Origin of the sequence: Streptomyces sp. NPDC096079 (assembly GCF_040303145.1) — a bacterium.
GTDB lineage: Bacteria > Actinomycetota > Actinomycetes > Streptomycetales > Streptomycetaceae > Streptomyces.
In genome coordinates this window covers 54,679-110,213 of sequence record NZ_JBEOST010000021.1, presented here as the reverse complement: position 1 = coordinate 110,213, position 55,535 = coordinate 54,679, and the positions used below count along the sequence as shown (strand labels likewise).

At 74.7% G+C, this 55,535-nt stretch carries 51 protein-coding genes and 1 pseudogene (2 of these 52 only partly in view); 21 read left to right on the top strand and 31 right to left on the bottom strand.

What is annotated here, in order from left to right; all coding sequences use genetic code 11:
• Positions 1-1,116, bottom strand: partial view of an apolipoprotein N-acyltransferase gene (gene lnt / locus ABTY59_RS31020; protein WP_352022397.1) — the 5' portion only. 495 nt of this gene lie to the left of the window's left edge; 1,116 of the gene's 1,611 nt are visible here — the first part of the coding sequence; the start codon lies at positions 1,114-1,116; its stop codon lies off the left edge, out of view.
• A gap of 95 nt (positions 1,117-1,211) precedes the next feature.
• Positions 1,212-1,658, bottom strand: coding sequence for a nuclear transport factor 2 family protein (locus ABTY59_RS31015; RefSeq protein ID WP_352022396.1), 447 nt, complete (start codon positions 1,656-1,658; stop codon positions 1,212-1,214).
• An 82-nt stretch (positions 1,659-1,740) separates the two neighbouring features.
• On the opposite strand from ABTY59_RS31015, the gene ABTY59_RS31010 reads away from it, so the two are divergent.
• Positions 1,741-2,334: a flavin reductase family protein gene (locus tag ABTY59_RS31010; protein WP_352022395.1), complete on the top strand. Its 594-nt coding sequence runs from the start codon at positions 1,741-1,743 to the stop codon at positions 2,332-2,334.
• Between the two features lie 7 nt (positions 2,335-2,341).
• On the opposite strand, the gene ABTY59_RS31005 is transcribed toward ABTY59_RS31010, so the two are convergent.
• Both ABTY59_RS31005 and ABTY59_RS31000 read right to left on the bottom strand, forming a co-directional pair.
• Positions 2,342-3,217 (bottom strand): undecaprenyl-diphosphate phosphatase, encoded by an 876-nt coding sequence (locus tag ABTY59_RS31005; RefSeq protein WP_352022394.1) that lies wholly within the window; start codon positions 3,215-3,217, stop codon positions 2,342-2,344.
• A gap of 116 nt (positions 3,218-3,333) precedes the next feature.
• Entirely contained in the window at positions 3,334-4,089 is a 756-nt protein-coding gene (locus tag ABTY59_RS31000; protein WP_352022393.1) for a TVP38/TMEM64 family protein, read from the bottom strand.
• Positions 4,090-4,249: 160 nt separating this feature from the next.
• Here ABTY59_RS31000 and ABTY59_RS30995 point away from each other — a divergent pair, with 160 nt between their 5' ends.
• Both ABTY59_RS30995 and ABTY59_RS30990 read left to right on the top strand, forming a co-directional pair.
• A complete protein-coding gene (locus ABTY59_RS30995) occupies positions 4,250-4,963 on the top strand; it encodes a DNA alkylation repair protein (protein ID WP_352022392.1) in 714 nt (237 codons plus the stop codon).
• Positions 4,964-4,967: 4 nt separating this feature from the next.
• Entirely contained in the window at positions 4,968-5,813 is an 846-nt protein-coding gene (locus ABTY59_RS30990) for a spermidine synthase (RefSeq protein ID WP_352022391.1), read from the top strand.
• Here the strand turns inward: ABTY59_RS30990 and ABTY59_RS30985 are convergent.
• Together ABTY59_RS30985 and ABTY59_RS30980 are read right to left on the bottom strand one after the other, a co-directional pair.
• A complete protein-coding gene (locus tag ABTY59_RS30985; RefSeq protein ID WP_352022390.1) occupies positions 5,775-7,133 on the bottom strand; it encodes an MFS transporter in 1,359 nt (452 codons plus the stop codon). The two genes, ABTY59_RS30990 and ABTY59_RS30985, sit on opposite strands and share 39 nt — an antisense overlap.
• Positions 7,134-7,309: 176 nt before the next feature.
• Complete coding sequence (locus ABTY59_RS30980; protein WP_352022389.1) at positions 7,310-8,464, bottom strand: DUF8017 domain-containing protein; 1,155 nt, start codon at positions 8,462-8,464, stop codon at positions 7,310-7,312.
• A gap of 121 nt (positions 8,465-8,585) precedes the next feature.
• On the opposite strand from ABTY59_RS30980, the gene ABTY59_RS30975 reads away from it, so the two are divergent.
• Positions 8,586-9,023: a DUF4442 domain-containing protein gene (locus ABTY59_RS30975; RefSeq protein WP_352022423.1), complete on the top strand. Its 438-nt coding sequence runs from the start codon at positions 8,586-8,588 to the stop codon at positions 9,021-9,023.
• A 178-nt stretch (positions 9,024-9,201) separates the two neighbouring features.
• Entirely contained in the window at positions 9,202-9,849 is a 648-nt protein-coding gene (locus ABTY59_RS30970; protein WP_352022388.1) for a DedA family protein, read from the top strand.
• A 69-nt stretch (positions 9,850-9,918) separates the two neighbouring features.
• Here ABTY59_RS30970 and ABTY59_RS30965 read toward each other — a convergent pair whose 3' ends face one another.
• Complete coding sequence (locus tag ABTY59_RS30965; RefSeq protein WP_352022387.1) at positions 9,919-10,446, bottom strand: gamma carbonic anhydrase family protein; 528 nt, start codon at positions 10,444-10,446, stop codon at positions 9,919-9,921.
• A 132-nt stretch (positions 10,447-10,578) separates the two neighbouring features.
• Between ABTY59_RS30965 and ABTY59_RS30960 the strand changes: the two genes are divergently transcribed.
• Positions 10,579-11,346 (top strand): acyltransferase, encoded by a 768-nt coding sequence (locus ABTY59_RS30960; protein WP_352022386.1) that lies wholly within the window; start codon positions 10,579-10,581, stop codon positions 11,344-11,346.
• A 50-nt stretch (positions 11,347-11,396) separates the two neighbouring features.
• On the opposite strand, the gene ABTY59_RS30955 is transcribed toward ABTY59_RS30960, so the two are convergent.
• Positions 11,397-12,260 carry an EamA family transporter gene (locus tag ABTY59_RS30955; RefSeq protein WP_352022385.1) on the bottom strand — a complete coding sequence of 288 codons (864 nt, stop codon included), beginning with the start codon at positions 12,258-12,260 and terminating at the stop codon, positions 11,397-11,399.
• Positions 12,261-12,365: 105 nt separating this feature from the next.
• On the opposite strand from ABTY59_RS30955, the gene ABTY59_RS30950 reads away from it, so the two are divergent.
• Positions 12,366-12,938, top strand: coding sequence for a helix-turn-helix domain-containing protein (locus ABTY59_RS30950; protein ID WP_352022384.1), 573 nt, complete (start codon positions 12,366-12,368; stop codon positions 12,936-12,938).
• A gap of 126 nt (positions 12,939-13,064) precedes the next feature.
• A complete protein-coding gene (locus ABTY59_RS30945) occupies positions 13,065-13,628 on the top strand; it encodes a YbaK/EbsC family protein (protein ID WP_352022383.1) in 564 nt (187 codons plus the stop codon).
• A gap of 33 nt (positions 13,629-13,661) precedes the next feature.
• Here ABTY59_RS30945 and ABTY59_RS30940 read toward each other — a convergent pair whose 3' ends face one another.
• From ABTY59_RS30940 to ABTY59_RS30930, 3 genes are all read right to left on the bottom strand, one after another.
• On the bottom strand, positions 13,662-14,102 hold the full coding sequence (locus ABTY59_RS30940; protein ID WP_352022382.1) for a CoA-binding protein: 441 nt from the start codon (positions 14,100-14,102) through the stop codon (positions 13,662-13,664).
• 101 nt (positions 14,103-14,203) lie between these two features.
• Positions 14,204-15,721: a carboxylesterase/lipase family protein gene (locus tag ABTY59_RS30935; RefSeq protein ID WP_352022381.1), complete on the bottom strand. Its 1,518-nt coding sequence runs from the start codon at positions 15,719-15,721 to the stop codon at positions 14,204-14,206.
• A gap of 67 nt (positions 15,722-15,788) precedes the next feature.
• Positions 15,789-17,276: a long-chain-fatty-acid--CoA ligase gene (locus ABTY59_RS30930; protein ID WP_352022380.1), complete on the bottom strand. Its 1,488-nt coding sequence runs from the start codon at positions 17,274-17,276 to the stop codon at positions 15,789-15,791.
• Positions 17,277-17,474: 198 nt separating this feature from the next.
• On the opposite strand from ABTY59_RS30930, the gene ABTY59_RS30925 reads away from it, so the two are divergent.
• From ABTY59_RS30925 to ABTY59_RS30910, 4 genes are all read left to right on the top strand, one after another.
• Entirely contained in the window at positions 17,475-18,905 is a 1,431-nt protein-coding gene (locus ABTY59_RS30925) for a PucR family transcriptional regulator (RefSeq protein WP_352022379.1), read from the top strand.
• Between the two features lie 9 nt (positions 18,906-18,914).
• Positions 18,915-19,541, top strand: a complete 627-nt coding sequence (locus tag ABTY59_RS30920) for a YigZ family protein (protein WP_352022378.1) — start codon at positions 18,915-18,917, stop codon at positions 19,539-19,541.
• Between the two features lie 284 nt (positions 19,542-19,825).
• On the top strand, positions 19,826-20,995 hold the full coding sequence (locus tag ABTY59_RS30915; RefSeq protein WP_352022377.1) for an exonuclease SbcCD subunit D: 1,170 nt from the start codon (positions 19,826-19,828) through the stop codon (positions 20,993-20,995).
• Positions 20,992-24,024, top strand: a complete 3,033-nt coding sequence (locus ABTY59_RS30910) for an AAA family ATPase (RefSeq protein WP_352022376.1) — start codon at positions 20,992-20,994, stop codon at positions 24,022-24,024. The genes ABTY59_RS30915 and ABTY59_RS30910 overlap by 4 nt, the downstream gene beginning before the upstream one ends.
• Here ABTY59_RS30910 and ABTY59_RS30905 read toward each other — a convergent pair.
• From ABTY59_RS30905 to ABTY59_RS30895, 3 genes are all read right to left on the bottom strand, one after another.
• On the bottom strand, positions 24,014-24,463 hold the full coding sequence (locus ABTY59_RS30905; RefSeq protein WP_352022375.1) for an Lrp/AsnC family transcriptional regulator: 450 nt from the start codon (positions 24,461-24,463) through the stop codon (positions 24,014-24,016). The genes ABTY59_RS30910 and ABTY59_RS30905 overlap by 11 nt on opposite strands.
• Positions 24,464-24,532: 69 nt before the next feature.
• A complete protein-coding gene (locus ABTY59_RS30900; protein ID WP_352022374.1) occupies positions 24,533-26,236 on the bottom strand; it encodes a DUF885 domain-containing protein in 1,704 nt (567 codons plus the stop codon).
• A 49-nt stretch (positions 26,237-26,285) separates the two neighbouring features.
• On the bottom strand, positions 26,286-26,783 hold the full coding sequence (locus ABTY59_RS30895) for an Lrp/AsnC family transcriptional regulator (protein WP_030686247.1): 498 nt from the start codon (positions 26,781-26,783) through the stop codon (positions 26,286-26,288).
• Positions 26,784-26,842: 59 nt separating this feature from the next.
• Here ABTY59_RS30895 and ABTY59_RS30890 point away from each other — a divergent pair, with 59 nt between their 5' ends.
• Positions 26,843-28,066 carry a trans-sulfuration enzyme family protein gene (locus ABTY59_RS30890; RefSeq protein WP_352022373.1) on the top strand — a complete coding sequence of 408 codons (1,224 nt, stop codon included), beginning with the start codon at positions 26,843-26,845 and terminating at the stop codon, positions 28,064-28,066.
• Here ABTY59_RS30890 and ABTY59_RS30885 read toward each other — a convergent pair.
• The 5 genes from ABTY59_RS30885 to ABTY59_RS30865 form a co-directional block, all read right to left on the bottom strand.
• Complete coding sequence (locus ABTY59_RS30885; RefSeq protein ID WP_352022372.1) at positions 27,981-29,390, bottom strand: GNAT family N-acetyltransferase; 1,410 nt, start codon at positions 29,388-29,390, stop codon at positions 27,981-27,983. The genes ABTY59_RS30890 and ABTY59_RS30885 overlap by 86 nt on opposite strands.
• 76 nt (positions 29,391-29,466) lie before the next feature.
• The gene (locus ABTY59_RS30880) at positions 29,467-32,172 is read right to left on the bottom strand and encodes a DUF7824 domain-containing protein (protein WP_352022371.1); all 2,706 of its coding nucleotides are present in this window, start codon (positions 32,170-32,172) and stop codon (positions 29,467-29,469) included.
• Positions 32,173-32,301: 129 nt separating this feature from the next.
• Positions 32,302-33,891 carry an alkaline phosphatase D family protein gene (locus ABTY59_RS30875; RefSeq protein WP_352022370.1) on the bottom strand — a complete coding sequence of 530 codons (1,590 nt, stop codon included), beginning with the start codon at positions 33,889-33,891 and terminating at the stop codon, positions 32,302-32,304.
• A 144-nt stretch (positions 33,892-34,035) separates the two neighbouring features.
• On the bottom strand, positions 34,036-35,445 hold the full coding sequence (pdxR, locus tag ABTY59_RS30870) for a MocR-like pyridoxine biosynthesis transcription factor PdxR (RefSeq protein ID WP_352022369.1): 1,410 nt from the start codon (positions 35,443-35,445) through the stop codon (positions 34,036-34,038).
• Between the two features lie 61 nt (positions 35,446-35,506).
• Positions 35,507-36,580 carry a saccharopine dehydrogenase family protein gene (locus tag ABTY59_RS30865; protein ID WP_352022368.1) on the bottom strand — a complete coding sequence of 358 codons (1,074 nt, stop codon included), beginning with the start codon at positions 36,578-36,580 and terminating at the stop codon, positions 35,507-35,509.
• Positions 36,581-36,705: 125 nt separating this feature from the next.
• Between ABTY59_RS30865 and ABTY59_RS30860 the strand changes: the two genes are divergently transcribed.
• The 4 genes and pseudogenes from ABTY59_RS30860 to ABTY59_RS30845 all read left to right on the top strand — a co-directional run.
• Positions 36,706-37,665, top strand: a complete 960-nt coding sequence (locus tag ABTY59_RS30860) for a helix-turn-helix domain-containing protein (protein WP_352022367.1) — start codon at positions 36,706-36,708, stop codon at positions 37,663-37,665.
• 295 nt (positions 37,666-37,960) lie between these two features.
• Positions 37,961-38,557, top strand: coding sequence for a DUF485 domain-containing protein (locus ABTY59_RS30855; protein WP_352022366.1), 597 nt, complete (start codon positions 37,961-37,963; stop codon positions 38,555-38,557).
• Positions 38,554-40,173 (top strand): sodium/solute symporter, encoded by a 1,620-nt coding sequence (locus ABTY59_RS30850; RefSeq protein ID WP_352022365.1) that lies wholly within the window; start codon positions 38,554-38,556, stop codon positions 40,171-40,173. The genes ABTY59_RS30855 and ABTY59_RS30850 overlap by 4 nt, the downstream gene beginning before the upstream one ends.
• 211 nt (positions 40,174-40,384) lie before the next feature.
• Positions 40,385-40,789: pseudogene (locus tag ABTY59_RS30845) on the top strand (EamA family transporter); the annotation flags it as partial.
• Between the two features lie 507 nt (positions 40,790-41,296).
• Here ABTY59_RS30845 and ABTY59_RS30840 read toward each other — a convergent pair.
• Positions 41,297-42,127, bottom strand: a complete 831-nt coding sequence (locus tag ABTY59_RS30840) for an alpha/beta fold hydrolase (RefSeq protein WP_352022364.1) — start codon at positions 42,125-42,127, stop codon at positions 41,297-41,299.
• A gap of 156 nt (positions 42,128-42,283) precedes the next feature.
• Between ABTY59_RS30840 and sigJ the strand changes: the two genes are divergently transcribed.
• On the top strand, positions 42,284-43,192 hold the full coding sequence (gene sigJ, locus ABTY59_RS30835; RefSeq protein WP_352022363.1) for an RNA polymerase sigma factor SigJ: 909 nt from the start codon (positions 42,284-42,286) through the stop codon (positions 43,190-43,192).
• A 252-nt stretch (positions 43,193-43,444) separates the two neighbouring features.
• On the top strand, positions 43,445-44,185 hold the full coding sequence (locus ABTY59_RS30830) for a GntR family transcriptional regulator (RefSeq protein WP_352022362.1): 741 nt from the start codon (positions 43,445-43,447) through the stop codon (positions 44,183-44,185).
• Positions 44,186-44,337: 152 nt separating this feature from the next.
• Here ABTY59_RS30830 and ABTY59_RS30825 read toward each other — a convergent pair whose 3' ends face one another.
• Positions 44,338-45,495 (bottom strand): ROK family transcriptional regulator, encoded by a 1,158-nt coding sequence (locus tag ABTY59_RS30825; protein ID WP_352022361.1) that lies wholly within the window; start codon positions 45,493-45,495, stop codon positions 44,338-44,340.
• Positions 45,496-45,648: 153 nt separating this feature from the next.
• Between ABTY59_RS30825 and ABTY59_RS30820 the strand changes: the two genes are divergently transcribed.
• Positions 45,649-46,119, top strand: coding sequence for a hypothetical protein (locus ABTY59_RS30820; protein ID WP_352022360.1), 471 nt, complete (start codon positions 45,649-45,651; stop codon positions 46,117-46,119).
• 18 nt (positions 46,120-46,137) lie between these two features.
• Here the strand turns inward: ABTY59_RS30820 and mug are convergent, their stop codons facing one another.
• From mug to ABTY59_RS30805, 3 genes are all read right to left on the bottom strand, one after another.
• Positions 46,138-46,626 (bottom strand): G/U mismatch-specific DNA glycosylase, encoded by a 489-nt coding sequence (gene mug, locus ABTY59_RS30815; RefSeq protein WP_352022359.1) that lies wholly within the window; start codon positions 46,624-46,626, stop codon positions 46,138-46,140.
• Positions 46,627-46,688: 62 nt separating this feature from the next.
• Positions 46,689-48,131 carry an adenylosuccinate lyase gene (gene purB / locus ABTY59_RS30810; protein WP_352022358.1) on the bottom strand — a complete coding sequence of 481 codons (1,443 nt, stop codon included), beginning with the start codon at positions 48,129-48,131 and terminating at the stop codon, positions 46,689-46,691.
• Between the two features lie 111 nt (positions 48,132-48,242).
• Positions 48,243-49,025 (bottom strand): SGNH/GDSL hydrolase family protein, encoded by a 783-nt coding sequence (locus ABTY59_RS30805; RefSeq protein WP_352022357.1) that lies wholly within the window; start codon positions 49,023-49,025, stop codon positions 48,243-48,245.
• Between the two features lie 63 nt (positions 49,026-49,088).
• Here ABTY59_RS30805 and ABTY59_RS30800 point away from each other — a divergent pair, with 63 nt between their 5' ends.
• The gene (locus ABTY59_RS30800) at positions 49,089-50,177 is read left to right on the top strand and encodes a maleylpyruvate isomerase N-terminal domain-containing protein (protein WP_352022356.1); all 1,089 of its coding nucleotides are present in this window, start codon (positions 49,089-49,091) and stop codon (positions 50,175-50,177) included.
• A gap of 53 nt (positions 50,178-50,230) precedes the next feature.
• On the opposite strand, the gene ABTY59_RS30795 is transcribed toward ABTY59_RS30800, so the two are convergent.
• From ABTY59_RS30795 to ABTY59_RS30765, 7 genes are all read right to left on the bottom strand, one after another.
• Positions 50,231-51,250, bottom strand: coding sequence for a hemolysin family protein (locus ABTY59_RS30795; protein WP_352022355.1), 1,020 nt, complete (start codon positions 51,248-51,250; stop codon positions 50,231-50,233).
• Entirely contained in the window at positions 51,247-52,596 is a 1,350-nt protein-coding gene (locus ABTY59_RS30790; protein ID WP_352022354.1) for a hemolysin family protein, read from the bottom strand. Before ABTY59_RS30790 ends, ABTY59_RS30795 begins: the two co-directional genes overlap by 4 nt.
• Before the next feature lie 172 nt (positions 52,597-52,768).
• The gene (locus tag ABTY59_RS30785; RefSeq protein ID WP_352022353.1) at positions 52,769-53,197 is read right to left on the bottom strand and encodes a GNAT family N-acetyltransferase; all 429 of its coding nucleotides are present in this window, start codon (positions 53,195-53,197) and stop codon (positions 52,769-52,771) included.
• Between the two features lie 40 nt (positions 53,198-53,237).
• Positions 53,238-53,891 (bottom strand): class I SAM-dependent methyltransferase, encoded by a 654-nt coding sequence (locus ABTY59_RS30780; protein WP_352022352.1) that lies wholly within the window; start codon positions 53,889-53,891, stop codon positions 53,238-53,240.
• A gap of 11 nt (positions 53,892-53,902) precedes the next feature.
• Positions 53,903-54,247 (bottom strand): VOC family protein, encoded by a 345-nt coding sequence (locus tag ABTY59_RS30775; RefSeq protein ID WP_352022351.1) that lies wholly within the window; start codon positions 54,245-54,247, stop codon positions 53,903-53,905.
• A gap of 86 nt (positions 54,248-54,333) precedes the next feature.
• A complete protein-coding gene (bioD, locus tag ABTY59_RS30770; protein ID WP_352022350.1) occupies positions 54,334-55,065 on the bottom strand; it encodes a dethiobiotin synthase in 732 nt (243 codons plus the stop codon).
• 54 nt (positions 55,066-55,119) lie between these two features.
• Positions 55,120-55,535, bottom strand: the end of a protein-coding gene (locus ABTY59_RS30765; protein WP_352022349.1) for an adenosylmethionine--8-amino-7-oxononanoate transaminase. The gene runs 865 nt beyond the window's last position; only the last 416 of its 1,281 coding nucleotides appear in the window; the start codon falls outside the window, past its right edge; it ends in the stop codon at positions 55,120-55,122.

Here is a 55,535-nt window from a genome sequence, read left to right as displayed (position 1 = left end):
CTCGGTCCCCCTCCGCCGGTCCTCCTCGGCCGCGCGCCCCGCGGACGTCACCCAGCCCAGGACCCCCCGCGCGGGGACGTACTCGCCGAAGGGGACGAGCCGCATCTTGTCGTACCGATCCCCCGTGAGGCCGGCCGGGCCGACCAGGACGGCGCTCTTGTAGATGCCGGGCCGGTCGGCGCCCCGCGCGTCCACGTTCACCAGGAGCGGTGCGCCGACCGCCCGGGACAGCGCGGTGAGCCGGGCCGCCAGCGCCGGGTCACCCGTCGGATCGGCACCCACCCCGCTCTCGCCCCACACGACCAGGTCGGTTCGCCGGTCGGCCAGCGAGCGGGTCAGCTCCTCGGCCCGGGCGAGGCGCCGCCCGGGCCCGTCGGGCCCCTCGAAGACCCCCGGCTGGACGAGACCGACCCGGACCGTCCCGCTCTGCCGCGGGACCGGGACGCCCCAGGCCGCCGTCCCGAGGACCAGGGCGCAGGCGGCGATCCCGGCGACCCCCACGAGACGCGGCCCGGGCGCCGCCACGAGCAGGACCACGGCCGTGTTCACCGCCACCACCAGCAGGCTCACCAGCCAGACCCCGCCGACCGAGGCGAGCCGCAGCGCCGCCGCGACCTGCCACTGGCTCGCCCCGAGGAGCCCCCACGGCCCGCCGAGCCCCTCCCAGGAGCGGGCCAGCTCCACCAGGAGCCACCCGGAGGGCACCGCGAGCAGCGCCACGGACGCGCGGAGCGGCGACGGGGTGCCGCCGAGCAGCGCCCGCACGAGCCACCCCCAGGGCAGCCACAGCAGGCCGAGCAGCGCGGCGAGCGGGAGCAGGAACACGTGCAGGCTCGGCAGCAGCCAGTGGTGCATCGCCAGCATGAACCCCATGCCGCCGAACCAGCCGTCGAGACCGGCGCGCCGGGCCCCCGGGGCGGTGCGGATCAGCAGCATCCACGGCACGAGCGCCAGGTACGCCCACCACCAGAGCCCGGGCGCCGGGAAGGCGAACACGGGCAGGGCGCCGCAGCCGGCGGCGAGCGCGGAGCGCCCGACCCCGCGCCCGGCGCGCCGAGGGGCGCGGGAGGGTTCGGCACCGCGTTCGCGGCGGCGGATCACGAACGGACCGCGCATGACGTGCCTCCCGTCGGTGCCTCCAGTGTCCGCGACGCTCCGGTGCCGGGGTGAGCGGCGACGGCGTCGGTGTCCGCGACGCTCCGGTGCCGGGGTCAGCCGTGACGGCGCCAGCGTTCGTCGACGACGACCGAGGTGAGCCGCCAGCCGTCCGCGGTGCGGCGCGCCGCGAAGGCGTAGCGCCCGCCGCAGACGAAGTCCTCACCCGAGGCGAAGCGCATCGGGTTGACGTAGTCGGCGCCGATGTCGGCCCCGTCCCCGTCCTCCGGGTAGCCGCCCGGCTCCCGGAACCGCACGCGCCGGTTCACGATGAGGTGCTGGCGTACGGGAAACAGGGGCAGGGTCGAGGCGAGCCACTCGGCGACCTCCGCCGCCGGGCCCTCGATCCCGCCCGAGCCGCGGTAGTCGGCCCTGCCGTCCGGGGCGAACAGGCCCCGGTAGGCGCTCCAGTCGCCCTCGTCCACGGCCGCCGCGTAGCCGGTGATCAGGTCGTCGAGGGCGAATCGGTCCATCACGGTCGCGAGGTCCACGCGCTGCGTCATCGGCTCAGTGTCGGGCAGCACGCGCCAGGGGCCAAGGCCCGTGCGCGCCGGATGTGCGCGGGCGCCGGTCATACTGGCCCCCATGCGCGTGAACATCGATCCCGAACTGACCGACCGCACGTCCTTCTACCGGCTGCTGACCGCCACCGTCGTGCCCCGGCCCATCGCCTGGGTGTCCACGTCCTCGGCCGACGGGACGGACAACCTCGCCCCGCACTCCTTCTTCACCATCTCCTCCGTGGCCCCGCCGGTCGTCCAGTTCACCTCGGTCGGGCGCAAGGACTCCCTGCGCAACGTGGAGGAGACGGGGGAGTTCGTGGTGAACCTCGCCCCCGAGGGGCTCTTCGAGCGGATCAACGCCACGGCGACGGACTTCCCGCGCGGGGTGAGCGAGTTCGACGCGTGCGGCATCGAGCGGGAGCCGAGCCTGCGGGTGAAGCCGCCTCGGGTCGCCCAGTCGCCGGTGGCCCTGGAGTGCGAGCTGCACAGCACGCTGCGGATCGGCGACTCCACCGTCGTGTTCGGCCGGGTCGTGCACGCGGCGGTCGACGCGTCGGTGATGGCCGACGGCCACCCCGAGATCACGCTGATGCGCCCGCTGACCCGGCTCGGCAAGAACGAGTGGGGCACCCTGGGCGGCATCGAGGAGATCGCCAGGGTGCCCTACCGGGACTGAACCCGCGTCAGCCCGCCGACTCGCCGGCGTGCGGGCTCAGCACGCCGGCCGAGACCAGCACGATGAGCAGGATGCCGAGCAGGATCCGGTAGATCACGAACGGCATGAAGGACTTCGTGGTGATGAACTTCATGAACCACGCGATCACCGCGTAACCGACGGCGAACGCGACGATCGTGGCGAAGAGCGTCGGGCCCCAGGAGATGTGGCCGCTCTCGCTCGCGTCCTTGAGCTCGAACACGCCCGAGGCCAGCACGGCCGGGATCGCGAGCAGGAAGGAGTACCGGGCCGCCGCCTCACGGGTGTAGCCCATGAACAGACCGCCGGAGATCGTCGCCCCGGACCGGGAGACGCCCGGGATCAGGGCCATCGCCTGGCAGACGCCGTAGATCAGGCCGTCCTTCACGCTGAGGTCCTTGAGCGTCTTGCGCTCCCGCGCCGCGCGGTGCCGGCCGCCCGCCTCGTCGCGGGCGGCGAGCCGGTCGGCGATGCCCAGGACGACGCCCATCACGATCAGGGTGGTCGCCGTGATCCGCAGATCGCGGAAGGGGCCCTCGATCTGGTCCTTGAGCGTGACGCCGAGGACACCGATCGGGATCGAGCCGACGATCACCAGCCAGCCCATCTGGGCGTCGTGGTCGGAGCGCATCGACTTGTCGACGAGCGAGCGGAACCAGGCCGAGACGATCCGCGCGATGTCCTTGCGGAAGTAGATCAGGACCGCGGTCTCCGTACCGATCTGCGTGATCGCGGTGAAGGCCGCACCCGGGTCCTCCCAGCCCGCGAAGGCCGCCGTGAGGCGGAGGTGCGCGCTGGAGGAGATGGGAAGGAACTCCGTCAGCCCCTGGACGAGACCCAGGATGAACGATTCGAACCAACTCATGGGGCTAGGGCCGTCCCGTTATGTACGTGTGCGGTCAGAAGGTCGTGCGCAGCGTACATGCCCAAGATGACGGGCCCATGCCGAGGCGGTGGTACCGGCGGCCGCGAGGACACCCCCTAGGAGGCGACCGGCTCCCGCGCCGGCCCGGGCTCCGGGGCCGGGGCCGCCGCGACGGCCCGCAGGCCGTGCCGCTTGCGCCAGGCCACCACGCCCGCGCCGAGGCCCGAAAGGACGATGAACCCCGCCGAGAAGAGGAACGCCGGCGAGCCCGGCTCACCGGCCCGCGCGCCCGCCACCACGTACGCCGCCGTGTTCGGCAGGGAACCGAGGGCCGTCGCGAGCAGGAACGGCACGTACCCCATCCGGGAGACCGCTGCGCAGTAGTTGGCCGCCGCGAACGGCACCCCGGGGAACAGCCGGATCGCCAGCATCGAACGGAACCCGTGCCGGCTCAGCTGCCCGTCCGCCGCCGTCAGCCAGCGCCCGCGGACCAGCGGCCGCAGCGCGTCCTGCCCCAGGAACCGGCCGAGGGTGAACGCGATGCCCGCGCCGAGGACCGTCCCCGCGACCGCCCCCGTCAGGCCAGCACCCGCGCCGAAGAGCGCCCCCGCGGCCAGGTTGAGCACCGGACGCGGGACGAAGGCCGCGGCGCACACCCCGTACGCGAGTCCGAAGAGCAGCACCGCGTCGGCGCCGCTCGTGTGAGGCGGCCAGCCCGAGGCGAGCATCCGCTGCGGCTCGTACAGCACCACGAGGGTGGCGGCCGTGAGCAGCAGCACGGCGAGCAGCGAGAGCCGCGAGCGCGGGGAGAGCAGGGCCCGGGAGCAGCGGACCGCGAAGGAGCCCGGCGGCCGGGGCACGGGAGCGAGCATTCGGGGAGAGTAACGGACACGTCGGTAGGAGCGCCGTAATGTGCGTCATGTCCGTCCGGGCGCGCACCCCGAGCGCGCCGCGACCGAGAGGGCCCCATGACCGACACCCCGCCGGCCGCGAGCGCCGCATGACGGGCTTCCCGCCGGCCGCGAGCGCCGCATGACCGGCTCCCCGCCGCCCGCGAGCGCCCTCGCCGACACCGTCCTGGAGCGGCTCACCACCGTCTACCCCCCGGCGGGCAACCCCTTCCGGGCTCAGGAGATGGTCGCGTACATGAAGGGCGCGGCCCCCTTCCTCGGCATCCGCACGCCCGAGCGCCGCGCCCTGTCCCGCACCGTCCTCGACGGCACCGCGCGACCGGACGAGACCGACTGCACGGCGATCGCCCTGCGCTGCTTCGCCCTGCCCGAGCGTGAGTACCACTACTTCGCCGTCGACTACCTGCGGCGGCACGTGAAGCGCTGCTCCTCCGGCTTCCTGCCGGTCGCCCGACGGCTCGTCACCACCGTGTCCTGGTGGGACACCGTCGACCACCTCGCCGCCCATGTGGTCGGCGGGCTCGTCGCGGCCGACCCCGCGCTCGCCGCCGAGATGGACGTCTGGATCGACGACGAGGACCTGTGGGTCGCCCGCACCGCCCTCCTCCACCAGCTCCGCTTCAAGGAAGCCACCGACGCCGACCGGCTCTTCTCCTACTGCCTGCGTCGCTCGGCCCACCCCGACTTCTTCATCCGCAAGGCCATCGGCTGGAGCCTGCGCGAGTACGGCAAGACGGCCCCCGCCGAAGTCCGGGCCTTCGTCGCGGGCCACGGCTCCCGGCTCTCCCCGCTCTCCGTCCGCGAGGCCCTCAAGAACCTCGGGACGGCACAATGAGGGCGTGAACGAGCACATCCCCGTCATCCGCGAGGTCGACCAGGGCACCGCCCGCCTCCTGCCCGACGTGGACCGGGAGCGGGCCTGGCTGCTCACGGTCGACGGCGCGCCCCAGTCGTACGTCGACCTGGACGATCCCGCGTACCTGGAGTTCGAGTACGCGCGGCGCCTCGCCCACGTCGTCGACGGCGCCGCCGAGCCGGGCGCGCCCCTCGACGTGCTGCACCTGGGCGGCGGGGCGCTCTCGCTGCCCCGGTACGTCGCGGTCACCCGGCCCGGCTCCCGTCAGGACGTCGTCGAGGCGGACCGGGGGCTGCTCGCCCTGGTCGAGGAGCACCTGCCGCTCCCCGACGGCTCGGGGACCACCGTGCACGGCGCGGACGCCCGCACCTGGCTGGAGGAGGCACCGGACGCCTCGGCCGATCTGATCGTGGGCGACGTCTTCGGCGGCTCGCGCGTGCCCGCGCACCTGACCTCCGTCGAGTACGCGCGCGAGGTCCGGCGCGTGCTGCGTCCCGGCGGGCTCTACGCCGCCAATCTGGCCGACGGGGCGCCCTTCCCGTTCCTCCGCTCCCAGCTCGCCACCTTCGCTGCCGTCTTCCCGGAGCTGGCGCTCGTCGCCGAGCCCGCCGTGCTGCGCGGCCGCCGCTTCGGGAACGCGGTCCTGGTCGCCTCCGGCCGGGACATCGACATCGCCCACCTGGCGCGCCGCGTGGCGGCCGACGTCTTCCCCGCGCGCGTGGAGCACGGGCAGACGCTCGACCGCTTCACCGCGGGCGCGGCACCGGTGCTCGACACCGGGGCCGTCCCGTCACCCGTTCCGCCGGAGGGCGCCTTCGGCATCGGCTGAGGAGGCCGGGACGTCCCCGGGGCCGGCGGGATCCACGGCCTCCGTGGCCGGGCCGCCCGCGACCTCCCTGGTGTGCGGGCGCCGCGTCAGGTTCCGTACGTCCGGCACGAGGAGGACGAGCGCGGTGACCAGGACCATCAGCGCCGCCGCGCCCCACAGTGCCTCGCTCCGGCCGAACGCGCTCTCCGCCGGGCCCGCGAGGGCCGTGGACAGCGGCAGCAGCGCCGTCGAGCCGAACCAGTCGTACGCGGAGACCCGGGACAGCTTCTCCTCCGGGATCTCCTGGTGCATGGTCGTCATCCACGAGACGCCGAAGACCTCGATCGCCACCCCGCTGACGAACATCGCCGCGGTCAGTCCCGCCGCGTCGAGCGGCACCGCGAGCGCCGCCGAGGGCAGCGCGATCGGGAAGACGCACAGGGTTCCGACGAACAGCATCCGGCGCGGTTTCCACCGGGTCATCAGGACGGCGCCGGCGACCGTGCCCGCTCCGTACGCGGCGAGCGCGATGCCCCACGGGCGGGCTCCGCCGAGCTCGTCCCGGGCGACCAGCGGCCCGAACACCGACTCGACGGCGCCGATCAGCCCGACCACCACGGAGAACTGGGCGACGATCGACCACAGCCAGGGCCGGCCGACGAACTCCTGCCAGCCCTCGCGCAGATCCGCGAAGAGCCCGCCGCCGGGAGCGCGGTCCGGGGCGCCGCTCACGTCGAGGAAGGCCCGCAGACCGCCGGCGACGGCGAAGGCGACCGCGTCGATCGCGAGCACCCAGCCGGGGCCGACGAACGCCACGAGCGCGCCGCCGAGTGCGGCTCCGCCGATGGCGGCGCCGTGCATCGCCATCCGGAAGACGGCGAAGGCGCGGCTCGCCTGCTCCCCGCTGACGCTGGCCATGAGCATGCCCTCGGCCGCCGGGTTGAAGAAGGCCTGACCGGTGCCGCACAGCGCGGTGAGCACCATCATCTGCCAGATGCGGGCCTCGCCGGAGATCACGAGGACGGCGAAGGCGGCCTGTGAGACGCAGTTGAGGGCGTTGGCGGCCACCATCACCCGGTGCCGGGGCACCCGGTCGGCCACCGCGCCGCCGATGAGGAGGAAGAGGACCAGGGGCAGGAACCGCGCCATGGCCACGAGGCCCACGTCGCCCGCGTCGCCGCCGGAGTCGAAGACCGCCCAGGTGGTGGCGATCAGCGCGCCGTGCGTGCCGAGGTTGGTCACGATCGTGGCGGCGGTGAGCAGGAGGTAGTTGCGGCCCGCCCACTCGGGGCGGCGGGAGCGGTGCGGGGCCTGGCGGGGGGAGGCGGCGGGTGTGGTCACCCCGGGACTATCCCTGGCTCCTCGCCGTACTGCCAACCCGATAATCCGGACGGCCCGTCAGACCGACCGCCGGGACTTGTCGGACCGGCCACCGGGGACCCGTCGGACCGGCCACCGGGATCGGTCAGGCCGGCCACCGGGATCCGTCAGGGCCGGGCCCGGTGGCCGGAGGAGGGTCAGGCGGAGGGAGCGAGCCGGACCGTGGAGAGGATCTGCCGGATCGTCGCGTCGGGCAGCTCGTCCTTGACCCCGTCGGCCCCGTAGAGCACCCAGGTCGAGAAGTCGCCGGCGCCGTTCTTGAAGGTGAAGGCGAAGGACTTGCCGTCCGTCTCGCACTTGTTGCGCTTCTTCACGCCCGGCGCGGTGGCGGTCACGAGGCTGCCCTCGAGACCGGACTTCGTCTTGTACGGCACGGCCTTGGCGATCTTGATCGTGCTCTGCGGCATGTGCTGGGCGTAGCCGCCCCACACCCAGGTGCCGGCCTCGCCGCGCGCGGCGGACGCGGTGTCCTTGGCTCCCTGGCCGCCCTTGGTCCCGGCGGTGGCCAGGCCCCAGGTCTCCTCGGTGCCGTTCTTGTCGACGTCGTACGTGCACCACTTGCCCTTGAGGCGCGTGGGACCCGACATCGTGACCAGCGGGCTGCCGTCGTTCTTCTTCTCGTCCTCGAAGAAGGTGATCGAGCCCGGCTTCAGGACCTCCCACTCCGGCGGTACGTCGAAGAGGGTGCCGTACTTCGGGTTGTAGACGACCTTCCAGCCGGGGATCGTCGGCTGCTGCGCCGCGCCGTCGCGCGGGTTGGCGATCCCGGAGGACTGGCTCGGCGCGGGCGCCGGGTCGGAGCTGGGCGCCCCGGACGCGGTGGCCGTGACGGACGGCTTGGGGTCGTCGGCGACGTCCTTCTTGTCGTCGTCCTTGCCGAGCACCAGGAATCCGGTGACGCCGGCCGCGACGACCACGGCGGTGGCGGCGACGATCGCCACGAGCGTCGTCTGCTTCTTCTTCCCGCCGTCGGGCCCGCCGGGCTGTCCCGGGCCGGGCACCGCGTACTGCTGCGGCACGGTCGGCTGCTGGTACGGGTTGGGGTAACCCGGCTGCTGGCCGTACCCCTGCTGGGGATAGCCGGGCTGCGTGGGCGGCTGCTGCGGGTACCCCGGCTGCGGGGCCTGCTGCTGCGGATAGCCGGGCTGTGTCGGCGGCTGCTGCGGGTACCCGGGCTGGGCAGGCGGCTGCTGATACGGGTTCGGCTGCTGGTACCCCGACTGCTGGTAGGGGTTCTGACTCTGGTCCTGCGGGTTCTGCTCGCCCCCGGGCGGCTGCTGTCCTGGCCACATGGCCAGTAACCATAGAGGTGCGGAGGCCGCTCGACCACGCCCGCCCCCGCTCCGGGGCGGGGAGGGGGATGGCCAAGGCTGCTACTGGTGGGTAACATCACGGTCCATGAGCGCAGACCAGATGTCCGTCGGCGAGATGCTCGCCGCCACGGTCCCCATGGCCGGAACCCTGAACCTCGAGTTCCTGGAGACCACCGCCGAGCGCGCCGTCGTGCGCCTCCCGGACCAGGCCGCCTACCACAACCACCTCGGCGGCCCGCACGCCGGAGCGATGTTCACGCTCGCCGAGTCCGCCAGCGGCGCCATCGTGCTCGCCGCCTTCGGCGACCAGCTGGGCCGCGCCGTCCCGCTCGCCGTCAAGGCCGAGATCGGCTACAAGAAGCTCGCCATGGGCGTCGTCACGGCCACCGCCACCCTCGGCCGCCCCGCCGCCGAGGTCGTCGCCGAACTGGACGCCGGCGAGCGCCCCGAGTTCCCGGTGCGGATCGACATCACCCGCGAGGACGGCGCCGTCACCGGCGAGATGACCGTCGTGTGGACCCTGCGCCCGAACGCCTGACCCGGGACGCCGCGCACCGCCCCCGCACCCGATCCGGGTGCGGGGGCGGCCGTGTCCCCGGGGGCGGCTCGCGGATTCGTGGTCCGTCGGCCCGGACCGGGTAGGCTTCCCCGGCATGCCCGCCGACCTGCGTGCCGGGCCATCGAGCAGCTGATCAGCCGACACGGGAGGAACCGCGTTGCACGTCCAGGAATGGCTGGAGACGATCCCCGCGGTCGCCGTCTACGTCCTCGTGGGAGTGGTGATCGGCCTGGAGAGCCTGGGCATCCCGCTCCCCGGCGAGATCGTGCTCGTGAGCTCGGCGCTGCTCGCCTCGCAGCACGGCGACATCAACCCGTACGTGCTCGGGGCCTGCGCCACCGCCGGCGCGATCATCGGCGACTCGATCGGTTACGCGATCGGACGCAAGGGCGGGCGGCCGCTGCTCGCCTGGCTGGGCCGGAAGTTCCCGAAGCACTTCAGCGAGGCGAACATCGGGCTCGCCGAGAGCTCCTTCCAGAAGTGGGGCATGTGGGCGGTCTTCTTCGGCCGCTTCATCGCCCTCCTCCGGATCTTCGCGGGGCCGCTCGCCGGCGTGCTGCACATGCCGTACTGGAAGTTCCTCGTCGCCAACGTCCTCGGCGGCATCCTGTGGGCCGGCGGCACCACGGCCGTCATCTACACCGTCGGCGTCGTCGCCGAGGCCTGGCTCAAGCGCTTCTCCTGGCTGGGTCTCGTCCTCGCCGTGCTGATCGGCATCGCCTCGATGCTGGTGGTCAAGAACCGCGCCAAGAAGGCGGCGGCGCAGCGGGCCGAGGCGCCGGAGCCGGTCCCGGCGGCGGACTGAGCGCGGACCGCGCGCGTACGTGAGGGAGGGCGGCACCCGGGAAGGGGCGCCGCCCTCCCTCACGCGGTCTCAGGCCCCGAAGGCCTCGGCGTGACCCTTGGCCAGGTGCAGGTACATCTCGGCGTTCAGCCGGATGCCCGCCTGCTCCTCCTCGGTCAGCGGGCGGCGCACCTTCGCGGGCACGCCGGCGACCAGCGAGCCGGGCGGGACCTCCATCCCCTGGGGGACGAGCGCCTGGGCGGCGACGAGCGAGCCGGCGCCGATCCGGGCCCCGTTGAGGACCGTCGCGCCCATGCCGACGAGCACGTCGTCCTCGATGACGCAGCCGTGCACGGTCGCGTTGTGGCCGACGGTCACCCGGTCCCCGATGGAGACGGGGAAGCCGGGGTCGACGTGGACCGTGCAGTTGTCCTGGATGTTGGCGTCCTCGCCGATCGCGATCGGACCGCAGTCCGCGCGCAGCACGGCGTGGTACCAGACACTGGCGCGGGCGCCGAGCGTGACCTCGCCGAGCACCACGGAGGTCGGGGCGGTGAAGGCGGTCGGGTCGATCTGCGGCTCCTTGCCGCCCACTCCCTTGATCAACGCCTCTGTCATGGTTCGCTCCTGATCGTCAGCCGTCGTGTCACGCCCGGGGGTGCTCCCCGGGCGCAGCCTATGCCGTGCTCATGACGGACATCACAGCGCACCGCAGTGATCAGGCACGACGGCGCCGACTACGGTGGCCGGGTGCCCAGGAACAGAAACACGTTCTCCTCCCTCGCGGCCTGGCGGCGCCGGGTCCTCGCCCGAGCCGTGCAGGGCGGCTGGCGCTGGGTGCAGCAGGCCGGCTCCGTCACCGCCGAACACCCCGGCAAGCTGCGCTTCCGCCGCCTCGGCGCGGGCACCCGGCTCGCCTTCCCGCAGGGCACGGTCTTCGGCGAGCGGTGGATCGAGATCGGCGAGTGCTGCATCATCGCCGAACAGGTCACGCTGACCGCCGGGATGCTCCCCGACCTCGACCTGGGGACGGACACGGTCCTGACGCTCGGGGACGGCGTGGTCCTCGGGCGGGGCAGCCACGTCATCGCCGACGCGAAGGTGACGATCGGCTCGGACACGTACTGCGGTCCGTACGTCTACATCACCTCGACGAACCACAGCTACGACGACCCGGACGAGCCCGTCGGCAGGCAGTGGCCCCGCTCGGAACCGGTCTCCATCGGTCCCGGCTGCTGGCTCGGCACCGGCGCGGTGATCCTGCCCGGCGCGCGCCTCGGCCGCAACGTCGTCGTCGCCGCGGGCGCGGTGGTGCGCGGGGAGGTGCCGGACCACTCGGTCGTCGCGGGCGCCCCGGCGAAGGTCGTCCGCAGCTGGACGCGCGAGGACGGCTGGCAGCCCCCGCTCCGCACCCCGGCCCCGGTGCCGATCCCGGAACACGTCACCCCGGAGCAGCTGGCCGCGCTGGCGGCCTGGGAGGCGCACCGCGCCGGCGACTCCGAGTCCGTGCCGTCCTGACCCGGGCGCCCCGGGGTCGCCAAGGGGCCTGACGATCGGCGGGACGGGCCCTACCCCGTCGCCAGGAGGACCGTGCCCACCAGGGCGAGGCCGGCGCCCGCCGCCTGGACGCCGCGCAGGCGTTCCTTGAGGACGCCCCGTGCCGCGAGCGCCGTGACGACCGGGTAGAGGCTGGCGAGGACGGCGGCGACGGTGACCGGTCCCTGCTGTGCGGCGATCGCGTACGTGCCGTTGGCGGCCACGTCCGCGAGGCCCACGAAGGCGAGGGCCGGGAGCGCGGCCCGGACGGCCCCGGCCCCGCCCTCCGGGAGCGCGGCGCCGCCGCGCCGCACCGAGGCGTACAGGGCGCCGCCGCCGACCGCGACGTTGGTGACGCGCTGGACGAAAAGGGCGAGGAACAGACCCGTGACGGTCGTGGACGCCTCCGCGATGAGCGCCATCACGGAGCCGAACCCGAAGGCCGCGACCAGGGTCAGCAGGACCGCCTGGCGCTGGACGGGCGCCCCGCGCAGCTCCGGTCCGCCGGCGAGCACCACGCCGAGGATCGCCACCGCGATCCCGGCGAACTGGAGCAGCCCCGGCCGGTCGCCGACGAGCAGGCCGACGGAGACGGGGACGACGACTCCGAGGGAGCCGAGCGGGGAGACGACCCCCATGGGGCCGAGCGCGAGCGCCTTGTAGAAGGCGAGCATGGCCGCCGGGCCGACGACGCCCGCCCCGACCGCGTACCAGAGCTGCGGTCCCGCCTCCGTCCACGCGCCGGTGGCGAGGACGACCGTGCCGAGGACGAGGACCGCGAGCGTCTGGGAGACCACGACCACGGTGAGGGCGGGGATCCGCCGGGTGAGGAGCCCGCCCCCGAAGTCGGCGAGGCCCCACAGGAGAGCGGTGGCCAGGGCGAACAGGGCGGTCATCGATCCTCGCAGGGGGCGTGCGGCAGTACAGTGCAGTGAACCATCGGGTGCACCCCACCGTAGTTCAGTGCATTGAACTCTGTCATCCAGAATATTGGACGGAACGTGTCGGACCTCGACCAGCTCACGCAGTCGCTCGCCCGGAACCTGAAGCGCTGGCGCAAGGAGCGGGGCCTCACCCTGGACGCGCTCGCCGCGCGCGCGGGCGTCAGCCGCGGAATGATCATCCAGATCGAGCAGGCCAGGACCAACCCCAGCGTCGGCACCACCGTGAAGCTGGCCGACGCGCTCGGCGTCTCCATCACGACCCTCCTCGACTACGAGCAGGGCCCCCAGGTCCGGCTCGTGCCGCCCGGCCAGGCCGTCCGCATGTGGTCCACCTCCACCGGCAGCCACACCACGCTCCTGGTCGGCACCGAGGCCCGCGGACCGCTGGAGCTCTGGTCCTGGACCCTCATGCCGGGCGACGGCAGCGCCTCCGACCCGCACCCCGAGGGCACGGTCGAGCTGCTGCACGTCACCGCCGGGACGCTCACCCTGGTCGTGGACGGCGAGGACCACCCGCTGCCCGCCGGCACCTCCGCCGTCTTCGAGGCGAACGTGGCGCACAGCTACCGCAACGACGGCGACGAACCCGCCGAGATGACGATGGCCGTCTCCATCCCGCCCGTGCGCTGACGTCCGCCCGCCGGGACGGACCGACGTGCGCTGACGTCCGCCCGCCGGGACGGACCGACGTGCGCTGACGTCCGCCCGCCGAGACGGAACGACCCGCGCCCGGCGGCGGTTGTTAGCGTGAGGGGCATGCGCGCACCCATCGGAGACTTCGACGACGCCAGGCCCGCCCCCGACTGCCTCGACCTGCTGACCGGACCCGTCGCGGACGCCGTCCGCGCCTGGAGCGGGCCCGTCCCGGCCGACCGCCTCGTGTACGTGGACACCGACCCGGCCATCGCCGACACGGCCGTCTTCGTGGAGCACCACGGGCCCGCGCTCCTCGACGCGTCCGCCAACTGCGTGGTCGTCGCGGGCAAGCGCGGTGAGACGACCACGCTCGCCGCCTGCCTCGTGAAGTCGGCGACCCGGGTCGACGTCAACGGCGTCGTCCGCAAGCGTCTCGGCGCCCGCAAGGCCTCGTTCGCCCCGATGGACACCGCGACCGGCGAGACCGGCATGGAGTACGGCGGGATCACCCCCATCGGCCTCCCCGCCGACTGGCCCCTCCTCGTCGACGCCGCCGTCGTCGACATGGAGTGGGTCCTCGTCGGCAGCGGCCGCCGCCGGGGCAAGCTCATCGTCCCCGGCAAGGCCTTCGCCCAACTCCCCGGCGCCGTCGTCCTGGAGGGCCTCGGCGTCCCGGCCGGCTGAGGACGCCGGCCCCGCGCACGGCCCCGTACCGGCTCAGCCCAGTCGCGGGATCTCGATCGCGGGGCAGCGGTCCATGACCATGTCCAGGCCCGCCTCGCGGGTGCGGGCGAACGCGTCCTCGTCGATGACGTCCAGCTGGAACCAGACCGCCTTGGCGCCGATCGCGACGGCCTCGTCCGCGACGGCGCCCGCCAGCTCGCTGTTCACGAAGACGTCGACGACGTCCACCGGGAACGGGATGTCGGCCAGCGAGGCGTAGCCCCGCTCGCCGTGCACCGTCTCCGCCTTGGGGTGGACCGGGACGATCCGCTTGCCGAAGCGCTGGAGGACCGCCGCCACCCCGTACGCGGCACGGGCCTGGTTCGTCGAGAGACCCACCACCGCCCAGGTGTCGCCCGTCGACGTCAGGATCCGCCGCACCGCCTCCGACGCCGAGTACGCGCCGGAGTCCGTGGTCGTGGTGTCTACGCTCATCGCTTCTGCTGCCTCTCGTCGGCGCGGCCCGTCCCCCAGGAGAACGAGCCGCGCCGGGCCGTGATTCCCGTCCGCGGGGATCCGCGCGCCCCAGGGGCGGATCAGCCCTCCCACGCCCGCCGTTCGGCCTCCCGCGGCGCCTCGGCCAGGGACGGCAGGCCCGGGCCGAAGGTCATCACCGGACGGGCCCGGTCCCACCGGCGCCAGCCCGGGTCGCCGGTGCGCGCGAACGCCACCCAGGCCGCGTGCATGGCCGTGGCCAGGTCCTGGGGAGCGTCCGGGCCCGTCAGCGCCCGCGTCTCCGGCAGACCGAGCGTGTCGAAGACGAAGCCGAGTTCGAGCGCGTGGCAGGCGCGGAGGCCGAGGACGGGGGAGGGCCAGCCGAACTCGTACAGATACGTCGCCGCCGCCCCGCCGGTGTGCAGCCGCGCGTCCGCGAACATGTTGAGCGGGACCCTCAGCAGCTTGTCCGCCGCGATGGCGCCCAGGACCTCGCCCGGCTTCTCCTGCGGCCGGCCCTCGCGGTACACCTTCGCCACACGGGGCGGTATCCGCCCCTTCCGGAGCAGCAGCCGCTGCGCCAGGGACCCCACCCGGTCGATGTGCCCGCCCGGCACGAACCACAGCCGGTACTCGTCCGTGTTCGTGCCCATCAGCAGCTCCACGTCCGCCGAAGCACCGTCCGCGAGCAGGTCCCCCGGGTGGTCCGGCAGGACGTCGCCGTCCACGACGATGTGGAAGGCGTGCCCGCTGAGCACCGGATTGCCCTTGGCCGTCACCGCGGTCTGCGCGGCGAGCAGCCGCTCCGGGTCCACGCCGGCGAACGCCTCCGCCGTCGCCGGCACCTTGAGCCGCGCGGCGATCGCCTCCGTCGTCCGCCGTGCCACGTCGAGCGACCGGGCGCTCGGCGCCCCGCTCTGGAGCACGGCCCGCCGGAACAGGCCCTTCGCGAGCGGTGAGGCCATCAGGGCGGCGATCGAGATCGCACCGGCCGACTCGCCGAACACGGTGACCCGCTCCGGGTCCCCGCCGAAGGCCGCGATGTTCTCCCGTACCCAGGTCAGCGCGGCGATCTGGTCGCGCAGGCCGAGATTGGCGGGCGCGTCGGGGAAGACCCCGAACCCCTCGATGCCGAGACGGTAGTTGACGGAGACGAGCACCACGCCGTCCCGGGCGAAGGCGGTGCCGTCGTAGACGGGGACCGCCGAGGAGCCGTGGACCAGCGACCCGCCGTGGATCCAGACCATGACGGCCCGCCCGCCGCCGCGGGGACCGTACGCGCCGGGACCGTCCTCGCCGGGACCGGCGGCCGGCCACGGGGCCCACACGTTGAGGTTGAGGCAGTCCTCGCCCCCGACCTCCGGGTCGGGGAGCAGCGCGTCGAGCGGCGGGGCGTACGGGCGCTTGGGCGCCGTCGGCCCGAAGGCCGTGGCCGCCCGCACCCCTTCCCAGTCCTGCGCCGGCTCCGGCGCGCGGAACCGCAGCGCCCCGACGGGGGCCCGCGCGTACGGCACCCCGAGGAACGCCGCCACGCCGTCCTTCAGGCCGCCGCGCAGAACGCCGTTCCGCGTGCGGACCCCGGGACCGTCCTGGACGTGTTCCGCGACGTACTCCGACATCGATTCACCTTCCTCGGGCGGACGGTGACGCACCGTCCGGATGATGGGGCCGGGGCGGCGCCTCCGGTCAACCCCGCGACACCAGCGCGCGCTTGAGGACCTTGCCCGTCGGGCCGAGCGGCAACTCCTCGACGAACCGCACGATCCGGGGGTACTTGTGGCGGCCGAGCCGCTCCCGCGCCCACTCCACGAGCTCCTCCCCGGAGAGCGGGGCCGCGCCCTCCCGGCGGACCACCACCGCGCAGACCTCCTCGCCCCTCGCCTCGTCGGGGACGCCGATCACCGCCACCTCCGAGACCGACGGGTGGCGCACCAGGACCTCCTCGACCTCGCGCGGGTAGATGTTGTAGCCGCCCCGGATGACCAGGTCCTTCTTCCGGTCCACGATCCGCAGGAAGCCGTCCCCGTCCCGGACGCCCAGGTCGCCCGTGCGGAACCAGCCGTCCACGACCGCCGCCGCGGTCGCCGCCGGGTCGTCGAGGTACCCGGCGAAGACGTTGTGCCCGCGCACCACCACCTCACCGACCTCACCGTCCGCGAGCAGCCGGATCCCGCCTTCGACCGCCGCGTCCGCCACGCCCACCTCGACGCCCCACACCGGGTGCCCGACCGTCCCCGGCCTGCGGCCGATGTGCGGCTGGTTGAAGGTCGCGACCGGCGAGGTCTCCGTCAGGCCGTACCCCTCGAGGACCTGGGTGCCGAAGGCCTCCTCGAAGCGCTCCAGGACCGCTACCGGCAGCGCCGCACCGCCCGACACGGCCGCCCGCAGCGCCTCCGGACGCCGCTCGGAGCCCGCCGCCGCCTCCACGAGGGCGTGGTACATCGTCGGCACCCCCATGAAGACCGTCACGCCCTCGTCGACGAGCACCCGGAGGGCCGCGGGACCGCTGAAGCGGGGCAACAGGACGAGCGTCGCGCCCTGGCGGAGCGTCCCGTTCATGGCGCAGGTCTGCCCGTAGCTGTGGAAGAGCGGCAGACAGCCCAGGACCACGTCGCCCGCGCCGAGGCCCAGCAGGTCCTGCGAGGTCACCGACGCGTTCATCACGATGTTCAGATGGGTGAGCAGCGCGCCCTTGGGGCGGCCCGTCGTCCCGCTCGTGTAGAGGATCACGGCCGTGTCCGAGGCCTCGGCCGGCTCGGCCGCCGCCAGCGGCTCCGCGCCCGACGGCGCCCCCTGGAAGGCGCGCACCCCGGCCGCCCGCGCGGCCTCGTCGGCCACCGCCCACAGGGGCCCGCCGCTGACGATGCCGACCGCGCCGCTGTGCTCCAGGACGTACCGCACCTCGTCGGCGACGAGCAGCGCGTGCACCGGCACGACCGTCGCGCCCGCCGCCAGAGCCCCGTAGTACACACGGAGGAACTCCGTCGAGTTCGGCAGCAGCACGGCCAGCCGGTCGCCGGGCTCGACTCCGGCCTCCCGCAGCCCGGCGGCGCAGCGCAGCGCCTCCGTCCACAGCTCCCGGTAGGTGAGCCGGGTCGCGCCCTCGACGACCGCGATCCGGTCGGGGAAGTGGCGGGCGGACTCGCCCAGCACGCCGGCGACGCTCAGTGACATGACACGCTCCAGGGACACGGAGGCGACAGCGAGGTGACGGCGCTGTCGACGATCGGCTGACTCCGCACAGAATCCTGCGCGGGGCCGCCCGGACGCCATGTGCAGCTGCCCATCATGCGGGCGGCTGGGCTGGGCAGCGGCCCCGTCGCGCCGCCCGCCCCGTGGCAATCGCCAAATCCCGGCGCTACCGTGCGGGGCATGACGCACAGCTCGGCCGCGCCCGGCGAGCCCGGCGGGGCCCGCTCCGGCGGCACCCACACCCCGCTCAGCGGCGCGGGCGGCTCCGGCGGCACCCACACCCCGCTCAGCGGCGCGGGCGGCTCCGGGGCGCTCCGCCGCTCCCTCGCCACCGCGATGCTCGCCGACGTCGGCCGGCTCACCGACCGCGCCGTCGACGACATCCGCGCCCACTCCGGTACGTACGCCTCCGGAGCGCCCGTCACCCGCGAGGACCTCTGGGAGATCTGCCGGGACAACCTCCTGCGGGCCCTGGAGGACTTCGGCGGCCTCGCCCCGACCGGTGGCGACTTCGAGCGCGCGGCCCGCGAGACCGGCCGCCGCCGCGCCGAGCAGGGCGTCCCCCTCGACACCGTGCTCCAGGCCTACCGGCGCGGTGGCCGGGTGCTGTGGCAGGTCATGGCCGAGCACCTCCGGGTCAGGGCCGGGCGGGCCTCCGACAGCCGCGACCTCGAACTCGACATGGCAGGCGGGGTCTGGGAGACCATCGACCGCTACTCGGTCGCCATGGCCGACGCGTACCGGATCGCGCAACTGGAACTGCAGAGCCGCCAGGACACCCGGCGCGCCGCCCTCTTCGAGGCCCTCCTCGACGGCCGCGCCGACGACCCCGCCGTGGCGTCCGCGGCGGCGGCGGCGCTCGGCGTCCCCGCCGTCGACCGCTACGTCGTCGTGGTCGCCGCGCAGGACCCGGCGGCCCCGCCGCATCCCGCGCCCGCCCTGGAGGCCCAGGGCATGTGGTCCTTCTGGCGGCCCCGCTCCGGCCGCTACGCCGGCGTCGTCCGGCTGCCCCGCCGCCTCGCCCCCGCCGCACGGCCGGCGGCCGGCGGCGGCGACGACCCGGCCGTGCGGACCCTCCTGGCCGCCCTGCGGGAGCGGACCGGCGCCACCGCCGGGGTCTCCCCGGAGTTCGAGCGCCTCTCCCACGCCGGGCGCGCCCTCCGGCTCGCCGAACAGACCCTCCGCACCCTGCCCGCCGGCAGCGGCGAGGCGGCCGTCTTCGACGACCGGCTCGCCGAGGTGCTGCTCAGCGGGCGCGCCGACATCGCCGAGCGGATCGTCACCGTCCACCTCGGTCCGGTGCTCGCCACCGGCGGCGAGCGCGCCGTGCTCCTCTCGACGCTCCGGGTCTGGCTCGACCACGGCTGCTCGGCCTCCCGTGCCGCCGAGCGGCTCTACTGCCACCGCAACACCGTCCTCAACCGCATCGGCCGCGTCGCGGAGCTCACCGGTCGCTCCGCCGAGTCCGGCGAGGCCCGCCTCGGCTGGGCCCTGGCGCTCCGCGCCCTCCCGTACGCGGAACCGGGGCCCGGGGGGACCGCCCCCGAGGCGGGCGACCTCGCCCCGGCCGTGGTGGAGCCACCGGAGAGGGCCGGTCCGGACGGAACGTAGGCTGGTCGGATGCAGGAGCAGTACCGCACCCTCGCCCGCGAGGGCGTGCACGAGACCGAGATCAACCGCTCGCGCTTCCTCTGCGCCCTCGCGCCCGTCGCCGACGAGCGGGAGGCGCAGGAGTTCGTCGCGCGGATCCGCAGGGAGCACCCGACCGCCTCCCACAACTGCTTCGCGTACGTCCTCGGCGCCGACGCCTCCGTGCAGAAGGCGAGCGACGACGGCGAACCCGGCGGCACGGCCGGCGTCCCGATGCTCCAGATGCTGCTGCGCCGCGAGATGCGGTACGTCGCCGCCGTCGTCACCCGCTACTACGGCGGTGTGAAGCTCGGCGCGGGCGGTCTGATCCGCGCGTACGGAGGGGTGGTCGGCGAGGCGCTCGACGCGCTCGGCACCGTCACCCGGCAGCGTTTCCGGCTCGCCACCGTCACCGTCGACCACCAGCGCGCGGGCAAGCTGGAGAACGACCTGCGGGCCACCGGCCGCGCGGTCCGCGAGGTGCGCTACGCCGACGCCGTCACGATCGAGATCGGTCTGCCGGACGCGGACGTCCCCGCCTTCCGCGGCTGGCTCGCCGACGCCACGGCGGGCACGGCCTCCGTCGAACTCGGCGGCGAGGCGTACGGGGACGCGTGACCGGCCGGGGGAGCCGACGGGGTACGGGTGCGGGGCGCGCGACCGGCCCGCGGACCCGTCTGGCGCCGGAGCCTGGCGGAAGCGGGCGCGGACGCGTGATGCGTCACACCTGACGTGCCGGAGGCCGCGCCCGCGCGGGGGACCGCTCCCCGCGCGCGTGGACCCGCCCCGCCCACCCTCCCGCTCGGGATAGCGTGGTGGGCGCACATCGAAGCGCGCGCCGAGGCGCGCATCGACGGGAACCGGCGGCGAGGAGCGGGACACATGCGGGGTGGGACGGCATCGTGAGGCTCCTGCACACCTCCGACTGGCATCTCGGCCGGTCCTTCCACCGCGTCGGTCTCCTCGACGCCCAGGCCGCCTTCCTCGACCACCTCGTGGCGACCGTCCGCACGCACGACGTGGACGCCGTCCTCGTCGCAGGCGACGTCTACGACCGGGCCGTGCCGCCGCTGCCGGCCGTCGAGCTGTTCGACACCGCCCTGCACCGGCTCGCCGAGGCCGGCGTGCCCACCGTCATGATCTCCGGCAACCACGACTCGGCCCGCCGCCTCGGCGTCGGCGCCGGCCTCATCGAACGGGCCGGCATCCACCTCCGTACCGACCCCGACGGCATCGGCACCCCCGTCGTCCTCTCCGACGCCCACGGCGAGGTCGCCCTCTACGGCCTGCCCTACCTCGAACCCGCGCTCGTCCGCGAACGGCTCGGCGCCGAGAGAACCGGACACGAGGCCGTCCTCACCGCCGCCATGGACCGCGTCCGCGCCGACCTCGCCCGCCGGCCCGCCGGGACCCGCTCCGTGGTCCTCGCCCACGCCTTCGTCGCCGGCGGCGCCGCCAGCGACAGCGAGCGGGACATCACGGTCGGCGGCGTCGCCGCCGTCCCCGCCGGAATCTTCGACGGCGTCGACTACGTCGCCCTCGGGCACCTCCACGGCAGCCAGACCCTCACCCCGCGCGTCCGCTACTCGGGCTCCCCCCTCGCGTACTCCTTCTCCGAGGCCGACCACCGCAAGACGATGTGGCTGATCGACCTGGGCGAGGACGGCACGATCACCGCCGACGCTCGCCTCGACTGCCCCGTCCCGCGCCCCCTCGCCCGCATCCGGGGGAGGCTCGACGACCTCCTCGCCGACCCGGCGCTCACCCCGCACGAGGAGTCCTGGGTCGAGGCCACCCTCACCGACCCGACGCGACCGGCCGAGCCCATGGCGCGGCTCACCGCACGCTTCCCGCACGCCCTCAACCTGGTCTTCGACCCGGATCGGACGGGCGACGACACCGGCGCGTCCTACGCCCAGCGGCTCCGCGACCGCAGCGACCAGCAGATCGCGGAGGACTTCGTGGCCCACGTACGCGGCGGAGCCGCCCTCGACGGCGCCGAACGGGCCGTCCTGTACGGGGCCTTCGACGACGTCCGGGTCGACACGGCCGAGCGCGAGGCGGTCCGGTGAGGCTGCACCGCCTGGAGATCACCGCGTTCGGGCCCTTCGGCAGCACGCAGAAGGTCGACTTCGACGCCCTGTCCGCCGCCGGGCTCTTCCTGCTCCACGGCCCGACCGGCGCCGGCAAGACCTCCGTCCTCGACGCCGTCTGCTTCGCCCTGTACGGGAGCGTGCCCGGAGTCCGCCAGAACCCCGGCACCTCCCTGCGCAGCGACCACGCGCCCGTCGGCACGTACACCGAGGTCCTCCTCGAACTCACCGTCGGCGACCGGCGCCTGGAGATCACCCGCCGCCCCGCCCAGCAGCGCCCCAAGAAGCGCGGCGGCGGCTTCACCACGGAGAAGGCCCAGACCTGGCTCCGCCAGTACGACCCGGCCACCGGCGACTGGGCCGGCCTCAGCCGCTCCCACCAGGAGATCGGAGAGGAGATCACCCAGCTCGTCGGCATGAGCCGCGAGCAGTTCTGCCAGGTCGTCCTCCTCCCGCAGGGTGACTTCGCCCGCTTCCTCCGCGCCGACGCCGAGGCCCGCGGCAAGCTCCTCGGCCGTCTCTTCGACACCCGCCGCTTCGCCGCCGTCGAGGACCGCCTCGCCGAGCTGCGCCGCACCGCCCAGCAGGAGGTCGAGGACGGGGACGCCCGGCTCCTCGCCCTCGCCCACCGCATGACCCAGGCCGCCGGCGGCCTCGCCACCGCGCGTACCCCCGTGGAGGGCCGGCCCGGGGACCCCGGACTCGCCGAGGCCGTCCTCACCTGGGCCGCCGTCGCCCGCACCGAGGCCCACGAGGCCCTCGACATCGCCGGCGTCCGCCTCGCCGCGGCCGAGCGCGGCCGGGCCGCCGCGCGTGCCGCCCTCGACGCGGCGAACGACCTCGCCGCCCGGCAGGCCCGGCACGCCGACGCCCTCCGGCGCCGCGAGCGGCTCACCGAGCAGGCGCCCGAGCGCGACCGCTCCCAGCACTCCCTCGACCGCAGCCTCAAGGCCGACCGGGTGGCGCCCGCCCTCGGCCTGCGCCGGGACGCCGAGCGCGAGCACACCGCCGCGCACACCGCCCGGGAACGTGCCCGCGCCCTGCTTCCCCCCGACCTCGCCGACGCGGGCGCCGAGCACCTCTCCGCCCTCGAACGCCGGCTGCGCGAAGAGCTCGGCGGCCTCGACGCGGCCCGCCGGGCCGAGGCCCGCGCCGCCGCCGTCGCCGAGGAGCGCGCCGGGCTCACCCGCGAGGCGCGCGCCGACGAGGACGTCCTGCGCGACGCCGCCGACTGGCTCGCCGGCTGGGAACCGCGCCGCACCGCCCTCGTCGAGCGCGTCGAGGCGGCCCGCGACGCCGCCGCCCGCGCCGAACACCTCGCGGGCCGCCTGGAGCCCGCCCGCCGCAGGCTCGAAGCGGCCCGCCGCCGCGACGCGCTCGCCGAGGACGTCCGCGAGGCCGAGACCCGCCTCGCGGAGGCCCGCGAGCGCCGCAACAGCGCCCATGAGCACTGGCTCGACGTCAAGTCCCGCCGCCTGGAGGGCATCGCTGCCGAACTCGCCGTCACCCTCGCCCCCGGCGACCCCTGCCAGGTGTGCGGCTCCACCGCCCACCCGGCCCCCGCCCGCACCACGGCCGACCACATCGACCGAGCCACCGAGGACGCCGCCTACGCCGCCCACACCCGCGCCGAGGAGACCCGCACGGCCGCCGAACGCGCGCTCGCCGTCACCCGCGAGTCCTGGTCCACGGCCCGTACGGAGGTGCGGGCGGGGCACGAGTCCCCGGAGCCCACCGTCGGCGAACTCGCCGCCGAGGCCGACGAGCTGGCCCGCCTGCACGCCGAGGCGCACGCCCTCGCCGCGCGGACGCACCACGCGCGGGAGGCGCTCGCGCGGGCCGAGCGCGAGCACGAGGAACGCGCCGGCGCGCAGCGGGAGGCCGAGAGGCGCGTCGCGGCCCGGACCTCGCGCCGGGAAGCCCTGGAGCGCGAGCAGTCCGCGCTCGACGAGGAACTCACGCGGGGGCGCGGCGCGTTCGCCACCGTGGCCGAACACGCCACCCTTCTGGAGCGCCGGATCGCCCTCCTGGTCGACGCCGCCGGAACCGTCCGCGCCGCCGAGCTCTCCGCCCAGCGCCTCAAGGAGGCCGACGACCGGCTCGCCGACGCCGCCTACCGCGCGGGCTTCACCACCCCCGCCGAGGCCGCGGACGCCCTCCTCGCCGAGGACGAACGCCGCACCCTCCAGCAGCGCGTGGACGCCTGGCGGGCCGAGGACGCCGCCGTCGCGGACCGGCTCGCCGAGCCCGGCACGGCCGAGGCCGCCGCCCTGCCGCCCGCCGACCCCGCCGGCGCGGGCGCCGCGCACACGGCGGCGGAACGCGTGCTCCGCGAGGCCGACGCGGCCCTGGCCGCCGCCCGCGAGCGGGCCGGCGGACTGGCCGGACTCTCCCGGCAGGCCGTCACCGAGGTCCGCCGCCTCGGCCCGCTGCGCGAGGAGTACGACCGGGTGGCGCGCCTCGCCGCCCTCACCGCCGGCACCTCCGCCGAGAACGAGCGACGGATGCGCCTGGAGTCGTACGTGCTCGCCGCCCGGCTCGAACAGGTCGCGGCCGCCGCGAGCGCCCGGCTCCAGCGGATGTCCTCGGGCCGCTACACCCTCGTCCACTCCGACGCCCGCTCGGGCGGCAAGCGGTCGGGGCTCGGCCTGCACGTCGTCGACGCCTGGACCGGCAACGAGCGCGACACGGCCACGCTCTCCGGCGGCGAGACCTTCTTCGCCTCGCTGGCGCTCGCCCTCGGCCTCGCCGACGTCGTCACCGACGAGGCGGGCGGGGTCAGGCTCGACACCCTCTTCATCGACGAGGGTTTCGGCAGCCTCGACGAGCAGACGCTCGACGAGGTGCTCGACGTCCTCGACTCGCTGCGCGAACGCGACCGCAGCGTCGGCATCGTCAGCCACGTCGGGGATCTGCGCCGCCGGATCCCGGCCCAGCTGGAGGTCGTCAAGGCACGGCAGGGCTCGGCGGTGCGGCTGCGCACCGGCGGGGACGCGCTCAGCGGCTGAGCGAACGCCGCGGCAGCGGGGAGGAGTAGACGACGCTGGTGGTCACGGCACCGAGCGTGGCGACCTTCCCGGTGATCCCCTCCAGGTGCTTCATCGAGCGGGCCGCGACCTTGAGGACGAAGCAGTCGTCACCGGTGACGTGGTGCGCCTCCAGGACCTCCGGCGTGGTGTCGAGCAGGTCGTGGAACGGCTTGTAGTTGCCGTGCGGGTAGCGCAGCCGCACGAAGGCGAGGATCGGCAGGCCGAGGCGGTCCTGGTCGACGACCGCCGTGTACCCGCTGATCACCCCGGCCTCCTCCAGGCGGCGCACCCGCTCGGTCACCGCGGACGGCGACATCGACACCGTGCGGGCGAGCTCGGCGAAGCTGGCGCGGCCCTCGGCCTGGAGCGCTTCGAGGATGCGCCAGTCGGTGGCGTCGGGCGTGTATGCGCTGTTCATGGGGAGATCCTGCGGGGAGATCCCCGGTCGATCAAGCGGAGGACCGGGGATTCCCGCGATGCGAACGGCTCAGAGGCGTGAGATCTCGTCCACCAGGTCGTCCAGCCCCAGCGGGCCCTGAGAGAGGGCCGCCATGTGCCAGGCCTTCGCGTCGAAGGAATCGCCGCGCGCGGCCATGGCGTTGGCCCGGCCGAGCAGCCAGGCGCGCTCGCCCAGCTTGTAGCCGATCGCCTGGCCCGGCATCGACAGATAGCGGGTCATCTCGCTCTCCACGAACGACGGCGGACGGCTGCTGTGCAGCTGGAAGAACTCCTGGGCGAGCTCCGGCGTCCACCGCTCGCCCGGGCGGAAGGGGGACTCGGCGGGGATCTCCAGACCGAGGTGCATGCCGATGTCCACGATCACCCGGCACGCGCGCATCATCTGGCTGTCGAGGTAGCCGAGGCGGCGCTCCGCGTCGGGCAGGAAGCCGAGTTCGTCCATCAGGCGCTCCGCGTAGAGCGCCCAGCCCTCCGAGTTCGCGCTGACCTTGCCGATGGTCGCCTGGTAGCGGGAGAGCCGGTCGGCGACGTGCACCCACTGCGCGAGCTGCAGATGATGACCGGGCACGCCCTCGTGGTACCAGGTCGACACCAGGTCGTACACCGGGAAGCGGGTCGTGCCGTCCACGGGCAGCCAGGTGCGGCCGGGGCGCGAGAAGTCCTCGGACGGGCCCGTGTAGTACGGCGCGGCGGCGCCGCCCGGCGGGGCGATCCGCGACTCCACCCGGCGTACGCGGTCGGCGAGTTCGAAGTGGCGGCCGTCGAGCGCCTCGATGGCCTCGTCCATGAGTTCCTGGAGCCAGACCTGCACCGCCTCCACGCCCTCGATGTGCGTGCCGTGCTCGTCGAGGTGGGCGAGCGCCTCCCAGGGGCCCGCGCCCGGCAGGATCCGCTCGGCCTCGGTCCTCATCTCGGCGAGGAGCCGGTGGTACTCGCTCCAGCCGTACGCGTAGGCCTGGTCGAGGTCCAGGTCGGTGCCGTTGAAGAAGCGGGTCCAGCGCTGGTAGCGCTCGCGGCCCACGGTGTTCGGCGCGCCGGCGACGGCCGGGGCGTACACGTCCCGCATCCAGTCCCGCAGTGCCTCGACGGCCGCGGTGGCGCCCTTGGCCGCCGTCGCGAGCTCGTCCCGCAGCGCCCCGGAGAGCGTGTCGGGGCCGGAGGCGGCGAACTCCTGGAACCAGCCCGGCTTCCCGCTCGTCCCGCCGGCCCAGTCGGTGAGCTGCTCGACGAAGGTGGCGGTGGGGCGCGGCCCGCCGAGGAGCCCCCGCTCCAGGCCCAGCGCGAGCGCCGCGCGGTATCCCTCCAGGGCGTCCGGTACCGCGCGCAGCCGGGCCGCGACGGCCGTCCAGTCCTCCTCGCTCTCCGTCGGCATCACGGTGAACACGATCCGGACGCTGTGCGCGGGCGAGCGCATGTTGCTGACCGTGCGGAGGTTCTCCTCGGCCTCGTGCATGGCGAGTTCCGCCGTCAGCCGCTCCCGCAGCAGCCGCGCGCAGCGCCGCTCCGCGTCGCTGTCCGCGCCCGGCACCCGCTCCGCCTCGTCGAGCCTGGCGAGCGTACGGCGGGCGAGGTCGGCCACCGCACGCTGGCCTGCGGGTGAGAAGTCCGGCAGCCGTCCGGCGCTCTCCTTGACTCCCAGGTACGTACCGGTGATCGGGTCGAGGGCGATGAGTGCGTCGACGTGGTCGTCGGCGACCTGGCGGGGCAGCGGGCAGCTGGAAGTGTCTGGCATGGGGGTCATCCTGGCGCCTCCGGCGGGCCCGCGTCACCCTCGTCCGGGCTCAGTCGGCTGACAAGGAAGGGCCGGGAGAGGGCGGCAGGAGTGGGCCGCACTCCCACTGCTGGAAGATCAGCCGGGTCTCCACGCGGGCCACCTCGCGGCGCGAGGTGAACTCGTCGAGGACGAGACGCTGCAGGTCGGCGGGGTCCGCCACGGCCACGTGCACCAGGTAGTCGTCCGGCCCCGTCAGATGGAACAGCGCCCGGGACTCGGGCAGGGCCCGGATCCGGTCGACGAACGGACCGATCAGTTCGCGCCGATGCGGGCGGACCTGGACGAGAAGAAGCGCTTCGAGCCCCCGCCCGAGTTTGGCCGGATCCAGTCGTAGCTGGTGTCCGAGGATCACGCCCGTGCGGCGCAGCCGCGCCACCCGGTCGAGGCAGGTGGAGGGTGCGACGCCGACCTCGGCGGCGAGTTCGCGGTAGGTGCTCCGGGCGTCGTTCTGCAGGAGGCGAAGAATGTGCAGATCGACCGCGTCCAGTACGACAGAATCGGCCATCGGCCGAACGTAGCACGGCAATTTCCCGCTACTTCCCGGTATCCGTTCACAGTGCCGCCATGGACGCCATGGATCACGGCCGCTCGGTCACCCCGAGGGCCCTCGCCACCGAAGCCGTGCACGCCGGCCGCGAAGACCTCGCCGGACTCGGTCTGCACGCCCCGCCGCTCGACCTGTCCACCACCTACCCCTCGTACGACGCCCGGGCCGAGGCCGCCCGGATCGACGAGTTCGCCACCACGGGCGCCCGGCTCGACGGACCGCCCGTCTACGCCCGCCTGGACAACCCGACCGTGGCCCGCTTCGAGGAGGCCCTCGCCCGTCTGGAGGGCGCCGAGGCCGCCGTCGCCTTCGCCAGCGGCATGGCCGCCCTCACCGCCGTGCTCCTCGCGCGGGCGAGCCAGGGCCTGCGCCACGTCGTCGCGGTCCGCCCGCTCTACGGCTGCAGCGACCACCTCCTCGACGCCGGGCTGCTCGGCACCGAGGTGACCTGGACCGACCCGGCGGGCATCGCCGAGGCGATACGTCCCGACACCGGGCTCGTCATGGTCGAGTCGCCCGCCAACCCGACCCTCGCCGAGGCGGACATCCGGGCGATCGCCCACTCCTGCGGCTCCGTCCCGCTGCTCGTCGACAACACCTTCGCCACCCCCGTGCTCCAGCGCCCGGTCGAGCAGGGCGCCCGCGTCGTGCTGCACAGCGCGACCAAGTACCTGGGCGGTCACGGCGACGTCATGGGCGGGGTCGTCGCCTGCGACGAGGAGTTCGCCCGCACGCTCCGGCAGGTCCGTTTCGCCACCGGCGGGGTGCTCCACCCGCTCGCGGGGTACCTGCTGCTGCGCGGTCTCTCCACCCTTCCGGTACGGGTCAGGGCGGCGTCCTCGACGGCCGCCGAGCTCGTCCGGCGCCTCGCCACCGACCCCCGGATCGCCCGGGTCCACTACCCGCGGATCGGCGGCGCGATGATCGCCTTCGAGGTGTACGGGGACCCGCACGACGTGATCGCCGGGGTGCGGCTGATCACCCCCGCGGTCAGTCTCGGCAGCGTCGACACCCTGATCCAGCACCCGGCCTCCATCAGCCACCGGATCGTGGCCGAGGGGGACCGGCGCTCGGCGGGCGTCAGCGACCGTCTCCTGCGGATGTCGGTGGGCCTGGAGGACGTCGAGGACCTGTGGCGCGACCTGACGGAGGCGCTCAGCGCTCCGCCCGCCGGGCCCCTTCGGGCGACTGCTCCCACGGGGTCCGAGCCGGTCGCGGTGCCGGGTCGAGCCGGGCGGTGACGACCAGGGTGCCCTCCTCGATCTGGTAGTCGAGGGGCAGGTTCAGCCCCCGCATCGCGGCCACCATCCCCGTGTTCGAGGACTGGGTCACGGCGTACACGCTGTCGCAGCCGGTCTCCTCGGCCATCGCCACCAGGCGGCCGAGGAGTTCGGACCCGATGCCGCGCCGCTGCCAGTCGTCCTCGACCAGCAGGGCGACCTCCGTCTCGTCGCCGTCCCACAGCAGATGGCCGAGGGCGACGAGCCGGCCGGAGGCCGTCTGGACGGCGAGGGTGCGGCCGAAGCGGGGGCTGAGCAGATGGTCGAGGTAGCGGTCGGCGTCGCCGACCGGGCCGTGGTAGCGCAGACCGAGGGTGCGGGCCGAGCAGCGGTCGTGCATGGCGCGCGCGGCGGCCAGGTCGCGCTGGTCGGCGCGGCGGACGGTGATCTCGTTGCCCTCGGGCAGGGTCAGCACGTCCTGGCTGCGCGGGACGCGCGGGCCGAGCCGGGCGTCGAGCTCGACGAGGGCGCGGGCCCGTGCGAACTCGGTCGGCGTGAAGGGCAGATAGGGCCGCTCGATGATCAGGGTGCCGCCGTGCGGGTCGCGCAGCCGCATCACGGTCTCTTCCAGGACGCCCTCGACCGGGGCCTGTTCGCCGGTGGGGCGGCCGGTGAGCGAGACGGCCGGGACGGAGTGCAGGGTGCAGCGTCCCAGGAGCCGGCGCAGGGAGAGCGGCAGTTCGGCCGCGTCGAGCGCGGTGCGGGTGGCGAGGCCGAGGACCCGGGTGGGGGTGTCCACCAGGTCGTGGGCGTCGGCCCGCTCCGTCCAGGTGTCGCGGCCGCCGGCCGCGGCGGTCTCGCGGGCGAGGGCCTGGGCCGACAGGTCGGCGGGGGCCCGTAGCAGGAACTCGTCGACGGTGCCGTCCCCGAGCGGATGGGTCTGCAGGGTGAGGATGTCCACGCCGAGGCGGGCGAGGGCCGTGCACAGGGCGGCGAGGCTGCCCGGGGTGTCCTCGACGGTGGTCCGCATGCGCCACAGTGTCGTCCCGGCGGGCGGCGCGGGCGCGGTCATGGTCTCCGGGGTGGGGTGCCCGCCGGTGTCGCCGGCGGGCGGTGCATGGCTGGCATGACCGTGTCGCCGTGCCCACCAGGTGTGGAACGCGGCCGTGGCGACCAGCGCGATCGCGGAGAAGACCAGGAGGTAGGGGCCGTCGGGACCCTTGACGATGGTCTTGGCGATCGTGTCGGCCACCACCACGGCGGTGAACAGGCCGGCGAGTTCGATCAGGTCGTGCCGCCAGTGGTGCGGACGGCGGCTGCTCTTCGAAGACGTCACATCGGTCATGGCCTCACTGTGGCCCAGCGGTGTTGCGTGATCACGAACGCTTTGTGACTGATGGGTTAAGCGCCGATCTGGAAGCTTAAAGGCCGATTCGGACCGGTTCTGCCGGAGGTTGACCGGCCGCCTGGCCGAGTGCGTTCAGCAGTCGTCCGGCCTGCACCACCAGCCGCGTGGAACCCCGCCCCGAGGCGAGCGCGTCGAGTCCGGCGACCTCGCCCACGGCCCCGCACCGCTCCACGCAGTCGGCCGCGACCGCGAGGAGCTCGCCGAGCCCGTGCACCGGCTTGTCGGCGTCGAGCAGCACCGGGAGCATCGCCGACAGGATCGCCCAGACCGTCCTGTACGCGCCCGTGGCCGCCGCCGTCCTCGCCGCGTCCGCGAGCCGGTTCGGCTTGACCGTCCCCTCCGCCACCAGCCACGCCAGCTCCGTGGCGAGCCGCCGGGCGTCCAGCTCGCCCCGGGCCGCCAGGACGAGCACGGCGTCCACCGCGCGCAAGCGGTCGTCGGCGTCCACGCAGCCGAGACCGAGGGCCAGGGCCAAGGGCACCGCCCGGCCGGCCGGACCGTCCGCCTCGGCCAGCGCGGTCAGGGGTTCGGTCGCGCCGCGCGCGTCCGCCTCGACGGAGTGCGCGAGCGTCGCGAGGAGACACGCGGCGAGCAGCTCGCGGTCGGCCGGCAGCGCGGGAGCCCAGGGAGCACGGTCCTCCACCCCGTGGCGGCAGCGCCGGGGGATCGCCTCCAGGGCGCCCCCGAGCCACCGGAAGGCGGGCGGGAACTCCGCCCGGACCGCGGGCCGCTCGCCGAGGTCCACCACGATCCGGTCGGACAGGTGGTACCTCGGCGGAGCGCCGTCCTCGTCCGGCCGGAGCAACCGCACCGTCGCCCCCACGGGTGCGTCCCGCCGCAGCCACGCGGCGAGCCGGCCACCGGCCCGGGTGCCGAGTGCCGCCGCCCGCTCGGCCGCCCGCCCCGCCGACGGGTCGGCCCGCAGCACCCGGAGCAGGGCCTGCGCGAGATCGGCCGGAGCGGGCTCGACACCCGCGTCCCGGTACTCCCGGAGCCGTTCCACCAGCACCAGCGGGTCGATCGCCCCCGTGTGCAGGGTCGGCGCGGCGAGGAGGAACGGCAGCGCGCCCGTGCCGACCAGGCCGGCGGCCTCCCACAGCCGGGCGTCGAGGACCCCCGACAGCGCCTGGTGGAGGCAGGCGCCCGAGTCGGGTCCCCGGGTCCGCCGCAGGTCGACGACCGCCGGGTCCAGGTGGCCGAGCAGCCCCGCGACCACCACGGTGATCCCCGGGGCGAGGTGCGCGGAGGAACGGGACGGCCCCTCGTGCTCCGGCGCGGGAAGGGTCTCCCGCACCGCCCGCACGACGGCCGCCCGGTCCCGGTGCGCGTGCCGCACCAGGCCGTCGAGCGCCCGCTCGAACACGACGGGCTGCTCGGGGAGCCGGTCCAGGACCAGCTCCGCCATCAGCTCCTCGACGGTCGTCGCGGGGGGCGGGACCAGCTGCGCCTCGGACACCGGCGGCAGGATCTCCTCGTACGCGGCGACCGCCCCCGGCTTCAGGTCCGCGCCGAACAGCTCCTCGGCGGCCCGCCGGTGCGTCGGGCTCAGCAGCGCGGCGGCCTCGGTCACCTCACGCCGCACGCCCCGGTCCACCGCGGACAGGTGACGGCCCACCAGTGTGAGGGCCCGCTCCTGAAGGTCGGTGTCCTCGTTCCCGAAGGCCTCCGTCACGGCCGGCAACAGCTCTCCCGCCGCGCCCGGCTCCCGGGCCAGCACCGTGCCGACCAGCGCCAACTGGGCCCGCACGAGCTTCTTCTCGGTACGGAGGAGCACACCGGCCGTCATCTCGGCCAGGTCGCCGGACGGCAGTGCCCCCGCCGAGGCGAGCTCCACGAGGAGGTCCTGGGCGTACCCGGCCACGAGCGACGGCGCGTCGGCCGCGATCCCGATCCAGTCCGGGATCCGCTCCCGCAGCTCCTCCGCGTCCGGTTCGAGCAGCCGCACCGTCTCCAGCGCGAGCCGCAGGTGCCGCAGGGGGCCGCCGCGCAGCAGCCGCGACACGCACGGGTCCAGGACCTGGGCGCGGTCCAGGACTCCCGCCCCGACGAGCGTCCGCAGCACGGAGGGCCAGTAGCCCGTCCCCCCGCGAGCGGCGGGGCGGGTCATCGCCTCGGGGGGCTCGGCCATCGCGAGGGCGTGCGCCACCAGGGCAGGGGTCTGCGGGTCCGCGCGGAGCCGCTCCACGAGCCGGCCGTCGGTGACGTCCCGGACCCATCCGGTGACGTAGCCGTCGGTCGGGGGAACGGCGTACCCGGCGCGGACGATCAGCCCGTGCAGCAGGGGGTAGCTGTCCTCCGCCACGGCCCGGCGCCGGGCCAGCCGCCCCGCCAGGTCCGCCGCCCACTCCGGGGCCGGATCCCCGAGCGCCGCGAGGGCCAGGGGCTGGTCCTCCGCCCGGATCCGAAGGTCGCGCGCACCGAGCCAGCTCGCCGCAGCCACGGGTGTGGGGAGACAGCCGGCGCCCGCCACGCACAGCGCGCTGCGGATCCGGTCGGATACGGACGGAGGCGTGGCTCGTTCCCCGGCGCGCACCTCGGCGCGCAGCGTTCTGAGCCGGGTGAGCGCGGCCTTGCGCTCGGCGGCGTCGAGCGGCTCCAGGAGCGCCGGCACCTCACCGGGCCTCCCGGCGATCACCGCCGCGAGGAGCCTCTCGACCCCGGAGCGGGCGGGCTCGGGCGCGGAAGGGCGGACGTCGGTCAGCTGCACGGATCGCGTCATGGGAACGACGTTAGGCGCCCCCACTGACAGTCACCGGACCGAAGACGCCCGCCCCGTCCGCACCCCACTGACAATCACCGGACCGAAGACGCCCGCCCAGCCCCCGCCGGCCGCCATGGCGACCAGGGGCTACTGCCCGACCCGCCCCGGCTGGAGCACCTTGCTGAACAGCACGGTCCCGCCCTCGGCCCGGAGCCGTACCGTCAGCTCCCCGCTGTGGCCGTCGATGTCGACCTCGCCGAAGTACTGCGGGCTCTCCATCGGAGAGAGGTTCGCCCGCTCCGGCGCCCGCACGAACACCCGCTCAGGACCGAAGGTCGCGTCCAGGGCGTTCGCCGGGAACCCGCCCGCCGCGAGCGGCCCGGACACGAACTCCCAGAAGGGGGCGAAGTCCTGGAAGGCCGCCCGCTCCGGCGCGTAGTGCTGCGCCGAGGTGTAGTGGACGTCCGCCGTCAGCCACACCGTGCCGGTGATCCGGCGGTGCTTCACGAACCGCAGCAGCTCCGCGATCTGGAGCTCGCGGCCCAGCGGCGCACCCGGGTCGCCCTGCGCGATCGCCTCGAAGTTCGCCGCGCCGTCCGGGACGACCAGGCCGATCGGCATGTCGGCGGCGAGCACCTTCCACACCGCGCGGGACGCGGCCAGCTCCCGCTTGAGCCAGGCCAGCTGCTCGGCGCCGAGGATGCCGGTGGTGTCGTCGGCCTGCCGGCCGGGCGAGTTGGCGTTCCGGTACGAGCGCATGTCGAGCACGAACACGTCGAGCAGCGGTCCGTACCGCACCACGCGGTGCATCCGCCGCTCGCGCCCGTCACCGCGCGCGTGGAGGGTGGACACCGGGAAGTACTCGCCGAACGCGCGCGAGGCGCGGGCCGCGAGGACGTCCACGTCCTTCTCCGTGTACCGGGCGTCGTCCAGGATCTGCCCGGGGTACCAGTTGTTCCGCACCTCGTGGTCGTCCCACTGCACCACCGACGGCACCTGCGCGTTGAAGGCCCGGACGTTGTGGTCGAGGAGGTTGTAGCGGAAGTTGCCCCGGTACTCGTCGAGGGTCTCCGCGACCTTGGCCTTCTCCGGTGTCGTGACGTTCCGCCAGACCCGCCCGTCCGGCAGGGTCACGCTCGGCTGGATGACCCCGTCGGCGTAGATCGTGTCGCCGCTGCACAGGAAGAAGTCCGGGTCGAGCCGGCGCATCTCCTCGTACGCGCGAAAGCCCCCGATGTCCGGGTTGATGCCCCAGCCCTGCCCGGCGATGTCGCCCGACCACAGGAACCGGACGCCGTCGCGGCGGCGGTCGGGGGCCGTGCGGAAGGTGCCGAGGACCGGCTCGCCCGCGCGCCGCGGATCGTCCGGGTCGACGAGGGTGACCCGGTAGTGGATCTGCTCGCCCGCGGGCAGCCCGCGCAGCGCGGTCGTGCCGGTGAAGTCGGTGCCTGCGCCGACCAGCGGCCCCAGGTGACGGCGCGCGTGGCGGAACGACTCGGTCGCCGAGGTCTCCACGAGCATCCGCGCGGGCCGGTCCGAGCGCACCCACACCAGACCGGAGGAGGCCGTCACGTCACCCGCCTGGACGCCCCACTCGGCCCGGGGACGGCCCGAGAGCGCGAACGCCGGGGCGGCGAGACCGGTGCCGCCGAGGGTGAGCGCCGCCGACGCGGCGAGCGAGCCGCGCAGGACGCTGCGCCGCGCGGGGGAGGAGGTGCCGGGCTCGGGAAGGGACATGAAGGGGCCTCCGGGTTCGGGTCGTTCGGGTCGCGGTCGGGGCGCCGTCCCGCGCCTCGCGGCCGGGTGCGCCGCCCCATGCCTAACGGCCGGGTGCGGCGCCCGCGCGAACCCCGCGTGAACAGATCGCCGTCCGGCCGCCCGTCACACCCGCCCGAGCGCCTCCGCCACGAGCCGGACGCCCGTCGCGAGGGCCGGGGGCGACAGATGCGCGTATCCGATGACGAGCCGTACGTCCCCGTCGCCGGGCCGCTCGGTGCCGTACTCCTCCAGGTGCCGCAGCGCCACCCCGGCCTCCGCCACCCGTGCCCGGAACCGTTCCGGAGGCCCGAACCGGGCCGGTACGTGCGCGATGACGTGCAGTCCGGCCGCGATGCCGCTCACCCGCGTTCCGGGCAGGTGTTCCGCGAGCGCGGCGAGCAGCGCGTCCCGCCGCTCCCGGTAGGCGCGTTGGCAGCGGCGCAGCTGCCGGTCGTAACCGCCGCGCGTCACGAACTCCGCGAGGACGGCCTGGTCGAGCACGGGGTTGCCGAGGTCCATCGTCCGCTTGCGCTCGACGACCTCGCCGAGCAGGGCCTCCGGCACGAGCATCCAGCCGAGCCGCAGCCCCGGCGCCAGCGACTTGCTGACGGAGCCCGTGTAGGCGACCCGCTCCGGGTCGAGGCCCTGGAGCGCGCCGACCGGGGCCCGGTCGTAGCGGAAGTCCCCGTCGTAGTCGTCCTCCAGGACGTAGCCGTCCACCGCGCGCGCCCAGTCGAGGAGCGCGGCGCGGCGCTCCGCGGACCAGCTGATGCCGGACGGGAACTGGTGCGAGGGCGTCACGACCACCGCCCGTACCCCGGATGCGGCGAGCGGCCCCGGGCGGAGCCCCTCCTCGTCCAGCGGCAGCCACACCGTCTCCATGCCGGTCGACGCGAACAGCCGCCCGTGTTCGGGGCTGCCCGGATCCTCGATGCCGACCTGCCGCAGCCCCCGCGCGCGCAGGACGAAGCCGAGCAGCGTCGAGGCCTGCGCCACGCCCGAACAGACCACGAGCCGCTCCGGATCGGCGACCACGCCCCGCCGCCTCGCCAGCATCGCGGCCAGGGCCTCGCGCAGCGCCGGCAGCCCGCGCGGGTCCGGGTAGCCGAGCGCCGGGTGGGGGAGCCGCGCGAGCACGGACCGCTGCGCCGCCGCCCACGCGCTCCTGGGGAACAGCGACAGGTCGGGGGTCCCCGGCCGGAAGTCCACCCGCACCCCGGGGGACCCGGCGGCCGGGTCGCGGGCCCCGGGCACGGCGGCGCGCGCCGCGCCGCTCACCCAGGTGCCCGCTCCCCGGTCGCTGCGCAGGTACCCCTCGGCCGTCAGCTGTTCGTACGCCTCGGTGACCAGTCCCCGCGAGACGCCGAGGTCGGCGGCGAGCGCGCGGGTCGACGGCAGTCGCGTCCCGCCCGCGAGCCGTCCCGCCCGCACCGCCTCCCGCAGGGCCTCCTGCAGCGCCCGCCCCCGCCGCCGGGCGGGAGCGCCGGCGGCCGGCAGGAGCAGCTCCCAGGCCGCCTGTTCCCGGCTCGTCATGTCATGTGGCCCTTCTCGCCCCGCCGGTACGGGAGTTCGCCGCCCGTACGGGAGCTGTGGATCAGTCCCGTTCCGGGTCCATGATGCCGAGCGCGTCCGCGGGGTCGTGCCGCACGTCCACGGACAGGTGCCCGGACAGTGCGTGGAGGAAGTCGGCGGCGTCGAACATCGCGCCGGCCGAGGCGACGCCGGTCGTGCGGGTCCGGCCGGTGAGGACGCGGTGGACGGCCTCCACGGCGAGCGGCGCGCTGACGGCGTAGATGTCCCGGCCGGCGGCGACGGCCCGGCGTTCCGCGCCGCCGGAGCGCACCCGGACGTCCACGAGGAAGGTCTGCGCGGACCGGCCGCGCTCGTCGACGGCGGTCGGCGCCGCCGGGTCCGGCGCCGACAGGTCCCGGGCCGCGTCGACCGCCATGTAGGTGCGTACCTCGGGCACCTCCAGGTGGCTGGGGACGGTGACGACGTCGGCCATCGTGAACTCGCCGATGACGGGCCTGGTGCCGAGGGGCGCGGGGAACGTCCAGTCCACGACGGCGGACGCGTCGTCGTGGTGTTCGAGCCGGCCGCCGGTGAAGCGGAGGTGCCGGCCGCCCCGCCGCTCGCGGGAGACCCTGCCCGCCGCGAGCGTCCCGGCGGTCGGGTGCCAGCTGCTCAGTCCGTAGGCGACGTGCACCTCGTCGGCGGCCGTCCGGTCGCCCAGGGCCGCGGTGGCGAGGAGGTCGCCGAGTCCGCCGTAGAAGGCCATCGCGGGGATGATCACCGTTCCCGCGGCGCGGGCGCGGTCCGTGAAGCGGGCGAAGGTGTCGGCGTTGGCCTCGATCTCGGCCGCCACGTCCACGTACGGGATGCCGGCGCGCAGGGCCGCCTCGATCACCGGGGCGCCGGTCACGGCGAACGGCCCGGCGCAGTTCACGACGGCCGCGGCGCCGACGAGGGCCCGGTCGAGCGAGGCCGGGTCGTCGACCGTCGCCGGGCGGACGGCGAGCCCCCCGTGGTGCGCGGCGAGCGCGCCGAGCCGCGCGGCGTCACGGCCGGAGAGCACCGGGGCGAACCCCCGGTCGAGGAGCTCCGCCACCACGAAGCGCCCGGTGTGTCCGTAGGCGCCGAACACCACGACCTGCTGACCCGATCCCATGACGTGTCCCACCGTTCCCGGTCACCGAACGTCTCCGTTCGTCGAATGTTGAACTACCGCCATCCTGGCGGCCGTTGAGGATCACCACGAGTGTCCGGAACGACAGGCCCCGTACAATTACGGACATGAGTACGCTAGCGCTGGCCGTCACCGACGGCATGCTGCACTTCGAACTCTCCCTCGCGCACGAGGTGTTCGGCTCCGCCCCGGACGCCGTGGACGTGCCCTGGTACGACGTGACCGTCTGCGGACCGGGCCCCGTGCGGGTCGAGCGGTACCACCTGGAACCCGACCAGGGGCTCGACCGGCTCCCGTACGCGGACACCGTGATCGTCCCCGGCTGGGCCGACATCGACGAGGAACCGCCCGCCGAACTGGTCGACGCGGTCCGCGCGGCCCACGAGGCGGGCGCGCGCGTGGCCTCCCTGTGCACGGGAGCGTTCGTCCTGGCCGCCGCCGGCCTCCTCGACGGCCGGCGCGCCACCACGCACTGGGCGCACACCCGCGCGCTCGCCGAGCGCCACCCCCGGGTGGAGGTCGATCCCGATGTGCTCTACGTGGACAACGGCCGGGTGCTCACCTCCGCCGGCAAGGCCGCCGCGATGGACCTCTGCCTCCACCTGGTCCGCCTCGACCACGGCTCCGCGATCGCCAACACCGTCGCGCGCCGCCTCGTCGTGCCGCCGCACCGCGACGGCGGCCAGGCCCAGTTCGTCACCGCGCCCGTGCCCGTCCGCGAGGACCATCCGCTCACCGAGCTGCTGCCCTGGGCCGTCGCACGCCTCGGCGAGCCGCTCACCGTGGAGGACCTGGCCCGCCGGGCCCGGATGAGCGCGCGCCACCTGGGCCGCCACTTCCGGGCGGCGACCGGCACCACCCCGTTGCAGTGGCTGCTCACCCAGCGGATCCGCCGCGCCCAGGAGCTCCTGGAAGCCACCGACGACAGCGTCGACGCCATCGCGGAGGCGACCGGCATGGGCACGGCCACGACGCTGCGCCGGCACTTCAACCGCACGGTCGGCGTGCCCCCGGACACCTACCGCCGCACCTTCCGCTCCCGCACCCGCCCCGCACCGGACGGGTGAAGGCCCGGGTGCAGGACGGCACCCCACCACAGCGCCGACCCGCCCGGCGCATGCCCCGGCCGGGCCGTGCCGAGCGGCCTGCCCGACCCCGGCGGTGGCCCGAGACCCACCCGTGACCTGCGGAAAGATCCACTAAGGGGTTTCCACCGGTTTCGACTCGGCGCGCACAGGATCGTCACCGAAACGACATACCGATCGGTCGGAATCCCCTTACGCGGGAGCCGTACCCATGAGTAACGTACGCGGACCACCAGCGCCACCCGCCCGTTCCCCGGGGCGGCAAGGAGCAAGATCGATGTCGTACCACCAGTCTTTCCCCGGCCCACCCCCCGTACCCCAGCACCCGAACGCCGGGCGGCACCGCCATGAGGCGGCGACGCCGTCCTGGGAGGGTGGATCGCCGTCCTGGGGCACCGATCCTCAGGCAGCCTGGGACCCGTCCCCGCGAGCGTGGGACTCCTCGCCGCAGGGCCGGGACTCCGCGCAGCAGCCCTGGAGCACGTCCCCGCAGTCGCAGCCGCCCGCCGCCACCGGCGATCGTGATGATCTGCACCGGCTCGGATCCGCCTACCGCCGCCTCCGCCGCGTCGCCACCTTCACCGCGCTCGGCTACTTCGCCGTCTTCCTCCTCCTGTCCGGCTACGCCCCCTCGATGATGACCGGCAGCATCACCGGCGGTCTCACCACCGGTCTGGTCCTGGGGCTCCTCCAGCTGCCCGTGGCGCTGGCCGCGATCGCGCTGTACGAGCGGATCGCGCGCACCCGCGTCGACCCCCTCGCCGCGGCGATCCGCGAACGCGCCGAGCAGGCGGCCGCGGCGGCCGAGCCCCGCCCGGAACGCCAGAGCCGCTCCGGACGTCCGGCGTGGCCCAACGGAGGTGTGCGCGCATGACCGGCTTCAGCTCCGAGGCCCAGACCATGTCGCTGATCGCGTTCATCGCGGTCATCACCGTCACGCTGCTGCTGTGCGTGATGACCGGCCCCGACCGTGACGACCTGGGCGACTTCTACACCGGCTACCGCTCGCTGTCTCCCGTGCAGAGCGGGCTCGCGATCGCCGGCGACTACATCTCCGCCGGAACCGTGCTCGGCACCATCGGGATCATCGCCCTCGTCGGCTACGACGGCGTCACGCTCGCCCTGAGCACCGCGCTCTCGCTGGTCCTGATGATGTTCCTGCTCGCCGAACCGCTGCGCAACGCCGGACGGTTCACCATCGGTGACGTCCTCACGCGTCGCCTCCCCGGCCCCGCCGTGCGGATCACCACGGCCGCGGTCACCCTCACCGCGCTGCTGCCCCTGGTGGTCTTCCAGCTCGCGGGCGCCGGCGATCTCCTCTCCGTCGTCCTCGGCTTCGACTCCGACGGCTTCAAGACCGGGGCGATCGTGTTCCTGGGCCTGCTGATGATCGCGTACGCGGCGATCGGCGGCATGAAGGGCACGGCCTTCATCCAGATCGTCAAGACCGTCGCCCTGCTCGGCGCGTCCCTCGCGATCGCCGCGCTCATCCTCCACCGCTTCGACTTCAGCCTGCCCTCCCTGCTGGACGCGGCCAAGCGCGGCAGCGGGGCGGGAGACGCCTATCTCACCCCTGGTCTGCAGTTCGGCGGCAACGAACTCGACATGATCAGCACGCAGTTGACGGTCGTGCTCGGCGCCGCGGTGCTGCCCCAGATCACCATGCGCATGTTCACCGCGCGCAGCGCGGCGGCCGTGCGGCGCTCGATGTCCTGGGCGGTGTCGACCGTCGTCGTGACCTGTCTGCTGATCGCCGTCATCGGCTTCGGCGCGGCGGCGATCGTCGGCCGCCAGGGGATCGTCGCCGGCGACCCGCAGGGCAAGACGGCGTTCCTCATGGTCAGCCAGGCCATCATGGGCACGGACCAGACGGCCTTCGAGACGCTGCTGTTCACCGCCGTGTCGACGGCCGTCTTCCTCACCCTGCTGGCCTCGGTCGCAGGGATCACCCTCGCCTGCGCCAACACCCTGGCGCACGACCTCATCACGCACGGATTGCGGCGCAAGGCGCGACTGAAGGGCTCCACGGAGATGGCCATCGCCCGGACCGCCGCTGCGGTCGTCGGGTTCGGGGCGATCGCGATCGCCGCCGGTGCACGGCACCTGAACCTTCAGGCACTGCTCACCCTGTCGTTCTGCGTCGGCGCGTCCGCGGTCGCACCGGCCCTGGTCTACAGCCTCTTCTGGCGCCGCTACTCCCGTACGGGACTCCTGTGCACCCTCATCGTGGGAGGCGCCTCCGCGTTCATCCTCATGACCGGCAGCAACCTGGTGTCCGGATCGCCCCAGGCGATCTTCCCGGACCAGGACTTCAACTGGTTCCCGTTCACCACGTCGGGCATCGTCTCGGCCCCGCTGGGCTTCCTGGCGGGCTGGCTCGGCACGGTGCTCCGCGAACGTGACCCGGCCGACGAGCGCCTGCGGTACGAAGCGGTGGAGGAGATGATCCTGGCCGGCACGCCCGCGGCGAACAGCCCGTCCGCGCCCTGACGCGCACGCCCCCGAGGCGCACGCCCCCGAGGCGCATGCCCCGGGGCGTGTGCGCCGACGCGCACGCCTTGACGCGTACGCCCCGACGGAAGGGCGCCCGGCCCGACGTTCCCGGCCGGGCGCCCTTCCGGCTGCCGTCCCGAAGTGGTCCCCGATGGCGTGACGGAAGTGGCCCTTCAACGGGGCCGCGCCGCTTCCTAGCGTCGGAGGCATGAACGCGCACGCCTTGCGCGGGGTCCTCCTGGTGACCCTCGCCTACGCCCTCGTCGGTGCCTCCTTCACCGCCAACAGCCTGCTCGGCGCCTACCCGTACGCGGGCGGGCAGGCCCTCCGCTACGCCGCAGCCTGCCTGCTCCTCCTCCCCCTGCTCGGCCGCGACGGGCTCGCCCCGCTGCGGCTCCTGACCCCCCGCCACCTGCTGCGGCTGGCGGCACTCGCCGCCGTCGGCATGGTCGGCTTCAACCTCGCCGTCCTCGCCGCCGAGCGGACCGCCGAGCCCGCCGTCCCCGGCGTCCTGGTCGGCTGCGCCCCGGTCGTCGTCGCCGTCCTGGTCCCGCTCGCCGAGGGCCGCAGGCCCGCGCCCGCCGTGCTGTACGGGGCGCTGCTCGTCGCCGCCGGCGCCTTCACCGTCCAGGGCTGGGGGCGCACGGACCCGGCCGGGATCGGCTGGTCGCTGGCCGCGCTCGCGGGCGAGGTGGGGTTCACGGTCCTCGCCGTCCCGGTCCTGCGGCTGCTGGGACCCAAGCTGCTGACGGCCGCCGTGTGCGGGATCGGCGCCGTCGAGGCGGCGCTCGTCGGCGTGGTCGTGGACGGCGCCGGGTTCGTGCGGCTGCCGACGGCCGTGGAGGCGGGCGCCCTGGTCTGGCAGGCGGCCCTGGCCACGGTCGTCGGGTTCGTCCTCTTCTACATGGGGGTCCAGCGCGTCGGCATGGAGAGGGCCACGCTCTACACCGGCGCCATCCCGATCGCCGCCGCCCTGAGCGCCGCCGTGGTCGGCGACGCCGTCTTCGGCCTCCCGCAGGCGGCCGGCGGCCTCCTCGTGGGCGCCGGAGCCGCCCTGGGAACCGGCCTGTTCACCCGGAAGCCCCGGCCGGCCCCCTCGGACCCGACGCCCCGCCCGGACTCAGCGGCTGCCGTCCAGGATCACGCGCGCGACCAGGGCGGGATCGTCGTTCATCGGCACGTGGCCGCAGCCGGGCAGCCGGACCAGGCGCGCGGCGGGCAGCGTGTGCTTGGCCCGGACGCCCTGGCGGCGCAGGAGCAGCCGGTCGCGGCTGCCCCAGGCGACGGTGACCGGCACCGCGGGGACGTCGTCGCGGAAGAGCGCGGTCCGTCCCGCCGCGAGGGTCTGGTGGAAGCCGGTGGCCTCGCGCAGCGCGAGCGTCTCGGCGACGACGGCCTCGGGTGACCGGCGGCCGGGCCGTGCGTAGATGGTGCTGGTGAGCGCGGTGCGCCCAGCCGCCGTGCGCGAGAGGCGCTCGATCAGGGGCACGGGCAGCGACAGGGCGGCGCCGCGCATGGCCCGCAGCGTCCCGAAGGCGTACCGCCGCTCGCCCTCCGACCAGAAGCCGGCGGGGGAGAGGGCGGTGACCGAGCGCACGAGCATCTCCCGGCCGAGCTCCAGGGCGAGCAGCCCGCCCAGCGAGTTCCCCGCGACGTGCGGCCTGTCGAAGCCGACGGCCGCGCAGAAGGCGCCGAGGACGGGGACGACGGTGGACAGGTCGTACGGGACGCCCTCGGGCAGCGGGTCGGAGGCCCCGAAGCCGGGCAGGTCGACGGCGATCACGTCGCGTTCGGCGGCGAGGACGTCGAGGACGGGCTCCCAGGCCTGCCAGTGGTGCCCGATGCCGTGGAGCAGCAGCAGGGGCTCGCCGGCGCCCCGCCGCTCGTAGGCGAGGGACGTGGTGCGGGGACCCGCCGGGGTCTCGATCGTGAACGCGGTCCGTGCGGGCATGCGGGCTCCTCGCTCCCTGGGGCACGGCTCCGTGCGAACAACGGAACGAGCCACCTCTTAGACGTATCGTCAGTAAGAATTACCGCCCGGTAGCCAGGAGTTCAAGACGGGAAACGGAAACTGGACAGCACGGGAGGCGTCGGCTGGGATGGGTGCGTGCCCACCGACACCGACACCCTCACCGAACTCTTCGAGGAGCACCGCCCGATGCTCCTCGGCGTCGCCTACCGGATGCTCGGCCGCACCGCCGACGCCGAGGACGTCGTCCAGGAGGCCTGGCTGCGCTGGACCGCCGCGGACCGGGCCGAGGTCCGCGAGCCGCGCGCCTTCCTCGTACGGATCACCACCCGGCTCGCCCTCGACCGGCTCCGCCAGGCGCGGGCGCGCCGCGAGTCCTACGTCGGCCCCTGGCTCCCCGAACCGCTCGTCACCGACTTCGGCCCCGCCGCCCCCGACAGCGCCGAGCGCGCGCTGCTCGCCGACTCGGTCTCGCTCGCGGTCCTCGTTGTGCTCGAATCCCTCTCCCCGCTGGAGCGTGCCGTCTTCGTCCTGCGCGAGGCCTTCGGCTTCCCGTTCGGGGAGATCGCCACCACGCTCGACCGCTCCGAGGCGGCCGTGCGCCAGCTCGCCGCCCGGGCCCGGCGCCACGTCGACGAGGGCCGGCCGCGCTACGACGTCGACCCGGCCGAGCGCCGCGACCTCACCGAACGCTTCCTCACCGCCGCCGCCGGCGGTGACCTCGGGAAGCTCCTCGCGCTCCTCGCACCGGATGTGCGGCTCGTCGGCGACAGCGGCGGCAAGTCCAAGGCGCCGCTGCGGATCATCGAGAGCGCCGACAAGGTGGGCCGCTTCCTCGCCGCCGTCACCCAGGGCGGCGCGGACGCCCGCTACGAGGTCCGCTTCCTGGAGCTCAACGGCGCCCCGGCCGTGCTCGTCCTCGCCGACGGAGAGCCCGACTCCGTCTTCCAGGTCGAGATGCGCGACGGACTCGTCCAGTGCGTCTACATCATCCGGAACCCCGACAAGCTCCAGGGCCTCAGGGACCCCGCCGCCGTCAGGCGGTGATCACGCCACACGGCCCGATCTCGCCCCGCCTCCCTTCCCGGGAGGCGGGGTCTTTGCTGCGCGGGGCTCACGGGGGCGCGAACGTCCTGTGAACGATCTAGGTCAGAGGGTCACATTCAGGGGCGTTCGACGGAGGATTGGTCTTGACCAAGGGGGTGGCTCGCCTTATGGTCGCAGAGTTAGTGCAGGAACCTTTAATAAACAAGGGCGCGGAAAAACGCCGCGGGACACGGCGAATTGCGGAGGATCAGGGTGGGGACCACGCAGCTGGCATCGGTACCGGAGCCGAAGTACCAGCACCTCAAGACAGTGATCGGCGAAGCGCTCGACTCGGACTTCGCCGTCGGCGAGATCCTGCCCAACGAGCGCGAGCTCGCGGCGCGCTTCGGCGTCGCCCGCGCGACGCTCCGGCAGGCCCTGGAGCAGCTGGAGCTGGAAGGCCGCCTGCAGCGCCGCCGCGGCGTCGGCACCACCGTCGCCCCGCCGCGCGTCGGCGTCGACGTCTCCACCACCCAGCACGCCTGGCCCGGCGTCGGCGACGAGGTCTGGCAGCCGCAGGACTCCGCCTCCGACGTGGCACCGGCCGCCGTCGCGCGCGTCCTGGAGACCGCAGCCGACGAGCAGGTCCACGTCGTCCGCCGCCTCCGGATCAGCCAGGGCCAGCCGGTCGCCGCCGAGCTGCTCTACGTCCCGGCCGGCTCCGTCCGGGGCCTCAGCGCCATAGACGCCCCCGCCGGCCCCGCCCGCGCCCGCGCCGTGCTCCGGGAGCTCCAGCACCTCGCACTCGACGGCCAGGACCGCGCCGTGGAGCTCGGCTCCGCCCGCGCCGACGACGCCAAGGAGCTCGACCGGCTGCCGGGCGCGCCCGTCCTCGTCGTGACGACCCGCTACCTCTCGGGCGGGCGCACCGCGGCCGTCTCGGTGGCCACGTACCGCGCCGACACCTGCCGCCTCACCTTCGGCGACTCGGTCGACCTGGTGATGGCCTCCTAGGAGGCCGCACCCCGCCGCCGACAGGCGCCGACCCGGCCCGGGCCGTGGCCGGCGCCCCGTCCCGGCGGGCCGGACCCGGCATCGCGGGCATCACGAAGCGGCCCGCGGCGGGTCCTCGCCGGTCGACTGCCGCCTGGCGGGTCAACTGCCGCCTAGCGGCGGGCCGTCACCGAGCCGTCGACGGCGAAGAGCTGTTCCTCGACGTGGTCCAGGGCGAGCCGCAGCGCTCCCGTGCCCACCGCGGCCTCGCCGAGCAGCGACAGCACCACCCGCGGCGGCCGGAGGCAGAACCGCGCCAACTCCTCGCGGAGCGGCTGCAGCACCCCGTCGAGCCCGGCCGCCCAACCGCCCACGACCACCAGCTCGGGGTCGATGGCGAGGACCAGGGCCGCCACGTCGTGCACGAGCCGCTGGATGAAGCGCTCCACCGCCGCCTGCGCCCGCGCGTCCCCCTTGCGGGCCAGCGCGAAGACCTCCGCGACCGCCTGCTCGTCCAGCGGGTGCAGCGGCTCGTCCGTGGTCGACAGGAGGTGCTCGGGGGTGACGCCCCGGCCGAGCAGGTGCAGGGCGCCGATCTCACCGGCCGCCCCGCCGAAGCCGCGGTGCAGCCGGCCGCCGATCAGCGAACCCGCGCCGGGGCTCAGGCCGGCGAGGACGAACACGATGTCGTCGGAGTCGGTCGCCGCACCCTTCCAGTGCTCGGCGACGGCCGCCGCGTTCGCGTCGTTCTCCACGATCACCGGGCAGCGGAAGGAACGCCGCAGCCGCTCGCCGAGCGCGAGGCCCGTCCACCCCGGCAGCGCCGTGCCGAGGCGCACCGTGCCGTCGGCCTCCACGATGCCGGGCGTGCCGACGCCGACGGCCCGCAGGTTGGACCGGGCGACCCCGGCCCTGCGCAGCACGTCCGCCACGACCGTACGCACCCGGTCCAGGCGCTCGTCCTCGGGAGCCGTCTCCGACACCTCGCGGGCCCCGGCGCCGATGATGCGCCCGTCCAGGCCGGACAGCAGGGCGGCCACGCGGTGCGGGCCGATCTCGATGCCGAGCAGGTGGCCGGCCTCGGCGCGGAAGCGGAACCTCCGTGCGGGCCGCCCCTGTCGTCGGGCCTCGCCCTCCTCGGGCGCCGCCTCGACGACGAGGCCGGCCTCCATGAGGCCCTCGACGACCCCCTCGACCGTGGGCCGCGACAGGCCCGTGATCCGGGTCAGATCCGTGAGCGTGGGCGCGTCGGCACCCCTCAGGGCATGGAGTACCACCGCGGAGTTGATCCGCCGCAGCAGAGACGGATCCCCGCCGGTCAGCCGCCCCACCGTGTGTCCTCCCAGCTCGTGCGCTTCTCAGCCGGATGGTACTCAATGGGTCCGCGTGCGGCGAGTGCCGCCCCCGGGGGCGGCGGGGGAGCGAGCGCGCGGCCGCCTCCTGACGGAGCGCCACCTGTCAGTGGCGCCCGCTTTACTGGGACCATGACCACGGCAGGGCACCTGGCGACCATCGACTTGCTCCGCACCCGCCCCTTCCCCGCGCGACCGGAGCGCTCCGGACCCGTCGACAGCGGTCCGGGCTTCCACGTGGGGGAGCTGGCGACGAGCGAGGACTTCTGGGAGGACGACGGCACCCGCCGGTTCCTCGTGGAGGAGCAGTACGAGGCCGAGCGGGTGGGTCTCGCCGCCCTGCTCACGGCGCGCTGGGGCCCGCCCCGGGAGGTGAGCCTGTGGTCCGTCCTGGAGCGGAGCATGGACGGCGAGGAGATGCCGGAGCCCTGGTCCACGCTCAGCTGCCACACCCCGGACGTGTGGCTGTGGCGGGCCGAGGGCCGCTGGACGGGCCTCGGCGTGTCGCAGTGGGACAAGGAGCTGCCGTTCCAGCTCCTCGCCGTCATCACCGACGTGGACCCGCCGGTCCAGGGCCCGTCTCTCGGATCGGGCCCCGGCTAGGGCCTGTCCGGACAGGCCCTAGCCCTCCGCCGCCACCCGCAGCCGGCCGTACTCCTCGGCCATCGTCTCCGCCGTCCAATGGGCGTTGAGGCCGCTCGGGTTGGGCAGCGCCCAGATCCGGGTCGGTCCGATCATCCGCTCCTGCGGACCGATCGCCGCCCTCGGTTCCCCGAAGGCCGTGCGGTACGCCGTGACGCCGACGACCGCGAGCCAGCGCGGTGCGAGCCGCTCCACCTTCTCCACCAGCAGCCGCCCGCCCTCGCGGTACTCCTCGCGGCTCAGCTCGTCGGCCCGCGCGGTCGGCCGCGCCACCACGTTCGTGATCCCCAGGCCGTACGTCAGGAGCTCCTCCTGCTCGTCCGGCCGCAGCAGCCGCGGCGTGAACCCGGACAGGTGCAGCACCGGCCAGAAGCGGTTGCCCGGCCGGGCGAAGTGGTGGCCCGTCGCCGCCGTCATCAGACCCGGGTTGATCCCGCAGAAGAGCACGGAAAGGCCGCCCGCGGCCACGTCGGGAACGACGCGGTCGCGGGCGGCCTCCAGCTCCTGCTGGGTGAACCGGGGAGTCCGGGTCAGAGGATCGCGCCGGGGGTGTAGGCGGCGGCCTCCGGGTGCTGCTTGAGGATCTCCTCGATCCGGGAGACCACGGAGGCGACCTGGTCGGCGGCGGCGCCCGTGAAGGACAGCTTGTCGGCCATCAGCTCGTCGAGCTGCGCGCGGTCCAGCGGGATCCGCTCGTCGGCGGCCAGCTTGTCGAGGAGCTCGTTCTGCACGGTGCCCTGCTCGCGCATGGCGAGCGCGGACGCGACGGCGTTCTCCTTGATGGCCTCGTGGGCGACCTCGCGGCCCACGCCGGCGCGCACGGCGCCCATGAGGACCTTCGTGGTCGCCAGGAACGGCAGGTAGCGGTCGAGCTCACGGGCGACGACGGCCGGGAAGGCGCCGAACTCGTCGAGCACGGTGAGGAAGGTCTCCAGGAGGCCGTCCAGCGCGAAGAAGGCGTCCGGCAGCGCGACGCGGCGGACCACGGAGCAGGACACGTCGCCCTCGTTCCACTGGTCGCCCGCCAGCTCACCGGTCATCGAGGCGTAGCCGCGCAGGATGACCATCAGGCCGTTGACGCGCTCGCAGGAGCGGGTGTTCATCTTGTGCGGCATCGCCGAGGAGCCGACCTGGCCGGGCTTGAAGCCCTCGGTGACCAACTCGTGGCCCGCCATCAGGCGGATGGTCTTGGCGATCGAGGACGGGGCGGCGGCCAGCTGCACCAGCGAGGTGACCACGTCGTAGTCGAGCGAGCGCGGGTAGACCTGGCCGACCGAGGTGAAGGCGTGCGCGAAGCCGAGGTGACCGGCGATCCGCTGCTCCAGGTCGGCGAGCTTGCCGGCGTCGCCGCCGAGCAGGTCCAGCATGTCCTGGGCGGTGCCGACCGGGCCCTTGATGCCGCGCAGCGGGTAGCGGCCGAGCAGCTCCTCCAGGCGGGCGTACGCCACGAGCAGCTCGTCCGCCGCCGTCGCGAAGCGCTTGCCGAGGGTGGTCGCCTGGGCGGCGACGTTGTGCGAGCGGCCGGCCATGACCAGCTCCGCGTACTCGGCGGAGAGCTTGCCGAGCCGGGCGAGGACGGCGACCGTACGGTCCCGCATCAGCTCGAGGGAGAGCCGGATCTGCAGCTGCTCGACGTTCTCGGTGAGGTCGCGCGAGGTCATGCCCTTGTGGACGTGCTCGTGGCCGGCGAGGGCGTTGAACTCCTCGATCCGGGCCTTCACGTCGTGCCGGGTGACCTTCTCGCGCTCGGCGATGGAGCCGAGGTCGACCTGGTCGAGAACGCGCTCGTAGTCGGCGAGGGCGGCGTCCGGAACCTCGATCCCGAGGTCCTTCTGCGCACGCAGCACGGCGAGCCACAGCTGACGCTCCAGCTTCACCTTCTGCTCGGGGGACCAGAGGACGGCGAGCTCCGCGGAGGCGTAGCGGCCGGCCAGAACGTTGGGGATGCGGGGCTTCGCAGTCACAGCAGTCACGTGGAGAGAGTTTACTGGTGGTTTCTGCAGGCCAGCGCCACGGTCCGGTGTGGAGCTTGCTACGAGACCCAGGTCACGCGCGCGCGGGGCCGCCCCCCGTCCCCGTGCTCCCTACGGACCGGCCGTGGGCTCGTACGGCAGCAGCTCGGGGCGCTTGGGCGCACGGCCGTCGCCGGAGGAGCGGCCGGTCAGACGCCGTCCGATCCAGGGTCCCAGGTGCTCCCTGGCGAAGCGGGCGTCCGCGATCCGGCGGCTCGCCCAGCCGGGCCGCGCGCCCGGGGGCAGCGGCGTCCGCCAGTCCTCCTCGGGTGCCAGGCCCAGCGTCTGCCACACCGCCTCGGCGACCCGCCGGTGCCCGTCGGCCGTCAGATGGAGCCGGTCCACGTCCCACATCCGGGGGTCGCCGAGTGTCGGGGCCCCGTACAGGTCGACGACCAGGGCGCCGTGCTCGGCGGCGAGCGCGTCGAGGTGGGCGAACAGCTCCTCCATCCGGGGGCGGAAGCGCTCCATGACCGGCCCGTTGCGGCCCGGGCTGCGCATCAGGACCAGCTGTCCGCAGGCGGGTGTGAGGCGTTCCACTGCCTCGGTCAGCAGGTCCCGCACCCGGACCATGTCGACCTTGGGGCGCAGGGTGTCGTTGAGGCCGCCGACGAGGGTCACCACATCGGCCTTCATCCCTGCGGCCAGGTCGACTTGCTCGTCGACGATCTGGCCGATGAGCTTGCCGCGCACCGCGAGATTGGCGTAGCGGAAGCCGGGGGCGCGGGCGGCGAGACGCCCGGCGAGGACGTCGGCCCAGCCCCGGTAGGAGCCGTCGGGCTTCAGGTCCGACATACCCTCGGTGAAGCTGTCCCCGACGGCGACGAGACTGTTGTACGTGGCATTGATCTCCATGGCGGGTTGATCATACCGTGCGGTATGCGCGGGTGCCGTGGAGAACCCGGGAGGGGAAACCCGATGAGCGACGCGCTCCTGAGCACGCTGGCCGAGGCGCTGGCGGAGCTGGTGACGGCGGTCGAGACCTCCGACGACGAGGACCTCGATCCGGACACGGCCGTGCAGTGGCTGGCGAACACCGGACACACCCTGGGCAGACTCGGTGCCGCCGACCGCCGCGCCCTCGACACCCTCCTCCACGAGGCCGCGCTGCGGCAGCCGCCGGGGCCCTGGCGGGACGCGCTGACCCGGGTCCCCGAGCGGCTGGGCCGTCCCGGCGGCCTCCGCGGGGCCGCACCGGCCGCCTCCGGCACCGCCGCCCCGGTCGGCACCGGTTCTCCCGTCGCCGGCCACGTCGCGACCTGCGAGGCCGTGGCCGAGCACGTGCTGCGCTTCGCCGCCCTCGTGCGCGACGCCGAGCCGACGACCCCGGTGCCCACCTGTCCCGGCTGGACCCTCGCGGACCTGACACGGCACCTCGGCGCGGTCCACCGCTGGACCGGACACCTGGTACGCACCCGGGCCACCGTCCGCGTCCGGGCGGAGGACGTCCCGCTCGACCTGCCGTCGGACCCCGCCGCGTACGCCGACTGGCTGACCGCCGGTGCCGAGAGCGCGCTCGCGGCCCTGAGCACCGCCGGCCCGGACCTTCCGGTCTGGTCGCCGGGGGCGGACCCGCACGTCCGCCACCACTCCCGACGGCTGCTCTCCGAGGCGGTCGTCCACCTCGCCGACGCCGAGCTTGCCCTCGGCGGCCCCGCCCGGACCGTCGACCCCCGCACGGCCGCCGACGCGATCGACCACTTCCTCACCGACGCGCCGTACATCCCCTGGATCGCCGAACCGCTCGCCCATCTCGACCGCGACGGCGCGGTCCTCCGCCTCACCGCCCGCGACACCGGCGCCGTCCGGACCCTCGCCCTCGGCGGGGGCGGCTTCACCTGGAGCCGGGGGAGCGGGGGCCCCGAGCCGACCGCCGGCGTCGTCGCCGAGAGCACCGGGGAGCTGCTCCTCCTGCTGCACCGCAGGTACCCGGCCGACGACGCCCGCTTCACCCACACCGGCGACCGGGAACTTCTCGACGACTGGCTCGCCGCCACCGCCCTCTGACACGGCGAAGGGGCCCCGGGATCGCTCCCGGGGCCCCTTCGCGTCTCAGGGCGTCACGGCGCCGCCGGGCGCCCCACCAGCTCGCGCAGCACGTCCTCCATCGCCACCAGGCCGGCCGGCTTGCCGTCCTCGTCGAGCACGGCCGCCAGATGGGTCCGGCTGCGCCGCATCGCGGTGAGGACGTCGTCCAGCGGCGTCGCGGCCCGCACCCGGGCGATCGGCCGCAGCGCCGACACCGGGAACGGCAGGTCGCGCGGGGTGATGTCCAGGGCGTCCTTGACGTGCAGGTAGCCCAGGATCCGGCGCTCCGCGTCGAGCACGGGGAAGCGCGAGAACCCGGTGCGCGCCGACAGCGCCTCCAGCTCCTCCGGCGTGGTGCCGACCTGTGCGTACACCACCTTCTCCGCCGGCATCACGACGTCCCGCACGGGGCGTCGGCCCAGCTCCAGGGCGTCGTGCAGGCGCTCGGCGGCCCGGTCGTCCAGGAGACCCGCGTCGCCCGCGTCGGTGACCATCCGGGCCAGCTCGTCGTCCGAGAAGGTCGCCGAGACCTCGTCCTTGGTCTCCACCCGCAACAGCCTCAGCAGGGCGTTGGCGAAGGCGTTGATCGCGAAGATCACCGGCCGCAGCGCCCGCGCGAGCGTGACCAGGGGCGGCCCGAGGAGCAGCGCGGAGCGCGTCGGCTCGGCCAGTGCGATGTTCTTCGGCACCATCTCGCCGAGCAGCATGTGGAGGTACGTCGCGACCGACAGCGCGATCACGAACGAGATCGGGTGCACCAGGCCGTGCGGGACGCCGACCGCGTCGAAGACCGGTTCGAGCAGGTGCGCGATGGCCGGCTCGGCGACGATGCCGAGGACCAGGGTGCAGAGCGTGATGCCGAGCTGCGCCGCCGCGAGCATCGCGGAGACGTGCTCCAGGCCCCAGATGACGCTGCGCGCCCGCCGGTTCCCGGACTCGGCCAGGGGTTCGATCTGGCTGCGGCGGACCGAGATCAGGGCGAACTCGGCACCGACGAAGAAGGCGTTGACGACCAGGGTGAGCAGGCCGATCAGCAGCTGGATCGCGATCATCGGCCGGCCTCCCCGGACTCGTCCGTGTCATGCGGCGCGGGGCGCGCGGGGGCGTGCAGGAGCACGCGGGCGGCGCGCCGGCCCGTGGCGTCGACGACGTCGAGCCGCCAGCCGGCCAGTTCCACGCTGTCGCCCGGGGCGGGGATGCGGCCGAGCTCCGTCGCGAGGACGCCCGCGAGCGTCTCGTACGGGCCGTCCGGCACCCGCAGGCCGATCGCGGCGAGCTGGTCCGTACGCGCGGCGCCGTCGGCGGACCACAGCTCGCGCCCGTCCGCGTCCTCACCCGCCCGCGCCAGGTCCGGCGTCTCGTGGGGGTCGTGCTCGTCGCGCACCTCGCCGACGACCTCCTCGACGATGTCCTCCAGGGTGACGACCCCGGCCGTGCCGCCGTACTCGTCGATGACGACGGCCATCGTCTGCTTGCCCGACAGCCGGTCGAGCAGCCGGTCCACGGTGAGCGTCTCGGGGACGAGCAGCGGCTCGCGCAGCATCTCGCCGATCCGGCGACGGGGCCGCTCTTCGGCGGGTATGGCGAGGACGTCCTTGATGTGGGCGATGCCGACGACCGCGTCGAGGCTGCCCCGGTAGACGGGGAAGCGGGACAGTCCGGTCGCCCGGGTCGCGTTGGCGACGTCCTCGGCGGTGGCCTGCACCTCCAGGGCGGTCACCTGCACGCGGGGCGTCATCACGTTCTCCGCGGTGAGCTCCGCCAGGTTGAGGGTGCGGACGAACAGCTCGGCCGTGTCCGCCTCCAGGGCGCCCTCCTTCGCGGAGTGCCGGGCCAGCGCCACCAGCTCCTGCGGGGAGCGGGCGGAGGCCAGCTCCTCGGTCGGCTCCATGCCGAGGCGGCGCAGGATCCGGTTCGCGGTGTTGTTGAGATGGCTGATCAGCGGCTTGAAGGCGGCCGTGAACACCCGCTGCGGCGTGGCCACCACCTTCGCCACGGCCAGCGGGGAGGAGATCGCCCAGTTCTTCGGGACCAGCTCGCCGACGACCATCAGGACGACGGTCGACAGGGCGGTGCCGAGGACGAGGGCGACCGAGGAGGCCACCGAGGACGAGAGTCCGAGCGACTCCAGGGGGCCGCTGATCAGCGCGGCGATGGAGGGCTCGGAGAGCATGCCGACGACCAGGTTGGTCACGGTGATGCCCAGCTGGGCGCCGGACAGCTGGAACGTGAGCGAGCGGACGGCCTTGAGCGCGCTCGCCGCCCCCCGCTCGCCGCGATCGACGGCGGCTTCGAGTTCGCCGCGCTCGACCGTGGTCAGCGAGAACTCGGCCGCGACGAACGCGCCGCACGCGAGCGCGAGCAGGAGCGCCACCACGAGCAGAAGCACTTCGGTCATCGGTTCACCTCCGTCCCATGATCAGTCAGCGGGGAAGGGATCGCTCGATGTCGATGGTCGGAACCAGTGCTACTGGGAGGCTCGCCCATGGGCGGACGCTCACACCTTTCGGTCGTCGGGAGGAGACACCATGGTAAAGGATCGGCAAAGCGGGGTGCGGTCCACCCCCGGGTCACGCGGTGAACGGCTTCACCCACCGGCGCCACTGCTCCTGCCGCTCGTACCCCGCGGCCCCCCACGCGGCGTGCGCCGTCTCGTTCGCCACCAGGACCATCGCGTCCGCCCGGCGTCCGCCGAGCGCGGCGAAACGGTCCTCCGCCGCGCGCAGAAGGGCGGTCGAGATGCCCTGGCGGCGGTGCGAGGGCAGCACCGCGAGCCGGTAGAGCGAGGCGCGCCAGCCGTCCCAGCCGGCGATCACGGAGCCCACGATCCGTCCGTCGGGCAGCGTGGCCAGGATGAGCGCCTCGGGATCGCGCTCCAGGAGCCGCGTCACCCCCCGCACGTCGTCCGTGATGGACGTCCCCTCGGCGGACTCCCGCCAGAACTCCAGGACGGCCTCGGCCTCGTCGGTCACCGCGGCGCGGATCTTCACATCGATCATGGCCCGATCCCATCACGCGACGCGCCGTCGCTGCCAGGGATTACCGGCGGGCCGTGCCGAGGACACAGGGGGAGGACGGCAGCCGCGGACCCTGCTCCGGGACGTCGAAGGACCGGAACGAGACGAGCTCGAACCCGGCCGCACCGATGGCCGCCAGCGGGGCACGGGAGGTGTGGCAGCCGCCGAAGAGCAGCGGCCAGACCGTACGGTCGAGGCCCCGCTGCACCCGCGCGAGTCCGGGCGTGTCGGCCAGCCCGTGCTCGAAGAACCGCAGCTCGCCGCCGGGACGGAGGACCCGGCGCAGCTCGCCGAGGACCACCGGCACGTCCCGCACGGTGCACAGCACCAGCGAGGCGACCGCCGCGTCGAAGGAGCCGTCCGGCACCGGCAGTGCCTCGGCCGTGTTCGGCACCACGGTCACCGGCACCGGGGCCCGCCGCGCGGCCTCCTCGGCGAGCCGGCGCAGCCGGGTCTCCGGTTCGACGGCGAGGACCTCGGTGACCCCGGCCGGGTAGTGCGCGAAGTTCAGGCCGTTCCCGGCGCCGATCTCCACGATCCGGCCGGAGAGCCCGGCGAGCAGCTCCGTCCGCAGGGCGCCGAGCCCGCCCCGGGTCTCGGCGGCGGCGCTGAACCGGGCGTAGAAGCGGGCGAACAAGGGGTGGTGCACACGAGGAGACGTGCCGGGGCGTGCCATCGTCGGTCACCTCAGCCCGTCACGAAGCAGAACTCGTTGCCCTCCGGGTCCCGCATGACCTGGAAGGAGCCCTGCTCGTCGGTGACCAGCCCGCCGACCGTGACCGCCCCGAGCGGCAGCACCTCCTCGGCCGCCCGCGCCGGGTCCGGCACCTCCAGATCGAGGTGGAGCCGGTTCTTCGCGGACTTGCCCTCCGGCACCCGCTGGAAGGCGATCCGTACGAACTCCGGTGGATCCACGTACGACCAGTCGGCGCTCCGGTCGACGGGCTCGCCGCCGAGGAGCCGGGCCCAGAAACGGACGAGCGGCGCCGGGGCGGCGCAGTCGATGACGATCTCCTGAACGTGTGCGCGCATGCGGTCAGCCTACGGAGCGCGGAGCCGCTCGCACCCGGTTCACCCCGCGGGCCTCCCGGCATACCGTCCCTCGGGCCCCTCCCGCGTCAGCCGGCGGCGACCGGTGCCGCCTGTGCCGCCGCGAACGCGTCCGCGTCCCACGCCCCGCCCAGCGCCGGCGCCAGCCAGCCGCCCGCCGCCGCCCGGAACTCCCCCGGGGAGAGCGCCCCCGAGCCCTCCGGTACGGCCCCGAGCAGCGGCGCGCCCGCCGCCTCGGGCAGGTCCGCGAGGTTGCAGCGGTCCGCGAGGTCCGGCGCGTCGGGCCAGCTGCCGACGACCACGCCGAGCTGCTCGATGCCGCGCGCCCGCAGCGCCTCGGCCGTCAGGGTGGTCGAGTTGAGCGTTCCGAGACCGGCCGGGACCACCACCAGGACCGGCGCCCCGAGCAGCGCGGCGGCGTCGGCGAGCGTGCCGCCCTCCTCGTCGAAGCGGACGAGCAGCCCGCCCGCCCCCTCCACGAGCACCAGGTCGTGCTCGGCGGCCAGCTTGCGGGCCGCCTCGGCGACCTCCCGGGGCCCGACCGGGGCGAGCCCGGCCCGCCGTGCGGCCGTCCCCGGGGCCAGCGGCTCCGGGAACCGGCCCAGTTCGGCGGAGGCCGCGGCGCCCGAGAGCCGTACGACCTCGTCCGCGTCACCCCGCTCGTCCGGCCCGACGCCCGTCTGAGCGGGCTTCAGGACGGCGACGGAGCGCCCGGCGGCGGTGGCGACGGCGGCGACGGCGGAGGTGACGACCGTCTTGCCGATCTCCGTGCCGGTGCCGCTGATGACGATGATGTCCATGGGGCAGTCCTTCCTTCTCGGTGTGAGGCAGACGGGGGCGGGCGCGGCCATCGGTCAGCCCGCGGCCGCCGCCGCGCCCACCGCCCGGCAGATCCGGGCCAGGTCCTCGTCGCCCGTCACGTACGGCGGCATCGTGTAGATCAGGTCGCGGAACGGGCGCACCCACACGCCCTCCCGTACCGCCGCGCGCGTCGCCGCGGCCATGTCGACCTCGTGGTCGAGCTGGACGACGCCGATCGCGCCGAGCACCCGCACCTCGCGCACGCCCGGCAGGTCCGCCACCGGGGCGAGTCCGGCCCGCAGGCCGCTCTCGATCCGCTTGACCTCGACCTGCCAGTCCTGGGAGAGCAGCAGGTCGATCGAGGCGAGGGCGACCGCCGACGCCAGCGGGTTCCCCATGAAGGTCGGCCCGTGCGCCAGGACGGGGACCTCGCCGCGGGAGATCCCGTCGGCGACCCGGCTCGTGCACA

Excerpts from the sequence above, each read along its gene's own strand:
- ABTY59_RS30780 (WP_352022352.1), bottom strand. The coding sequence starts at position 53,891 with ATGGCACGCCCCGGCACGTCTCCTCGTGTGCACCACCCCTTGTTCGCC.
- ABTY59_RS30935 (WP_352022381.1), bottom strand. The coding sequence starts at position 15,721 with ATGTCGGAGTACGTCGCGGAACACGTCCAGGACGGTCCCGGGGTCCGC.
- ABTY59_RS30790 (WP_352022354.1), bottom strand. The coding sequence starts at position 52,596 with ATGACCGAAGTGCTTCTGCTCGTGGTGGCGCTCCTGCTCGCGCTCGCG.
- ABTY59_RS30795 (WP_352022355.1), bottom strand. The coding sequence starts at position 51,250 with ATGATCGCGATCCAGCTGCTGATCGGCCTGCTCACCCTGGTCGTCAAC.
- bioD (WP_352022350.1), bottom strand. The coding sequence starts at position 55,065 with ATGGACATCATCGTCATCAGCGGCACCGGCACGGAGATCGGCAAGACG.
- ABTY59_RS30930 (WP_352022380.1), bottom strand. The coding sequence starts at position 17,276 with ATGTCACTGAGCGTCGCCGGCGTGCTGGGCGAGTCCGCCCGCCACTTC.
- ABTY59_RS30880 (WP_352022371.1), bottom strand. The coding sequence starts at position 32,172 with ATGACGCGATCCGTGCAGCTGACCGACGTCCGCCCTTCCGCGCCCGAG.
- ABTY59_RS30855 (WP_352022366.1), top strand. The coding sequence starts at position 37,961 with ATGTCGTACCACCAGTCTTTCCCCGGCCCACCCCCCGTACCCCAGCAC.
- ABTY59_RS30965 (WP_352022387.1), bottom strand. The coding sequence starts at position 10,446 with ATGACAGAGGCGTTGATCAAGGGAGTGGGCGGCAAGGAGCCGCAGATC.
- ABTY59_RS30775 (WP_352022351.1), bottom strand. The coding sequence starts at position 54,247 with ATGCGCGCACACGTTCAGGAGATCGTCATCGACTGCGCCGCCCCGGCG.
- ABTY59_RS30980 (WP_352022389.1), bottom strand. The coding sequence starts at position 8,464 with ATGTGGCCAGGACAGCAGCCGCCCGGGGGCGAGCAGAACCCGCAGGAC.
- ABTY59_RS30875 (WP_352022370.1), bottom strand. The coding sequence starts at position 33,891 with ATGTCCCTTCCCGAGCCCGGCACCTCCTCCCCCGCGCGGCGCAGCGTC.
- ABTY59_RS30860 (WP_352022367.1), top strand. The coding sequence starts at position 36,706 with ATGAGTACGCTAGCGCTGGCCGTCACCGACGGCATGCTGCACTTCGAA.
- ABTY59_RS30885 (WP_352022372.1), bottom strand. The coding sequence starts at position 29,390 with ATGACCGATGTGACGTCTTCGAAGAGCAGCCGCCGTCCGCACCACTGG.
- ABTY59_RS30895 (WP_030686247.1), bottom strand. The coding sequence starts at position 26,783 with ATGGCCGATTCTGTCGTACTGGACGCGGTCGATCTGCACATTCTTCGC.
- ABTY59_RS31010 (WP_352022395.1), top strand. The coding sequence starts at position 1,741 with ATGCGCGTGAACATCGATCCCGAACTGACCGACCGCACGTCCTTCTAC.
- ABTY59_RS30920 (WP_352022378.1), top strand. The coding sequence starts at position 18,915 with ATGCAGGAGCAGTACCGCACCCTCGCCCGCGAGGGCGTGCACGAGACC.
- ABTY59_RS30840 (WP_352022364.1), bottom strand. The coding sequence starts at position 42,127 with ATGCCCGCACGGACCGCGTTCACGATCGAGACCCCGGCGGGTCCCCGC.
- ABTY59_RS30800 (WP_352022356.1), top strand. The coding sequence starts at position 49,089 with ATGAGCGACGCGCTCCTGAGCACGCTGGCCGAGGCGCTGGCGGAGCTG.
- ABTY59_RS31000 (WP_352022393.1), bottom strand. The coding sequence starts at position 4,089 with ATGCTCGCTCCCGTGCCCCGGCCGCCGGGCTCCTTCGCGGTCCGCTGC.
- ABTY59_RS30925 (WP_352022379.1), top strand. The coding sequence starts at position 17,475 with ATGACGCACAGCTCGGCCGCGCCCGGCGAGCCCGGCGGGGCCCGCTCC.
- ABTY59_RS31015 (WP_352022396.1), bottom strand. The coding sequence starts at position 1,658 with ATGACGCAGCGCGTGGACCTCGCGACCGTGATGGACCGATTCGCCCTC.
- ABTY59_RS30805 (WP_352022357.1), bottom strand. The coding sequence starts at position 49,025 with ATGGAGATCAATGCCACGTACAACAGTCTCGTCGCCGTCGGGGACAGC.
- ABTY59_RS30940 (WP_352022382.1), bottom strand. The coding sequence starts at position 14,102 with ATGAGCGTAGACACCACGACCACGGACTCCGGCGCGTACTCGGCGTCG.
- ABTY59_RS30900 (WP_352022374.1), bottom strand. The coding sequence starts at position 26,236 with ATGCCAGACACTTCCAGCTGCCCGCTGCCCCGCCAGGTCGCCGACGAC.
- ABTY59_RS30785 (WP_352022353.1), bottom strand. The coding sequence starts at position 53,197 with ATGATCGATGTGAAGATCCGCGCCGCGGTGACCGACGAGGCCGAGGCC.
- ABTY59_RS30850 (WP_352022365.1), top strand. The coding sequence starts at position 38,554 with ATGACCGGCTTCAGCTCCGAGGCCCAGACCATGTCGCTGATCGCGTTC.
- ABTY59_RS31005 (WP_352022394.1), bottom strand. The coding sequence starts at position 3,217 with ATGAGTTGGTTCGAATCGTTCATCCTGGGTCTCGTCCAGGGGCTGACG.
- ABTY59_RS30975 (WP_352022423.1), top strand. The coding sequence starts at position 8,586 with ATGTCCGTCGGCGAGATGCTCGCCGCCACGGTCCCCATGGCCGGAACC.
- ABTY59_RS30890 (WP_352022373.1), top strand. The coding sequence starts at position 26,843 with ATGGACGCCATGGATCACGGCCGCTCGGTCACCCCGAGGGCCCTCGCC.
- ABTY59_RS30945 (WP_352022383.1), top strand. The coding sequence starts at position 13,065 with ATGCGCGCACCCATCGGAGACTTCGACGACGCCAGGCCCGCCCCCGAC.
- pdxR (WP_352022369.1), bottom strand. The coding sequence starts at position 35,445 with ATGACGAGCCGGGAACAGGCGGCCTGGGAGCTGCTCCTGCCGGCCGCC.
- ABTY59_RS30995 (WP_352022392.1), top strand. The coding sequence starts at position 4,250 with ATGACCGGCTCCCCGCCGCCCGCGAGCGCCCTCGCCGACACCGTCCTG.
- ABTY59_RS30820 (WP_352022360.1), top strand. The coding sequence starts at position 45,649 with ATGACCACGGCAGGGCACCTGGCGACCATCGACTTGCTCCGCACCCGC.
- ABTY59_RS30955 (WP_352022385.1), bottom strand. The coding sequence starts at position 12,260 with ATGACCGCCCTGTTCGCCCTGGCCACCGCTCTCCTGTGGGGCCTCGCC.
- ABTY59_RS30905 (WP_352022375.1), bottom strand. The coding sequence starts at position 24,463 with ATGAACAGCGCATACACGCCCGACGCCACCGACTGGCGCATCCTCGAA.
- ABTY59_RS30865 (WP_352022368.1), bottom strand. The coding sequence starts at position 36,580 with ATGGGATCGGGTCAGCAGGTCGTGGTGTTCGGCGCCTACGGACACACC.